The sequence below is a fragment of the Streptomyces sp. NPDC058664 genome, assembly GCF_042716635.1.
In the GTDB taxonomy this organism is placed as follows: Bacteria; Actinomycetota; Actinomycetes; order Streptomycetales; family Streptomycetaceae; genus Streptomyces.
Window position 1 is genome coordinate 1 of the sequence record NZ_JBHXRW010000031.1, and the last position, 57171, is coordinate 57171.

The following is a 57171-nucleotide window of genomic DNA, read 5'->3' on the forward strand; positions in this document are numbered from 1 at the left end:
CGACCCGCCTGCCCGATCGCCTGGAACCGACCGACCGCCGCCGGCTGGAGCTGCACGCCGCTCTCACCACCGCGGGCATCGCGCCCCTGCCCGGCGACCTCGATGCCATCGAGGCCCTGTGCGCACTGGACGACACCACCCACACCGCGCTCCGGCGCTGGCTCAGCAGGTGCGACAGCCTCTGACACATCACAAGAAACGGCGGTCGGATCCGCTACTCTCCGCCTCCCTACCCATGCCGCTCCTGGTCCGGGATAGTCGGCCACTTCGTCGGCTGATCCCTGGAAACGAGGTACCAGATGGATTCCTCTTTGCGGTCGGCTCGGTGGCCCGCTCATGTCTGCGACGACCCCACCGAGTGCTTGCGTGAAGGAAGATCGAGCGAACGGGGCGTGATGCTCTTGGCAGTGGGTCGCCTCCGGGACTCCGTGGCAGTCCCGGAGATGCCGGGACTCGGCCTGCGGAACGCTGTCGCCCGCTGCGGACACCCCACGACCGCTCCCGCGTTCCGCAACGACAGACGCCGGGAACTCGTCCTCCAGATGACCCCGGGCAGCCCTCCGACGGCGGCATGACGAATCGGGCGAGGGAAGAGCACGGCCGCCTAGGTGGGAGGTTCCGGAGGTTTTTCCTCCCCCGGACTTCCGTGACTCGAGCGAGGGCTTCCCGTCTCGGAGACTTCTCCGCACTGCTACGTCGCCTGACCTGGGGAGCCTGCCACGATGTCTATCGGTTGAGGAGCGGATTGCCCGAGGCCACGGAACCGGAGGACCGCGCGGGCACGACCGGTGAAGCGCGGTGGCCACCTCTGTGAAGGACCTCACCGACCGTGTGTCGCGCCGCGCGGTGTCATCGGCAAGTACACGGAAGACGAGCCGGTTCTGCAGGAGATACGTGCTCGGGTACCACCTGGCGTTCACACGCCCTGACCAGAGGTCAGGATCTCACCTCCTGTCGACGGATGAAGTGCCCACGGGTCGCCGACCGCGGCCCGTCACACGCCAGCGCGTGGGCGGGAACGGGTGCCGACAGAGCGGTCAGCCGTCACCGCGGCTGACCGGCCGCTCCGCCGGGGCGTGGTGTTCAGGGGCTTCGCGCCAGCGGGCTTCGCAGAAGGAGTAGAGGCCGAACGTCAGGAGGCCCAGCGCCGCGGCGATCAGCAGCCAGGGCCCGGCGGGCGTCTCGGCGAACGAGCGCAGTGTCTCGTCCAGGCCCTTCGCCTGGTCGGCGTCGAAGCGCACCGCGGCCAGGAGGACGAACAGGCCGGCCGCCGCCGCCACGACCCCGCACGCAACGCCTCCGATGACGCCCAGAACGGCGACGACGCGCCGCGTCCTCCGGCTCATCCGGTCCGTGCGGAGGTCCTTCTCGAACTTCCGCATCAGGCTGCGCACCACTACCACCACGCCCACGACGGCCAGCACGGCTCCGAACGCGCCGACGAGTACGCGTCCGAAGGGCCACTCCAGCACTCGCGCGGTGTAGTCCTTCGACGTCTCGTCACTGGCGCGGGTCCCGGCGGCCCCGCCGATCAGCGCGGTCTGCGCCACGCTGACACAGATCACGACGTAGAAGACGGCCAGCCCCAAAGAGCCCAGGCGCCGGGCCCACTTGTCACCGCCTGCCGTCGCCTGCCCGAACGCGGCCTCGGACAGTCGCCACAGCGCCATCGCCGCCAGCCCCACCACCAGCGCCCACAGCAGCACCTGTCCGTACGGCTGCTCACCGATGGTCCGCACCGCACCGGACCGGTCGGCCTCCTTGCCGCCGCTGTCACCGGCGAAACCGATCCGTACGGCGAGGAGGCCGACCAGGACGTAGATCACTCCCCGGGCGCAGAGCCCGACCCTGGAGGCAACCTCCATGGCTCGGCTGTCGGCCACACGCTGCCCCTGGGTCTTGGTCTGGGCGCCACCCCTGTCGATCGTCATACCCGACACCTATCCGTGCACCATCGGGGCCGACGCGGCGCAGTGGTCAGTGGGCGCTGCAAGGCGTTCCCCGCCACGGCCCGCGCGGCGTACACCCGCCCGGGCGCAGACCGTCCCCAGGGGCTCTCCCGCAGGCCGGGCACAGCGACTTCCGCCCACAGCGGCTTCTCTCACCATGACACCCGACAGCACATCCCACCAGCGCAGCCCTTCACCTCCGCCACGTTCATGGTTCGCCCCTGACAGGGGCGAACCATGAACGACGCCCTTTTCGACACGGTCGGCCGTCGGGGCCTTCCTGAGCCTTCGCGTGCCGGGGAAGCCATGGACACCACTGACGAGCGGGGCGGACAGTCGGCCGGCAGCTCCCGGGCCGCGTACCCGGTGGCGAGCGGACCGTGGGTCACCATCACGCAGATCTGACCGCCCTGGTCCACACCGACGCGCAGCGGGACAGTCGCGAGCTTGGCTGCCACAGAAAAGGACGCCCCCGTCCTCAGTGGGCGAGAGGTGTGAGAGGGCCGGCTGCCGAGGCCGCCCGTTCAGATTCCTTGGCGGTGAGGGCCGACGACCACCGCTCTGGCGGTACCCGGAGGCCGCCGCCCACCTGGGCATCAGCGTTCAGGCCGCCCGCAGCCGCAAGAGCCGGGGCAGCCTGCCCGCTCCCGAGGACACCACCGTGCCGGGCCGGCCCCGCTGGAAGCCGGCCACGCTCACCGGCTGGAAGCCGCTCGACCGAGACGCGGTGCACCAGGCCGTGCAGCTCCTGGATCAAATCCCTGTCATCCGCAACTCCGCCATCCACCCCAAGCCACGGCCGGAACTCGCCAGCGCCCACCATGCGCTTGGGCTGAGCTTCCCGGTTCGCGACTTCACCGCTGCCTGGGACAGCGTCCGCGCGCACGCCGAGCGGGCCGTGGGCGACCTGCAGGAGGCGATCCAGTCCGCCAGGCCCTGACAGCAGCCGCCTTGGGTGGCAGGCACGAGTGGCTGTGCCGACTGGTCACCGGGGTGACCGGCGGCTTGCCGACAGTACGAGTGCCCGTCGTTCCTGACTGTCCCGGGCCCTCCGCCGGATCACGTGTGCCGCTCGTCAGCTTCACGGAGAGGGAGCATCGGTTCTTCCGCGCCCAAGGACGAAGTCGCCGCAGCGTCCATGAATCCGGTGCAGCCCCGGGCCGGGCTGTCGTCAAACGCAGCACTCGTGACGGTCGGCTTCGGTGAGCGACGAGGGGTGCGCGGCGGTGCCGGGCCGTGTGGGACGGGCGGCCGTTGACGCCCGTGGGGGCTGTGCGGGACTTCCATCGCCCTGCCGGACGCGGAAGGCCCGGAAGTAGCCTGCGGGGGCACGGCCCTGGCGCCGGTCCCCGCAGGCACCCCCCCGTCTGGCGCCGAGCAGCAGCCCGTTGAACTCCCGGCGTCAGTGCGCCGTCAATCCCCCGTCAGCCCCGGCTCAGGATTGACGTGAGGGCCTGCCGCAATGCCGCTTCCGGATCCGGCGACGCCCCTTCGGACCGCCACGCGACGAAACCGTCGGGGCGGACCAGCACCGCGCCGTCCGGGGTGACGCCGTGGGCCTCCGCCCAGTCCGTGTCGCTCGCGTGGGAGAGCTCCGCGTCGGGGCCGTCGCCGATCCGGTACGCGTCGAGCGGTACCGACAGCTCTCGCCCGAGGCGTGTCGCCGCCGCGTGCCACCCGCCGGCGCCGTCCTCGGAGCTCAGGAGCACCAGGGAGCGCTCGTACAGGTCGAGGGTGGAGACCCGGGCACCGGCGCGGTCCAGCCACACGTGGGGCGCCCGGCTCCCGGGTTCACCCGTCAACCGCAGCCCGTCGGAGATGACCGGCAGCGTCGGGTCGGCGCCCAGGACCGCGCCCCGCGGGTAGCGGTAGCCGAGCACCTCGTTGATGATGCCGCCCTTGCGTCCCTTCGGGCCGCCGGATCCGGGGCCGGGGGTGTAGCCGGGGTGGCTGTGCTCGACCGACCGCGCCGAAGCCCGGGCGCTCGTCGTCTCCGCCACCGGCCGGCGCTCCGCGTCGTAGGACGCGAGCAGGCCGGGACCGGCCCAGCCGCCGACCACGGCGGCGAGCTTCCAGGCGAGGTTGTGCGCGTCCTGGATACCGGTGTTGGAACCGAACGCCCCGGTGGGCGGCATCTCGTGGGCGGAGTCGCCGACGAGGAACACCCGGCCGTCCGCGTACCGCTCGGCGATCCGTTCGGCCGCGTGCCAGGGGGCCTTGCCCGTGATCTCCACGTCGAGGTCCGGCACCCCCACGGCCCGGCGGATGTGTTCCCGGCACCGCTCGTCGGTGAACTCCTCCATCGTCTCGCCCTGTTCGGGGTGCCAGGGAGCGTGGAACACCCACCGCTCCCCGTTGTCGACCGGCAGCAGGGCCCCGTCGGCCTCGGGGTTCGTCAGGTAGCAGACGATGAAGTGCCGGTCGCCGACGACGTCCGCGAGGCCGCGGGAGACGAAGGTGATGCTCACGTTGTGGAACAGGTCGCCCGGACCGTTCTGCCCGATGCCGAGCCGCTCACGGACCGGGCTGCGCGGGCCGTCCGCCGCGACGAGGTAGTCCGCGCGGATGGTGGTGTGCTCACCGGTTTCGCGGCTCTTGACCTGCGCGGTCACCCCCTCCGCGTCCTGCTCGAAGGACATCAGTTCCGTCGCGAACCGCAGGTCTCCGCCCAGCTCCCCGGCGTGCTCGCGCAGCACCGGTTCGAGATCGTTCTGGCTGCACAGGCACCACCCGGCGGGGCTGAAGCGGGCGAGGCCGCCGCCGGGGTCGATCTCCTTGAACAGCCACTCTCCGACGTCGCCCGCCAGGCTCGGCGTCTGCAGGATGCCGTTGTTGCGCGCCAGGACCGACGCGGCCTCCTGGACGGACCGCGCGATCCCGGCTCCTCGGAACAGCTCCATCGTGCGCACGTTGTTGCCGCGTCCCCGCGGGTGGATCGAGGTGCCCGCGTGACGTTCGACCAGGGTGTGCGGCACTCCGAGACGCCCCAGGAACAGCGCGGTGGACAGACCCACCAGCGAGCCGCCGACGATGAGTACGGTCGTGCGGTGACCGGCTGCCTCGCCGGCCGCGTCGAATCGGTTCATTGTTCGTCTCCGGCGTCGCCTGCGACGCGAGTCGGGGATGGGAACGGATTCCTTCCCTCAGAGGACGGGTCCGCGTGCCGGGAGCACCCGGATGACACGCGGTTCACTCGTCCGCCCCGTGGGACTCGCGCGCTGTCCGTGCTCCTGTCAACGATCAGCACATGACGACCCCGGCCTTTCGGTCACGCAGGTCGTCCCCACCCCCACTCGAGAAGAGAAGAGGTGTGCCGGATGGCCCCCTCGGGACGCATCTCCCAGTCGGCGTTCGACGGCTCCAGGCTGCGGGTGATCCTCCTGCTCGACCTGTACGAAGGAGCTCAGCAGCAGTTCCTGGACGCGTACGAGCTCATGCGCAAGCAGGTCGCCTCCGTCCCCGGTCACATCAGTGACCAGCTCTGCCAGTCCATCGAGAACCCCTCGCAGTGGCTCATCACCAGCGAGTGGGAGAGCGCTCCGCCGTTCCTCGCCTGGGTGAACAGCGAGGAGCACGTCGAAACCGTCAAGCCGATGCACAGCTGTGTCCGGGACACCCGTTCGATGCGCTACAGCATCGTGCGGGAGACCGGCCCCGCTCAGCCGGCCTCCCGGGAGGCGGCGTCGAAGGGCGTCCAGGTCGCCGCCCGCGAGGGCGACGGTGTGGCGCGTCACGCCCTCACCTTCACCGTCAAGCCGGGCTCCGAGTCGAAGGTGGCGGAGATCCTGGCCGGATACGAGTCCCCCCGGGCCCAGGTCGACGAGACCACCCGGCTGCGCCGCACGTCCCTCTTCATGCACGGCAACCGCGTCGTGCGGGCCGTGGAGGTGGAGGGCGACCTCCTCGCGGCACTGCGGCACGTCGCCCGTCAGCCCGAGGTCCGAGCCGTCGAGGAGGCGATCAACCCGTACCTGGAGCAGGACCGGGACCTGACCGACCCCGAGTCGGCACGCCTGTTCTTCACCCGGGCCGCGCTCCCGGCCGTCCACCACGTGGTGTCCGGACGGCCGGCACCGGCCGACCTGCGGCGGCACGCGCTGTACTACCCGGCCAAGGAAGGCCGCGGGATGGAGCTGGCCCGGCTGCTCGCCCATCAGGACGAGGTCGCGGCGGACGACCCGGACAGCCCGGTGTACGGCAGCACCGTCTTCCAGCGCGACGACATCGTGGTGCGCCTCATCGACATCACGGGCGAACTCGACCTCGACCCCGTCTCCTCCCTGGGGCTCAAGGACACCGGGAAGGCCGAGGAGCTGGAGCGCCTCCTCGACGGCGCCGCGATCGGCGTCGAAGGCTCCCTGAAGACGGAGCGCAACATCAACCGGCTGCTGTCGCACGCCGACATGCTGCCCGTCACCGATCGCTCGGCGGCTTCCTGACAGGCGGTCGCGGCGGCCCCCGCCGCAGTCGCTCCCCAGCACGTCACTGCCACATCCGGAGGTATCAACCATGCTCAAGCAGCGTCCACGCATCGTGAACCTGAGCGAGACGGAACCCAACCGCAGGCGGGGAGGTGACCTGCGGGCCATGCTCACGCCGGCCACGGTGGGTGCCACCAGCGGTTTCATGGGTCTGGCCATCGTTCAGCCGGGCGAGCGGATCGGCGAGCACTACCACCCGTACTCCGAGGAGTTCGTGTACGTCGTCTCCGGCGCGCTGGAAGTGGACCTGGACGGCGAGACGTACGCTCTCCAGCCCGATCAGGGACTCCTGATCCCGATCGACGTGCGGCACCGCTTCCGCAACGTGGGCGCCGAGGAGGCCCGCATGGTCTTCCACCTGGGCCCGCTCGCGCCCCGGCCGAGCCTCGGGCACGTCGACACGGAGCTCACCGACGAGGCCGAGCTCGCCGCCGCGGGCCCGCACCTGACCGTGCACGACCCGGCTCAGGTGTCCGAGCGAAGCGGGGCCATCGAGTGACCCGGCGAGTGGCCGTCACCGGTATCGGTGTGGTCGCTCCGGGTGGCACCGGAGCGAAGGCGTTCTGGGACCTCCTCGCCGCCGGCCGCACCGCGACGCGCGGCATCACCCTGTTCGACCCGGCCGGGCTGCGCTCGCGCATAGCCGCCGAGTGCGACTTCGACCCGGCGGACCACGGACTGGACCCGGATCTGAGCCGCCACGCCGACCGGTACATCCAGTTCGCCGTCGTCGCCGCCGGGGAAGCCGTACGCGACTCCGGACTCGACACCGACACGGAGGACCCCTGGCGCGTCGCCGTCTCCCTGGGCAGCGCCGTCGGCGGCACCACCCGCCTCGAACACGACTACGTACTGGTCAGCGAGGGCGGACGGCGGTGGGACGTGGACCACCGCGCGGCCGATCCCAAGCTGCACATGGCGTTCTCGCCGAGCACGCTCGCCTCCGTCGTGGCGGAACGGTTCGGGGCCCGCGGACCGGTGCAGACCGTCTCCACCGGGTGCACCTCCGGTCTCGACGCGGTCGGCTACGCCTTCCACACCATCGAGGAAGGCCGGGCGGACGTCTGCATCGCGGGCGCTTCGGACTCCCCGATCTCCCCGATCACCATGGCCTGCTTCGACGCCATCAAGGCCACGTCGCCCGACAACGACGACCCGGAGCACGCCTCCAGGCCCTTCGACAACAACCGCAACGGTTTCGTCATGGGCGAAGGCGCCGCCGTCCTCGTCCTGGAGGAGTACGAGCACGCCAGGGCCCGCGGTGCGCACATCTACTGCGAGATCGGCGGTTACGCCACCTTCGGCAACGCGTACCACATGACCGGTCTGACCGGCGAGGGGCTGGAGATGTCCCGGGCGATCGACTCCACGCTCGACCAGGCCCGGCTCGACCCGACGCTGATCGACTACGTCAACGCGCACGGCTCCGGCACCCGCCAGAACGACCGGCACGAGACCGCCGCCGTGAAGCGGTCCCTGGGCGCCCATGCCTACGACACGCCCATGAGCTCCATCAAGTCCATGGTGGGGCACTCGCTGGGCGCGATCGGCGCCATCGAGGTGGCCGCCTGCGTCCTCGCGCTGAAGCACCAGGTGGTCCCGCCGACGGCGAACTACGAGACCCCCGACCCCGAGTGCGACCTGGACTACGTGCCGCGCACCGCCCGCCCCCGGAAGCTCAGGAACGTGCTCTCCGTGGGCAGCGGATTCGGCGGCTTCCAGTCCGCGGTCCTCCTGACGGGGACGGGCGGGAGGACACGATGAGCACTGAACGCCCACGGCGCGCGGTCGTCACCGGCATCGGTGTGATCGCCCCCAACGGACTGCGCGCCGACGCGTACTGGAAGTCCGTCCGGGAAGGGCTCGGCGCACTGGACCGGATCACCCGCGAGGGGTGCCAGGACCTGCCGCTCAAGGTAGCGGGCGAGGTCCGGGGGTTCGACGCCTCCTCGCTGATCGAGGAGCGCTTCCTCGTCCAGACCGACCGGTTCAGCCATTACGCGATGGCCGCGGCCCAGCTCGCCCTCGACGACGCCGGCCTCGCCCACGACCCGGAGGAGCCCTTCTCGATCGGCGTGGTCACCGCCGCCGGATCCGGCGGCGGCGAGTTCGGTCAGCGAGAGCTGCAGAAACTGTGGGGGCAGGGATCCAAGTTCGTCGGCCCCTACCAGTCCATCGCCTGGTTCTACGCAGCGAGCACCGGCCAGATCTCCATCCGGAGCGGGTTCAAGGGTCCGTGCGGTGTGGTCGCGAGCGACGAAGCGGGCGGTCTGGACGGCCTCGCCCACGCCGCCCGGGCCGTACGGCGCGGGACCGGCGCGGTGGTCGTCGGAGCCGCCGAGGCGCCCCTCGCCCCGTACTCGATGGTGTGCCAGCTCGGATACCCGGAGCTCAGCACCGTCGAGGACCCTGACCGCGCCTACCGGCCCTTCACCTCGGGGGCCTGCGGCTTCGTCCCCGCGGAGGGCGGCGCGATGCTCGTCGTGGAGGACGAGTCCCGCGCCCGCGACCGCGGAGCGGCCGTCCGGGCCGTCGTGGCCGGTCACGGCGCCACGTTCACCGGCGCCTCCCGGTGGGAGGAGTCCCGGGAGGGACTCGCCCGCGCGATCCGCGTCGCCCTCGACGAGGCCGACTGCGCGCCCGAGGAGATCGACGTCGTCTTCGCCGACGCCCTCGGCGTACCGGAGGCGGACCGCGCGGAGGCACTGGCGATCGCCGACGCCCTCGGGACACACGCCGCCCGCGTACCGGTCACGGCGCCCAAGACGGGCATCGGCCGCGCCTACTGCGGGGCACCCGTCCTGGACACCGCCGCCGCGGTCTTCGCGATGGAACACGGCGTCGTCCCCCCCACCCCCAACGTGTTCGACATCTGCCACGACCTCGATCTGGTGATGTCCCGCGCTCGCCCCGCCGAGCTGCGCACGGCCCTCGTCCTCAGCCGGGGACTCATGGGATCCAACGCGGCGCTGGTCGTGCGCCGCGGCGACGACACCGCCCGGTAGGACCGGGCGGGAAGGAGAGCACAGATGATCACCACCGCACTGACCTTCGACGAACTCGCCACGCTGATGAAGCAGGCGGCCGGCGTCACCGTCGACGCCCGGGAGCTGGAGAAGGCGCCGGACGCGCCGTTCACCACCCTCGGCCTCGACTCGCTGGGCCTGCTCGGGATCGTGGGCGAGCTGGAGAACCGGTACGGCGTGGCGCTGCCCACCGACGCCGAGCGCTGCAAGACGCCCGCCGAGTTCGTCGGCCTGGTCAACGACGCCCTCAAGACGGGAGTCTGACGTGTCCGGTCACACCGACAACAGCGTCACCATCGACGCCCCGCTCGACCTCGTCTGGGACATCACCAACGACATCGAGAACTGGCCCGACCTCTTCAGCGAGTACGCCTCGCTCGAGGTGCTCTCCCGCGAGGGGGACTCCACCACCTTCCGTCTGACCATGCACCCGGACGAGTCCGGGAAGGTCTGGAGCTGGGTGTCGGAGCGCACCGTCGACCGCGCCGGGCGGACGGTCCGCGCCCGCCGCGTCGAGACCGGCCCGTTCGACCACATGGACATCCGGTGGGAGTACGAGGAGACGCCGGCCGGCGTCCACATGCGCTGGGTGCAGGACTTCGCGATGAAGCCCGACGCCCCGGTCGACGACGCCTGGATGACCGACAACATCAACCGGAACTCCCGCACGCAGATGGCTCTCATCCGGGACCGCATCGAGCAGGTCGCCCGCGACCGCCGGAGCGCCCCGGTCCTGCCCCGCTGACCGCACCCGGCCGCGCGCACCCGCGCCCGGCCGGCGCGTTCGTCCGTACACCGCTCCCCCGCTTTCCCGCGCACCGCTCCCGCGCGGCCGCTTGACCCGCACACCCGCGCACCCGCACACCCGCACACCCAGGAAGGACGCTCGATGCATCACGCCCTGATCGTCGCCCGCATGGCGCCCGATTCGGCGCCGGCGATCGCCGACGTGTTCGCCGCCTCCGACCGTGGCGAGCTCCCGCATCTGGTCGGCGTCACCCGGCGCCGCCTGTTCCAGTTCGGTGACGTGTACCTGCACCTCATCGAGTCGGACCGGGACCCGGCGCCGGCCATCGCCAAGCTCGCCGGCCACCCGGAGTTCCGGGACGCCAGCGAGAGGCTGTCGGCGTACGTCAGCGCGTACGACCCGGCGACGTGGCGGAGCCCCAAGGACGCCATGGCGCAGTGCTTCTACCGCTGGGAGCGCGACGCGTCCTCCTGATCCCCCGAGGTAAGCACGGCAGGTACACCCGAGGCCGCCCGCCCCGCGAACTACGCGGAGCGGGCGGCCTCGGGTGTACCTCCTTCGGCTCCGTCAGAGGGGAACGGTGCACTCGAAGGCGTGCAGGTACGCGTTGACCGGGCGGATCTCGCCGATGACGAGCCCCGCGTCCGTCAGCCGGTCGACCATGCTCTGCCGGGTGTGCTTCGCACCGCCGACGTTGAGGAGCAGCAGCAGGTCCATGGCGGTCGTGAACCTCATCGAGGGCGTGTCGTCCACGAGGTTCTCGATCACGACGACCCGGGCGCCCGGGCGCGCCGCCCCGCGGACGTTGGCGAGCGCCCTGCGGGTGCTGTCGTCGTCCCACTCCAGGATGTTCTTGATGATGTACACGTCCGCCTGGACCGGGATGTCCTCACGGCAGTCACCGGCCACGACACGGACCCGGGGGCTCAGCGCGCCGCCGTCCCGCAGGCGCGGGTCGGCGTTCTCCACCACTCCCGGGAGGTCGAGCAGCGTGCCGTGCAGAAGCGGGTGCTTCTCCAGCAGGCTCGCGAGGACGTGTCCCTGCCCGCCTCCGATGTCCGCGACGGAGGACACGTCACCGAGGTCGAGGAGGTTCGCGACGTCACGCGCCGACTGCTGACTCGACGTCGTCATGGCCCGGTTGAAGACGTGGGCGGACTCGGGCGCCTCTTCGTTGAGGTACGCGAAGAACTCCCGTTCGTACACGTCCTCGAAGACGTTGCGTCCGGAGCGCACCGCCTCGTCGAGCTTCGGCCAGACGTCCCACGTCCACGGCTCGGTGCACCAGAGCGCGATGTACCGCAGGCTGTGGGGATCGTCCTCGCGCAGCAGCCGGGACATCTCCGTGTGCGCGAAGGCGCCGTCGGGATGCTCGGTGAAGACCCCTTGGCAGGCCAGCGCGCGCAGCAGGCGGCGCAGTGTCCGCGGCTGGGTCTTCACCGCCTCCGCCAGGTCGTCCACGGTCATGGGCGTGTCGCCCAGGGCGTCGGCCACTCCCAGGCGGGCGGCCGCGCGTACGGCGGCGGCACACGCCGCCCCGAATACGAGTTCCCTCAGCCGCATGGGCGGCGGGGGAGCCGGTTCAACCGTTGTCATCTGTCGCCTTGTCCTTGCTGTCGTACCGTGGGCGGTGGCGGGGAACCGGACAGGTCAGCACATTCCGGCGGGCTCCGAGAGCGTGCACCGGTTGCGGGTGAAGGTGTTTCCCTGGCCGGTGTCCCGGTTGGCCAGGTCGGCGGTGCTGTTGCGCATCACCACGTTGTCGCGGATCTCGTTCTGCTCGTTCTTGGCGCCGACGAAGCTCTTGAACAGCACGATGCCGCCCGAGAGCGGGGACGTGCCCACGTTGTCGACGACCCTGTTCTTCTCCACCACCGTCTGCTCTGCGCCGGTGAGGACGATTCCCGAACCCTGCAGGAACGGGAGACGGGGGGTCTGCGGGCAGTGCTTGTTGTTGGAGTGGATGTTGTTCCGGCGCAGCGTCATCGCCCCGGCGCGCGGCTTGGACTCGTCGCCGACCACGAACACCGCGGCGCAGTTCCCGGTCGCGTCGTTGTGGTCGACGGTCACGTTCCGCAGGCGGCGGACGGTGATGCCGATCCGGTTGCCGGACAGGCTGTTGTGCGTGATCACGGTCCCCTTGGCGTCGGTGGCCCCGTGCTCCCTGTCGATGGTGTTGGCGATGAACAGTCCGGCGTCACCGTTGTTCCGGGCGATGTTGTGGCTGAACACACCGCGCACGGAGCGCTCCTGAGCGATGCCCCACTTGCCGTTCTTGTCGGCGAGCACCTTGTGGACCTTGAGCCGGTCGGTCCAGGACGCCCACAGGCCGTTGTTGGTGAAGCCCCTGAGCGTCAGCGATCTGACGGTGACGCCCACGACGGGACGGCTCTCCGTCCCGGTCACGCAGATGCCGTGACCGCCCTTGGCGCACGCGTCGCCGGCGGCGTCGCCGGGCACGATGACGGTGGGCGAGAGACCCGAGCCTCGCAGCGTCAGGTCCGAGGTGGTGATGCGGACGCTCTCACGGTAGGTGCCGGGAGAGAGGGCGACGGTGTCCCCCGGCTTCGCGGCGTCCACGGCCTTCTGGATCGATTCGCCGGGCTTCACCCGGTGCACCGTCGGTCGGTTGTCTGCCGTCGGGGCGGCTGCGCCCAGGCCTGAGGCCGCGAGAACCGCGGCGCATGCCAGGTGGGCGATCTGTCGTCTGGTCATGTGCCGAAGCTATGAGCGCGGGTGCCGGCCTGCTACCGCTGATCGTCCAGGCGGACCTAGACATACCCCCCTGAGGTCCACACGACGGGCGTGGCGCGCGGGTCCCGGGCGGAACCGGCGCCCGGCCGTGGATCATGGCGCCGCCGGGGGCGCCTCTTCGGCGACGCGGCGCGCAGGGAAGGGGTCCGGATGCGCAAGTGGTGGCCTTTGGTGGCGGTCTGTCTGGGCACCTTCATGCTTCTGGTGGACGTCACGATCGTGACCGTGGCGCTGCCCGACATGGCGGCGGACCTCGGCACCACGCTCTCCGACGTGGAGTGGGTGGTCGACATCTACGCGCTGGCCCTGGCGTCGCTGCTGCTCGGCGTCGGCTCCCGCGCCGACCGGATCGGCCGCAAGAGGGTGTACCTCGTCGGCCTGATCGTCTTCACCGCGGCTTCGGTGGCGTGTGCGGTGGCCCCGAACGCGGGTGTGCTGATCGGCGCCCGGGCGGTACAGGGAATGGGCGCGGCCGGAATGTTCGGTACGACGATCGCCCTGCTCGGCATGCACTACAGCGGCCGGGAGCGGGGGGTGGCATTCGCCGTGTGGGGCGCCACCAACTCGGTCGCCGCGGCCGCGGGGCCGATGGTCGGCGGACTCCTCACCCAGTACCTGGACTGGCGATGGATCTTCTTGGTCAACCTGCCGGTCTGCCTGATCGCCGTCGTGCTGACTCTGCACTCGGTGCGAGAGGCCAAGGGCGGCGGCCGGCAGCGTGCGGACGTACTCGGCATGGTCACCTTCACGGTGGCGAGCGGCGCACTGACGTTCGGGCTGATCCGAGCCCACTCCGACGGCTGGGCGACATCGCTCACCCTCGGCCTGTTCGCGATGGCGGCCGTCGCCCTCACCCTCTTCGTCGTGGTCGAGACGAGGCACGAGCATCCCGTCCTCGACCTGTCGCTGTTCCGCAGGCCGTCGTTCACCGGCATCATGATCAGCGCCCTGTTCATGCAGGGCGCCGCGTTCGCCTATCTGCTGTACGAATCGCTGTGGATGCAGTCCGTACTGGGGTACGAGCCCGTCGAGGCAGGTCTGTACATCCTGCCCATGTGCGCCGCCGCGTTCGTCGTCTCGGCGCTCGCAGGCCGCTTCGGTCCCTGGCCGCCACGGGCTGCCATCGGGGGCGGGCTCGCGCTCATCGCTCTGGGCTCCGGAATGCAGGCCACCCTGGACGCGGGGTCTTCGGGCAGCAGCCTCGTGGCGGGGCTCGTCGTCGCCGGCCTGGGCGTCGGGCTCGTGACACCGAGTCTGTCGGCGGCGGCCCTGGCCTCGGTGCCGCCGGAGCGCGGAGGCATGGCGGGCGGCGCGGTCAACACGTTCCGCCAGTTGGGCTTCGCCTTGGGGGTCGCCGTGTTCGGCGTGATCTTCCAGTCGCGGATCGAACGTGTGCTGAAGGCCGACGGCGGTGTCCCGGACCCGCACGAGACGGCCGCCGCTCTGAGCGGCGGGCAAGCCCGGTCGATCGTCGCCGGCTGGCCGGAAAATGAGCGCGCCGAGATGGCACACCTGGTACGCGAGGCGTTCGCGTCCGGCCTGAACGGGATGCTGGTCGTGGCGGCGGCGCTCGGGGCGCTGGCCTCACTGCTCGTCGTCGCGACGGTACGCGTCCCCGCCGGCGGCGCGGAACAGCGGGGGCCGACAGCGAACACGAACCCACGAGACCGGGAGCCACGAGCGGACGCAGCCCTGTAGCGACGGCCACGCACGACGCGTGGGGCCCCAGCGGGAGCTGCCGACAAGCAGCAGGACGCCGACGGTATCCAGCGGGTCGAGACGCGGCGAGGACGCGTGCTGACCTTTTACTGACCTGAGGGGGGCAGATAATGCCCCTGACCTGCGGCGACGCCAAATAGTCGGATCTTGGACCTGAACAGCGCACGAAGCATGGAGAGATTCCCGTTCTGTCTGCTCCCTGCCTGCATTCCCGCAGGTCGAGGGCGGTCTTCGCAGCGCACAACGATTCGCATGTCCGGTCAGCTGTCCCCAGGTTTCTCAGGACTCATGCTGACCACTCGCTGACTTCACTGACGCATCACCAGATGGTGAAGGCCCTGCACAAGGTCAAGCGACTGCTGAACATTTTCGCGCAGCAGAAGGCGTGCGGGATCCGCGGCATCACGGTGCGTGAGCGCAACCAGCTCACAGGCTTTCGTGTGGCTCATGGACAGCCAGCGCTCCCAGGAGGTCGGCTTTCCAGGGGCTCTGGCGCGTTCCGGGCGTCCGGGCTACTGCTCGCGCATGCCCCAGGGAGAGCCGTACGCGGCGAGGAGGTCCAGGTAGGGCCGGGGGGCGAAAGCCTCGGGGCCGAGGACGCCGGAGCCGGTCCAGATTCCACCGGCCAGGAGTTCCAGGGCGACAACGGGGTTGATCGCCGTCTGCCAGACGACGGCCTGCGAACCGTATTCGCTCATCGACCACTGGTTGTCGACGACGTGGTACAGGTAGACCTCCCGCGGCTCGCCGTCCTTGGTGCCCTTCACCCAGGTGCCGGCGCAGGTCTTGCCGTGCATGCGGTCACCGAGGGTGGCCGGGTCGGGCAGACAGGCGGCGACCACGTCGCGCGGAGCCACCGCGCCGCCCGGCACGCTCACCTTCTCGGTACGGTCGAGGCCCAGCTTGTGCAGGGTCTTGAGGGTCTCGATGAACTCGTCACCGAGCCCGTACTTGAAGGTGACCCTCTTGGCGTCCACCCAGCGGGGGATCATCAGCACCTCCTCGTGTTCGACGTTGACGCACTCGACCGGGCCGATGCCCTCGGGGAAGTCGAAGACCTCGGATTCGCTGAAGGGTGCCGTGGTGAACCAGCCGCGATCCCTCTCCCAGATCACCGGCGGGTTCAGACACTCCTCGATCGTCGTCCAGATGGAGAAGGAGGGCGCGAAGTCGTGACCGTCGACCGTCAGGTTCGCGCCGTCGCGCACACCGATCTCCTCGATGTCGTCGAAGAGCTCGTCCGCCGCGTAGCGGGCGAAGACATCGGAGAGGCCGGGCTCCACGCCCACCCCGACGAGGGCCAGCCGACCGGCCTCCTCCCACTGGGCCGCGCGCTCGAACTGCAGGTCGCCCAGCTTGACTCCACACTCCTCGTGCGGACGCTCCGGGTGAGGCGCGGACAGCGACATCGCCATGTCCAGGTAGTGCACACCGGCGGCCAGCGCGGCTTCGAACAGCGGCATCACGAACCGCGGGTCGGTGGCGTTGAGCAGGACGTCGCACCGTTCCTCGGCGAGCAGGGCGGTCACCGCGGTCCGGTCGGAGGCGTCGACGCGCGCCGCGCTGAACCTGCTCTCGTTCTCGCCGAGTGCGGTGACCGCGGCTTCGGCGCGGGAGAGGTCGTAGTCGGCGACGACCATGTGGTCGAAGAAGGAGCGGCGGGCGGCGATCCTGGTGATCGCGGTACCCACGCCACCCACCCCCACAAGCAGTACGCGCATGTCAGCAGTTCCTTTCATCGGGAAGGCCGAAGCCCCTGGTGCGGCCATGAGAACGTGACGCCCCCGTTCACTACAACAGTGTTGGCATAAGGTGGTCCGAGGAGAGAGCAGGAGGTCCCGATGCCGAAGGAAGTGGTCCCGGACTCGGCCCGGCGCCGCAGGAGACCGACCAGACAGGGCGTGGTCCTCTCGCAGGGGCTGATCGTGGAGACCGCGCTGCGGATGTTGCACGAGCACGGCCGGGAGGGTCTGACCGTGCGGCGTCTCGGCCTGGCTCTCGGAGCCGATCCGAGCACGCTGTACCGCTACTTCCGGGGCTCCGACGACCTGACGCTCGCGATCGCCGACGAGCTGATCGGCCGCGCCATGAGCGGCTGGGAGCCCACCGGCGACTGGCGCACCGACCTGCGCGGCATCGGCCTGCGCATTCACTCCGCCTATCTCACCCACCCCGAAGCGGCGGTCCTCACCGCCAGCCGCGTCAGCGGACGGACACACGAGATCGACAGCGACGAGGCGATCCTCGGGATCCTGCGCTCCACCGGTCTGCCCGACCCTGATGTGGTGCGCGTCTACCAGGCCTTCATCGACCAGACCCTCGCCTTCGCCGCGCTCGACGCCGCGAGCCTCGCACTGCCGGCGGCGGCCCGCTCCGCCGACGAAGCGGTCTGGCACGCCACCTACGCCCAGCTCCCGCCGAGTACCCATCCGAACATCGCGGCGACCGCCCCGCTCCTGGTCGCCCGCATGAACAAGAGCGCCTACCCCACAGCTCTGGACATGCTGCTCGACAGCGCGGAGGCAGCGATCAAGAACAGCTGAGTCGCACGCGGGCGCAGCAGACAGGCCGGTCAAGGGCCCGACATGCGGCTGCCCCGTTCGGTTCCGGCTGTCCGACAGCTCACCAACGGCTCCCCCGTTACCTAATGGGGAGCGAAGCCAGCGGACCGCTACCCGTTGCCCGGTCCGACGAGACCTCGGAAAAGAGCGCGACCGCCGGCTTCTCCTCGGCAGTGGTCAGCTGACGCCCGGTAAGCCATGGTCTCCCCCTGGAGCCTTGGGTGCGCGGGTACGAGCTGGCTCCGGACGTCAGCCGATCGCCGTCGAGAACACGGCCGTTCCGAGCTCCCGCACACTGCTGCGGTTCGGTGGACGGCGGGAACGGCGACGTGATCGACCACCACGTCTACGTGGGCCCCGGCGTCACCCGGCCGAGCGCCACGCGGGCGGCGGTCCTCGGCAAGTTCGGCGGCCTGGGGTCGCGCCGTGCCGGCCGCCGCCATGCCCTTCACCGCACCGGCTGTGGCCGGGGCCGACGGCCCCGGCCACAGCGACGACGCCCTGTCCGACGGCATCCAGCGTTCCGCCGCGCACGGCCGCACGTCGGTTCCGCCGACCGTGCCCACCGACCAGGAACACGGAGTCGTCCACCGCTTCGGCCCACCTGCCACGCAGTTCCCCGGCGGCATGGCCCTGGGCGCGGGACGCAGCGCGGACGACGCCCGGACCGCCGCCCTCATCGAGGGCCGCGAGCTGCGCGCCGTCGGGATCAACCAGAACTACGCGCCCATCGCCGACGTCAACGTCGCCCCCGGCAACCCGGTCATCGGCGTGCGCTCCTTCGGAGAAGACCCGGGTCTGGTGGCCTCCCTGGTCGCCGCTCAGGTCGACGGATACGAAAGCGCCGGCGTGGCGGCGACCCCTACGACATCAACCGCCTGGCCGGCGCCCGCACCTACCTGGCGACCTACTCCTCCACCCCCGTCTCCCTCGAAGCCGCGGTCCGCGCCCTCTTCGGCGAGATCCCGCCGCACGGACGTCTGCCCGTCACCGTCCCCCGGGCCGACGGGACGGGCACCCTCTCCCCCTACGGCCACGGCCTGGGCACCGCAGGAGCATGAGCCCGGGTTCTCCGTCAGGGCGACAGCACCACCACAGGCACCCGGCCGTGGTGGTGCTGTCGTACGCTCCCGCGGCCGCGCCGTCGTCCCCGGACGTCGACAGGAACGGTGCGGCAGGTGCCGGGAGCGTCAGGAGTACAGCAGGTGCCGCGCACGCCGGGTGCGGAAGGCGGCGAGGTCGTCCTGCCACAGAGCCACGATGTCGTCGACGGGCGCGCCCGCCTCCACCGCGAGCCGCACCCGGCGGTCGCCGCTGAGCTTGTCGAGCCAGTAATTGCTGCCGCCGTCCTGGCTGCGCCAGCCGTGCGCGGGGAAGAGCCTGCGCTGCTCTTTGATCATGGTCAGGGCGGTACGGATCGGATCGAACCGGTCGTGGTCGGTGATCTGGAGTTCCACGCCACCGCAGGACTTGCCGGACCACTTGGAGAAGGTCGGGGTGAAGTACGCCTCACGGAACCGGACTCCGGGCAGACCGAGGCCGTTCAGCGCCTCCTGCCAGCGGTGGTCGACACCGGGCGCGCCGAGCAGCTGGAAGGGCATCGTGGTGCCACGGCCCTCGGACAGCGCCGAGGCCTCGAAGTAGCAGGTCCCCACGTACGCCTCGGCCGTGGCGACCGTCGGCATGTTCGGCGACGGCGGCACCCACGGCAGGCCGGTCTGCGCGTACCGCATCCGCCGCTTCCAGCCCGCCATCCGCTCCACGTGCAGGTCCGCGCGCTTGCCGCCGGTCGTTTCGGGGACGAACGTGTCGTTGAAGAGACCGGCCAGTTCGCCGACGGTCATGCCGTACTGCTGGGCGATCGGCTTCAGCCCCACGAAGGTGGAGTTCTCCGGGTACAGCACCGGGCCGTGCGCGTCCCTCGCGGACAGGACGTTCGGGCGGTCGAGGACCACGAAGCGCAGCCCCAGCTCGGCCGCCGCCTCCAGGGCCAGGTACATCGTCCAGATGTAGGTGTAGAAGCGGGCGCCGATCTCCTGGATGTCGAACACCACGGTGTCCAGGTTCAGTTCGGCGAAGTAGCCCGCCATGGTGGTGGAGCTGTTGTAGGCGTTGTAGACGGGCAGGCCGGTCTTGGCGTCGGTGAAGAAGTCCTCGCCCTGCCCTGCCTGCGAGGTGCCGCGGAATCCGTGTTCGGGGCCGAACACGGCGACCAGGTCCACCTTCCCGTCGGCGGCCATCGCGTCGACGATGTGACCGAGGTCGGCGTCGACGCCGGTCGGGTTGGAGATGACGCCCACCCGCTGTCCGGCCAGTGAGGCGTAGCCGCTCGCGCGCAGCCGCTCGAAACCGGTACGCACACGGGCCCGCGGTCCTGGCGTGCCCTTCCCGGAGGGGGCGTCCGGCGCGTCGGCCGTGGCCCGGGTGGCCAGGGCGGGGGTGGCGGCGAGCGCCGCCGAGGCCGTCAGGAGGTCTCTGCGTCTCATGATGGTGGGTCTCCTCGGAAGCCGGGGTGTGGTGACGGAGGATCGGGCGGACAGACGCGCGGCTGCGGAGCGGGCAGAGCACCCCAGTGGATGACCCGCACACCTCGAAGGTCAAGAGGAAAGAAAAGGTGTTATTGGTGGCACCAATGGCGCCTGGTGACGCCGATGAACGTGCTCCCGTCCATTCGCCACAAACGCCCGTCGCACAGTGGTCCGCGCACACATTGACGTGAACATGCAATTTTGTTGAAGTGGCCTCACACGCGCATCCGGCCGTCGCGCCGAAGACCCACCCGGCTCGCCGACCGGTCCGACCGCCACGAGGAGACACCTCCGTATGCACCGACATCCGCGATCATGGAGACGCGCCACCGCGCTCGTCCTCGGCACGGCCTTCGCCGTCCTGTTCACGGGCCTGGGCGGCCCTTCCGCCGCCTCGGCGCCCGCCGCCCACGGCACCGTCGACCGCTCCTTCGTACGGGCCGGCGCCGAGTTCGACGTCCCCCGCGACCTGCTCGTGGCGATCGGGTACGGCGAGAGCCGACTCGACTCCCACAAGGGTGAACCCAGTCACGCGAACGGGTACGGGGTGATGCACCTGGTCAGCAACCCCCGCTCGCACACCCTGGAGCGGGCCGCGGAGCTGACGGGCGAGACGCCGGCCGCACTGCGGCACAGCACCGCGGCCAACATCCGCGGCGCGGCCGCCGTCCTGCGCTCGTACGCCGACCGGCTGGGGCTCGACGCCGATGACCGCGGCGACGCCGGTGCCTGGTATCCGGTGGTGGCCGAGTACAGCGGCAGCACGGACGAGCGCACGGCCCGCCTCTACGCGGACTCCGTCTACGACTTCCTGGCGAACGGCGTCCGCGCCACCACGGACGCGGGCGAGACCGTCACCCTGCACCCCCGCGCCGTACGCCCCGAACGCGGCCGGTACGCGGACGTGCCCGCCCTGGACGAAGGAGGCTCGACCGCCGCGGGCACCCTGAGCACCGACTACCCGCCCGCCCTGTGGGTGCCGGCGAACAGCGGGAACTACACCGTGGGCCGCGCCTCGGCGATCTCCGCCGTCGTCGTCCACGTCACCCAGGGTTCGTACGCCGGTTCCATCAGCTGGTTCCAGAACCCGAACTCGAACGTCAGCGCGCACTACGTCATCCGCTCGTCCGACGGACAGGTCACCCAGACCGTGCGCGACAAGGACACCGCCTACCACGCACGCTCGGGCAACCCCTACAGCGTCGGCATCGAGCACGAGGGGTACGTCGACAACCCCGCCTGGTTCACCGACGCGATGTACCGGTCGTCCGCCGCCCTCACCCGTCACCTGGCCGACAAGTACGGCATCCCCAAGGACCGCGCGCACATCGTCGGACACTCCGAGGTCCCGAACAACGACCACACCGACCCGGGACCGAACTGGAACTGGTCCTCCTACATGCAGCTCGTCGGCGGCAGTGGCAGTGGGACCGTCAACCTCGACTTCCCGTCCTACGACACGCTCCGCAGCGGATCGACCGGCCCCCAGGTCACCGCGGCGCAGACCCTGCTCAACGCGCAGGGATTCTCGGCCGGCACCGTGGACGGCGTGTTCGGCACCAGGACGGTGACCGCCGTGAAGGCGTTCCAGAGCGCCCGCGGCCTGCCGGCCGACGGGATCATCGGCCGGCAGTCCTGGACGGCACTGCTCTCGGCCGGCACGAAACCCGTCCTGCGGGAAGGGTCCTCGGGCGCCGACGTGAAGCGGCTCCAGCGGTCGCTGACGGCCGCGCTGGGCCGGACCGTCGGAATCGACGGCAGCTTCGGCCCCGGCACCGCCCAGGCGGTCCGGGACTACCAGAGCAGCCGAGCACTGACAGCGGACGGCATCGCGGGCGCGGCGACCTGGACGGCCCTGCAAGCCGGGCGGTGACATGAGCGCGCGGGTCGGGCGGCCGGACATCGGCCGTCCGACCCGCACCCACCGGATTCCGTACGCCTTCGCCTGCGGACTTCACGGCCCGTGCGGCAGCAGTGTCGCCCGCACCTGTCCCCCGTCCCCCCGGCGGAGTGGACCAGGTCGTCGACGGCCACCGTGGGACCGATAGGGGTGAGGCCGCGTCAGACGTCGAGGTTCCCGGCGAAAGGCAGTGGGCCGACGTCGCACATCGACGGGTAGCGCGCCGGCACGGAACAGCGCTGTGCGACCTGGGCGGCAGCGTGGCAGGCCGGATCCTCGCGTCAGTCCTCGGTCGAAGATCCGGCGCTGTCATCAGCTCTTGGTCAGGGTGCAGGTGTACGTGGCGGTTCCGCTGCCGCTGTAGGCCTCCACCTCGACGTAGTACGTACCGGTCCCCGAGGCGGTTCTGGTGAAGGTGAGGGCTTCGTCGGTGCTCCAGAAGAAAGGGTGGGTGGTGCGTGCGGCACCGCGGACGGACGCCACGAGGACGGCTGCCTCCCTCACGGGCTCCGAGGATTGGTAGCGGAACATACAAGTCATCCGTCAGAACGGGAAGATGTAAGGCTTCAAAGGACTCGATGAGAGCCAGCGCCGGCGTGAGGCTGTCGTACGGAGAATCGGACGTCACCTGGGTGACGAGAACGACGTCGGCGTGAGCCGCGGCCGGGGAGAGCCAGGGGGCCGTGAACACGATGACCTTCCCTCCGCGTTCGCGGGCCAACTCGGCGATGACGGTCTTGTCGGCCTCGTAACGCCGGTAGTCGAAAAGCACGGTGACGTCGCGACGAGCGAACTGTGTGAGGAAGGACGCCCGTTCCACATCCCTGTCGGGCAGGAAGTCCACCTGGTCGCGGAACTGCGTCAGATGCAGACCCAGATACCGGGCCAGCAGATGGGTGAACCTGCCGCCTGCGACGTGAACGCGGCGCCGCGGGTCGCTCAGGAGACGCACCGCGTCGCTGAACTCCTGCGGGGCGACCTCCTTGAAGGTCTGGGACACGGCCTGCTGCACAAGCGCCAGGCGCTCTCCGAGGCGGGGATCGGACGCCTCTTCCGAACGGTCCGGCACATCGCGCCGGGATGATCCGGAGGTCTCGTACAAGGTGATCGGGGAACCGGTGCGCGCGTCGAGTTCGAGCCGCAGAGCGGCCTGCAGGTCGGGGAAGCCCTTGTAGCCCAGCCGGGACGCGCAGCGCAGCACCGTGGGAGCGGAGACCGAGGCGCGCGCCGCGATCGTGGCGACCGTCTCGAAAACAGCGGCCGGATACCCTGCCAGCAGGACCCGCGCGACCTTGCGCTCGGCCGGACTGAGATCCCCCAGCCTGTCGCGGATCTCATCGGCCAGCGTAGGACTCATGGGCTTTCCTCCCTGCGGTGGTCAGATCGCTGTCGCCCGCCACTGTTCTCGGCTGCGACTGACGGACGTACCCCCTGTCCTGAAGACTCCGGACGTACAGGCGGCGCTTTCTCCTTCGACGAATGTATCGCCTGTTACGTATGAGCCGCAGGGCCCCGCAGGGTGTCCACGACCTCCTCCGCGTTACGCCCTTGTGCGCTGCGGTACCCGCCATGGGTTGGAGGTCCGCAGGGGGTACGGCAACAGGGCCTCGGGCATGCTCTGGTAGGCGACCGGGCGCAGCCAACGGGCGACGGCGGTGCCGCCCACGCTGGTGTGCAGCGGGCTGGTCGTGGCCGGCCAGGGGCCGCCGTGGTGCATGGCGCGGGTGACCGCCACTCCTGTCGGCCAGTCGTTCCAGATCAGGCGGCCGGCGCGCAGGGCGGACCAGATCTCGCGGGACAGTTCCTCGTCCGCGTCCTCCTGGCCGTGCACCGTGGCCGTGAGGCTGCCCGGGAGCTCCCGGAGGGTGGTGAGCAAGTCCTCGGTGGAGGCATAGGTGACGACGGTCGATGCCGGGCCGAAGCATTCCCGGAGGAGTTCGGGATGGGCGCGCAGGTCGTGGGCCGTGATGGTGAGGAGTGCCGCCGAGGGCCCGTCGGCGGGTCGTCCGGTGCGGTGGGTGCCGGTCGGTGCGGCCGCGATCCGCCGGACGGCGGGGTGGGTGGCCAGCTCGTCGAGGGTCGCGCGGTAGGCCTCGGCGATCCAGGGTCCCAGCATCGGCGCGGGAGAGGTCCGGGTGACGGCCAGGCGGAGAAGTTCGTCCAGGTCGTGCCGTTCGGGCAGGAAGAGCAGACCCGGCTTGGTGCACAGCTGGCCCTGGCTGCGGGTGACGGACGCGATGTACTCGCTCACCAGGGCGGGCCCGCGTGCGGCGAGGGCGTGGGGGGTGACCACCACGGGGTTGAGGGAGCCCAGTTCTCCGTAGAACGGGATCGGGTCGGGCCGGCCGGAGGCGAGATCGAACAGCGCCCGGCCGCCGGTGGTGGAGCCGGTGAAGCCGACGGCCTGGACGACGGGGTCGGTGACCAGGGCTCGGCCCGCCTCGCGGCCGTGGACGACGGAGAGGGCGCCCGGCGGCAGGACTTCGGCCGCGAGGGCGGCGGTGCGGTCGGTGAGCCGGGGATGGCCCTCGTGGGCCTTGACCACGACCGGGCAGCCGGCGGCGAGCGCGCTGGCGGTGTCCCCGCCGAGGACGGAGAAGGCGAAGGGGAAGTTGGAGGCGGTGAAGACGGCGACCGGGCCGAGAGGGACGAGCATGCGCCGTACGTCCGGGCGCGGGACGGGGACGGCGGCGTCGTCCGCCCGGTCGATCATGACGTCGAGGTGGGCGCCCTCTTCGGCGATCTCGGCGAACATCTCCAGCTGTACGCGGGTACGCAGTACCTCGCTCCGCAGTCTGATGTCGCCGAGACGGGTCTCCTCCTCCGCGAGGGCGACCAGTTCGTCGGTGTGCTCGTGGAGTGCGTCGGCGAGGTCACGGAGGAGTGCGCCGACCTCGGCCGGGGCGAGTGCGGCAAGGCCGGGAGCGGCGGCATGGGCGGCTTCGGTGGCCAGGGGGTCGAGCGGGGATCGGGAAGGCATGTCTTCTCTCAGTGGTACGGCGAGGGGTGTGCTGGAGTCGCTGTCCCGGGTGGGACGATCCGTCCTAGGGGGCCGGAGGTCCGTTCTCTCCGGCCATGACCAGGAGTTCGGCCAGGTGCACGGCCTTGGCCCGCGAGCGCCTGCGGCGCAGGCCGGTGCGGAGCTGGCGCAGACAGCCCGGATTGACCGCGGCGACGAAGTCGACGCCGGCGGCCTCGATCCCGTCGATCTTGGCGGTGAGGATGCGGCGCGATTCCCGGGGCCGCAGCAGGGAGTAGGTCCCGGCGGCGCCGCAGCAGCTGCCGGCCGAGGGAAGTTCGACGTAGTCGGCGATCCCGGCGAGCAGATCACGTGGGGCGGTCCATACTCCGAGGCCGTTGCGCAGGTGGCAGGAGTCCTGGAGGGCGACACGGGCCCGGCGACCGCCGACCCGGAGTTCGCCGAGGGGGCGGTACGGGGAGCCGGTGGCCAGGAGGTCGGAGAGTTCGCGGACGCGAGCCTTGCCGAGGACCGAGGCGAGGTGGGCGGCGCAGCCGCCGGAGGTGGTGACGATGGTGCCGGGAAGGTCCTCGCCCATCCGGTGGGCGAGGCGTTCGCCGGTGGCGGTGTCGCCGTTGTGGGCGTGCAGCGCACCGCAGCAGCCCTGGGAGGCGGGGGCGGTCAGGCCGGGGACGAGGGCGAGGGCGGCGCGGCTGACGCGCGGGAAGAGGACGCGCTCGAAGCATCCGAGCATGAGCGAAGCCCCGCCGGACGCGATGGCCGGGGTCTCGGCGACGTTCGTGCGCGGTGTCCCTCGCAGTCGTCCCAGGAGGCGGAAGAGGCTCCGCCGGCCGGCGACCAGCATGAGGGCACGGGCGAGTACGGGCATTCGGCGGCCGCGCCACTGATGGTCGCGCCACTGCTCCAGAAGCTGCCCGTACTCGACGCCGGCCGGGCAGACCGGCTCGCAGGCGCGGCAGCCCAGGCACTGCGAGGACTGTTCCTTCAGGGTGGGGTCGTCGGGTTCGAGATCGCCGTTCTGCAGGGCGCGCATGAGGTTGATCCGGCCGCGGGGCGAGGACGCCTCGTCACCGGTCTCGGCGTAGGTGGGGCAGGCGGGGAGGCAGAAGCCGCAGGAGATGCAGCGGGAGAGGAGATCCGGGTCGAGGACGGGCTTCGGGAGGGGGTCGCCCGTGCGGTCGGTCATGAGCCCAGCTTTCCGGGGTTGAGGATGCCGGCCGGGTCGAAGGCCGTCTTCAGGCGGCGCAGGAGGGTGATCTGGTCGGCGCCCAGCTGCGCGGACAGATAGGGGAGCTTGGCCGCTCCGACGCCGTGCTCGCCGGTGATGGTGCCGCCCAGGTCGATCGCGGCGGCGAAGATGTCGGCGAAGGCCCGCTCCGCGCGGGCGACGGCGTCCGTGTCGTCCTGGGACTTCACCACGCAGGTGGGATGGAGGTTGCCGTCGCCGGCGTGGCCGAAGGTGGCGATCGTGACGCCGTGGCGGGCTCCGATCGCGTCGATGCGGTCGACCATCTCCGCGATGCGGGGCCGGGGCACGGTGGCGTCTTCCAGAATGGTCAGCTCACCCAGCCGGGAGAGGGCGGGAAGAGCGCATCGCCGGGCGGCGAGCAGCGCCTCGGCCCGCGCCACTTCGGCGGCGGTCGTGACGTCCAGGGCCTGGTGGGCCGTGCAGACGTCGCTCATGCGCTCCAGGGCGCGGGCGACCGTGTCGCTTTCGCCGTCGTCACCGAAGAGGAGCAGCGCCCCGGCGTCGGTGCGCAGCCCGAGGCGGGCGAAGTCCTCCACCGCCCGGACGCAGGACCGGTCGAGGAATTCGAGGGTGGAGGGCAGGATGCCGGCGGCGATGATCGCGGTGACGGCCCGGCCCGCGGCTGCCAGGTCGGGGAAGTAGGCGACTCCCGTACCGGCCGTCGCGGGGGCGGGCCGCAGGGCGAGGGTGGCTTCGGTGATCACGGCGAGGGTGCCCTCGGAGCCGGTGAGGAGCCGGGTGAGGTCGTATCCCGCGACGTCCTTGTGGAGGCGGCCGCCGGTGCGGATCACCTCTCCTGTGGGCAGGACCGCCTCCAGGCCGAGGACGTAGTCGCGGGTGACGCCGTATTTGAGGCCGCGCAGGCCTCCGGCGTTGGTGGCGATCGTGCCGCCGATGGTGGCCACCGTGCGGCTGCCGGGGTCGGGGGCCCACAGGAGGTCGTCGCGGGCGGCGGCATCCGCCAGGGCGGCGCTGGTGACGCCGGGCTGGACCCGGGCCAGGAGTTCGGCCGGTGCGATTTCGAGGATCCGGTTCAGACGGGTCAGGACCAGGACGACGCCGCCCTGGGAGGCGACGGTGGCGGCGCACAGGTTGGAGCCGGCGCCGCGTGGGATCACGGGGACGGCGTAGCGGGTGGCGATGTCGAGGACGGCTGCGACCTCTGTGGTGTCCGCGGGAAGGACGACGGCGTCGGGCCGGGCGTGGAACAGCGGGGTGGCGTCTCGGCTGTAGGGGACGAGTTCGCCGTCCGTCTCCCGGAAGTGTCCGGGTCCGACGACCGACCGCAGGGCCGCTCGTGCGGTGGCGTGCATGGGGGTCTCCTCGGAGCCGGGCCCCGCCCGGGAGGGAGGGGCGGGGCCCGGCGGGTTCTAGAGCCTGATCGTGGAACGGTCGGCGATGAGGACGGGCGAGTCGTACACCGGCACGTTGCGGAAGGTGTGGGTGCTGCCCGACACCGTCCAGTCGGCGGCCGGGATGTCGAAGACGGCTCCGGTCCGTACGTCGACGTAGACGGGGTCGGTGAAGTCGCCGTCGGGGAGGGTCAGGCGGACCGGGGTGCGGGTGGTGCTGTCGCCGGGGGTGGCGGTGCCGTTCCAGACACCGACGATCTGGCGCCCGGTGTCGCGCTTGGCGAAGCCCTGGACGGTCAGGGTGGTGGCGGAGTCGGTGGTGAACGGGTAGGCCGGCAGTGCCGTCACCGTGCTGTCGATGACGGAGGCGAGGGTCTGGACCGCGTAGTAGGAGGGCTTGGCGTAGCGGATCGACTTGTCGCTGTTGGTCTGGAGCAGGCCCTTGCTGTTGATCTTCGAGGGGTAGTGGAGGTCGGAGATGCTGAAGGCGCTGGTGCTGATGCCCTGGCCGAGGTCGTGCGTGAGGCGGCGCAGGAACCACTTGGTCTGGCTCAGTTCGGTCCAGTCCAGGTCACCGAGCGCGCCGAAGCTGTTGGGCGCGCTGGGGGCTCCGTTCTCCCCCTGCCTCAGTACGGCTCCGGGTGCGTACTGGTTGATCAGGGCCCGGATCTTGTCGACCTGCTGGTAGGTCCACACGTCGTCGGGGTTGGGGTTGTAGGGGTGGTAGCTGATGCCGTCGAGCAGGTGACTCCTGCCCTGTCCGGAGAGCCGGACGAGGAAGTCGTTGGTGTACGGGACGTCGATGCCGGCCTCGCCCGGCCCGTAGATGACGGATTCGGGCTGTTCGGCGCGGACGCGGGCCGCGGTGCGGGCGAAGAAGTCGGCGTACGTGGCTGCCGGGATGCCGGCGAGGTTGGGCTCGTTCCAGATCTCCCACTCGGTGACACGGTTCTCGTACCGCTTGACCATGGCGGTCACCCAGGCGTCCCAGGCGGCCAGGGCCTCGGCGGACGTCGGGATCTGACCGCCGAGGCCGGAGCCTCCGCCGCCCGTGTAGATGCCGTTGCCGTAGGACAGCTGGAGCCATGGCTTGACGCCGCGGGCCGTGGCGTCGTCGACGATCCGGTCGAGCCATGTCCAGTCGTAGACCCCCTTCGCCTTCTCGGTCTTGGCCCAGCCGCCCTGCAGACGGACCCCGGTCGCTCCCAGCCGTCCCAGGTAGGGGGCGTACGCCTGGTAGTTCGTGTAGTCGCGGTCGAGGGTCTCCGCTCCGACGAGCAGCTTGGAGGTGCCCACCTGCGCGGCCGTGCGGGGGGCGACCGTGCCGAGGTGCGGCCAGCCGGTCGGGGACGCCTCGACGGTGGTGCGGACGTCGTCGAGATAGGCGGTGCCGGTATCGCCCACGGAGATCCCGACCTGAATGCTGCGCAGATCGGTGGTGGAGGTGCGGAAGTCCAGCCCGGCCGCGCGGCGTTCGCCATCGATGTGGAGGTCGGCGCTCGCGGTGCCGGGTCGGGCGACGAGACGGATGTCGTACCAGCGGTTGGCGACATAGGTACCGAGATCGATCTGGGTGGCGCCGTCGTAGGTGTAGAGACGGCCGGTGGGGCTCATGGCGACCGTGACGCTGTGGCCGCCCGAGCTGTCGAGGTGCGCGCCGACCGTGGCGGTGGACTGTGCGGCTCGCAGGCGGAATCCGGCGACGACGGTCGAGGTCGTGGCCCCGAACGTACCGGTCGCGGTGACGTTGGCGGTGGTGGAGGTGTCTCGTAGACGAAGGCTTCGGTCGACGGTGCCGGTCACGTCCTGCACGGTGACGTCCCCGCCGGTGGTCCAGCCGGGAGCGGGCGCGCCGGGGGTGACGGTGTCGAAGGTGCTGGAGAGGTTCGCCGCGGCGGCCGGGCCGGCCGAGGCGACGGAGATCAGGGCGCCGACCAGGGCGCCGGAGAGGAGGAGCGGGACAGTCCTTCCCGTACGGGAATGTACAGAGCCGGATGTGGCGGGGTTGACCATGGTTCCTGCCTTCTGCGGGGGAGGGCGGATCGATCGGTGAACGGGGTGTGATCCGTGCTTCCGGAGCACCGGTCCCGGCGCTCCGGAGACTGGGCCGCCGGCGCGGTCAGGGGTCGGCCGGGCGGGCGGGTCAGTCGGGCGGACGGGTGGGTCAGTCGGTCGCCGGGAGCGCGCCGCGCGACTCGTCGTAGGCGCGGCGGGTCGCCTCGTCCGGGGGGTAGGTGCCGCGCAGGGGGGCGCCGCCTGCGACGCGGGCGACGATGAACGCCTCCTGCAGTTCCTGTTCGCGGGCCGCCTCGGCGATGACCGGGACGAGGTGGCGGGGTACGCAGACCACACCGTCGGCGTCGCCGACCATGACGTCCCCGGGGTAGACGGCGACGCCGGCGCACCCGATGGGCACTTGCAGGTCGACCGCGTGGTGCTGGGCGAGGTTGGTCATGGCCGCCGCCCCGGTGGCGAAGACGGGCAGGGGCAGGCGGCTGATCTCCTCGATGTCGCGCAGAGTGCCGTCGGTGACCACGCCGGCGGCGCCGTTGACCGCCATGCGGGTCAACAGGATGTTGCCCGCGGCGGCCGCGCGTCCCTGGCCACGGCAGTCCACGACGAGGACCTGGCCGGGGCCGGCCTGCTCGACCGCCATGCGCTGCGGGTGGTCGTAGTCGTCGTAGACCTCGAGGGTGTCGATGTCCTCGCGGGCCGGGATGTAGCGCAGGGTGAAAGCTTCGCCGACCATGCGCCTGGCGTCGGGCGTGACACAGGTCAGGCCCGCCAGGAAGGTGTTGCGCAGGCCGTGCTTGAAGAGCTGGGTGGTGATGGTGGCGGTGCTGGCCTCGCCCAGGGCGGCCAGATCATCGGGGTCGAGGGGCTGCCGGGGGGGCTGGGTCATGTCGTGCTTCCTTCGGTGCGGCAGAACGGATGGCGGATACGGACCGGGGCGATGGTGCGGCCGGTCAGGGGACGGGGTGGTCGAGAGCGGGGTCGGCCCCCGGGGGCCTGAGCTGCGCGCTCAGTCCCCCGTCGACGTTCAGCACCTGTCCGGTAATAAAGGACGCGTCCGCCGAGGCGAGGAACGCGACGGCCCCGGCGACATCGGATCCGTCGCCGACCCGACCCAGTGGGACCGGCTGCGCGCGGGTCCGCTGCTGGGCCGGATCGAGGAGGGCGAACCGGTCGTTGATGACCGGGCCGGGGGCGACCGCGTTGACGCGGATCCCCCGGGGCGCGAGTTCCAGGGCCATCGCACGGGTCGCCGCGTCGACGGCGCCCTTGCTGGCGTCGTAGGCGACGGCGGCCCGGTGGGCGCGGGTGGCCCCGACCGAGGAGATGTTCACGATCGAGGAGCCGGCAGGCATCACCCGGGCGGCTGCCACCGTGCACAGGAACACCCCGCGCGCGTTGACGGCGAAACTGCGGTCCCAGTCGGCGACGTCGATGTCGAGCAGCGGACCACGGCCCAGCATGGGGGCGGCCGCGTTGTTGACCAGCAGGTCGAGTCCGCCGAGGACATCGACCGTGCGGTCGAGGCAGGCGTCGACCTGGCGGGCGTCGGATACGTCGCCGGGGCAGGCCACCGCGGACATGCCCCTGTCGCGCATGGCCGCGGCCGCGGCTTCGGTCTCGGCCGGGTCGGGGCCGTTGAGGGCCACCGCCGCGCCTTCCTGGGCGAGCCGCCACGCGATGGCGAGGCCGATGTTGCGTGCGCCGCCGGTGACCAGCGCGACCCGGCCGGTGAAGCGGCCTTCGGCACGGGCGTCGCTCGCCGGCTGCGGTGCGTCGCTCACGTGGCGGCCACCTGCCGGTCGACGACGGCGGCGGCACTGGTGGCCGCCCAGGTCAGCGGTCCGGCGGAAGCCGACACCCGCTGCGGGTCGAGAGTCATGCCGAGGCCGGGGCCCTGCGGCACGGACAGCAGGCCGCCGGTGTAGCGGACGGGGTCGGTGACGACGTCCCGTGTGTAGAGGAGCGGTCCGACCGGGTCGCTCGGGACGGTGACGGCCGACATCGCCATCGCGACGTGGGCGGCGGCCGCCGTGCCGATGGACAGTTCCTGCGTGGTGCCGACCAGGCACGCCTTGCCGGCGGCGTCGGCTATCGCGAAGATCCGGCGGGCCGGTGTGATCCCGCCGATGGCGATGACGCTGACGTTGAACACGTCCACCGCGTCCGCGGCGACGAGGTCCAGTGCCCACCGGAAGCTGTAGACGTGCTCGCTGATCGGGACGGTGAGCCGGTCGCGGGCCTGGACCAGGCCGCGGATGTCGTGGTGCGGGGCGGGTGACTCGATGAGGTCGTAGCCGACGTCGGCCACCCGCTCGGCGAAGGCGCAGGCGGCCTTGGCGTCGAGGAGGTTGGAGAAGTCCAGGGACTTGATGGTGATGCGGTCGCCGAACCGTTCGCGGGCGGTGCGCAGGAACCGCTCGTCCAGGTCGAGGCGACGGCCGACGTATACGCGGAAGAAGGTGAAGCCCTCCTCCAGACGCCGTCCCACCATGGCGAGATTGCGCTCGACGTCCTCCTCGTGCTGCTGGCGGAATATCGGATACGCGATGGGCACCGACTCGCGGACCGCGCCGCCGAGCAGGTCGCACACCCGGACACCGAGCTGTTTCGCGGCCAGGTCCCAGAAGGCGATGTCGACTCCGCACTTGATGGCGCGGCTCTTGTCGTAGATGTACCCGGCCTGCGGGAAGTTCGCCTCCAGGCGGCGTTCCATCTCGGTGATCTGGAGTGCGTCGAGGCCCACGAGGATCTCGTTGAGGGTGGCTTCCAGGTCCGGTACGTCGAGGTGGTAGCGCGGGAGGTGCTGGAGGTCGGACATCTCGCCGATGCCCGTCAGTGCGTCGTCGTCGGTGAGGAGTTCGACCAGGATGTGTCCGCAGGTGATGCTGTTGTGCCGCGGCGTGTTGATCGAGGTCAGGCGGACCTGGGTCACTTTGGCCATGTGATGCTCCGTTCCTTGTCGGTGCCGGCGGTGCTCTGCGTGCCGGCGAGCCGGGGTGTGGTGCGCCCCGGAGCCATCGAGAGCAGCTCACGGGTGTACGGGTGGGAGGGGGTCTCGTAGATCCGGTCCGCCGGGCCTTCCTCGACGATCCGGCCCTGCCGCATGACCGCGATGCGGTGGGCGACCGACCTGACGACGGCCAGGTCGTGGGTGATGAAGAGATAGGCCATGCCGTGCGCGGCCTGGAGGTCGGCGAGCAGGTTGAGGATCTGGGCCTGGACGGAGACGTCCAGGGCGCTGACGGCCTCGTCGCAGACGATCAGTCGCGGCTGCAGGGACAGCGCCCGGGCGATCGCGATGCGCTGGCGCTGTCCGCCGGAGAAGGCGGAGGGGAAGCGGTCCAGCGCGTACGCGTCGAGGCCGACGTCCTGGAGGAGGCGGACGAGCTCGGGTTCCGCGGTGTCCAGCCGGTGGACCCGCATCGGCTCGGCGAGGATCTCGCGGACCGTCATACGGGGGTCGAGGCTGGCGTACGGGTTCTGGAAGACGACCTGGATCTCCCGCTGGAGCCGCCGCAGCTCCGGCGCGGACGGCCGTCGGACGTCGATGCCGTCGTAGCGAACGGTCCCCCCGGAGGGGGTCTCGAGCCGCAGCAGCATCTTGGTCAGACTGGTCTTGCCCGAGCCGGACTCCCCCACGAGAGCGAGGGTGCGCCCCGGCTCGACCTTCAGGCTCACCTGCCGGACGGCGTCGACGTGCCCGGTGATACGGCGCAGCGCCCCGGTGCGGACCGGATAGCGCAGGTCGGTGGCGTCGAACTCGACGAGCGGTGTACCGCCCTCCTGTTCGACGTCCTCGGTCGGGTCGTCGTTCGTCACGGGCAGCGGCACGGGCCGTTCGCGTGGTGCGTCGGCGAACAGGCATGCCGCCGCATGGCTTTCGCCGATGGTGAGCAGCGGAGGCACCACGCTCTCGCAGCCGTCCGAGCGGACCGGGCAGCGTGGTGCGAAGGAGCAGCCCGGAGGGCGGTCGCTGAGCCGGGGCGGCCGGCCCTCGATGGAGGCGAGGCGGGTGCGGGCGGGTGCGTCCAGGCGCGGGGTCGCTGCCAGGAGCGCCTGGGTGTAGGGCATGCGCGGATCGGCCAGGACCTGGGCGGTGGGTCCGCTCTCGACGATCCGTCCGGCGTACATGACCGCGACCCGGTCGGCCTGTTCGGCGACCACGCCGAGGTCGTGGGTGATGAGGATCAGGCCCATGCCGAGGTCGTCGCACAGCGAGCGGAGCATGGTCATGATCTCGGCCTGGACGGCGGCGTCGAGGGCGGTGGTGGGTTCGTCGGCGATGAGGAGTCGTGGACGGGCGGCGATCGCCAGGGCGATGGCGGCGCGCTGGCGCATGCCTCCGGACAGTTCGTGGACGTACTGGGTCAGGCGTTTCTCGGGCTCGGGCATGCGGGCCTGCGTCAGCGCCTCGACCGCCCGCTTCCGCGCCTGTTCGCGGCTCATGCGTTCGTGCGCGCGGACGGCGTCCATGATCTGTGTGCCGATGGTCAGCAGCGGGTTGAGGGCGGTGCCGGGGTCCTGGAAGACCATGGCGACCCGGTTGCCGCGTACCTCCCGCCAGGAGCGCCGGTCCAGGCCGCGCAGGTCGGTGCCGTCCAGCAGGATCGACCCGGTGGTCTCGCACAGGGGCGGGGGCGGGTTGAGGCCGAGCAGGCTCAGGGCGGTGACGGTCTTGCCCGAACCGGACTCGCCCACGATGGCGAGGGTCTCACCGGTGTCGAGGTGCAGGCTGACCTCGTCCACAGCGCGCACGGGCGGTTCGTCGGGCGCGGTGTGGAAGGTGACGCCGAGCCGGCTGATGTCGAGGAGGGTCATCGCAGGCCCCTCAGGCGCCGAGCCGGGCACGCTCGAGGCGCCACTGGCCGTCGACGTCGAGGCCGACGCCCTTGAGGTCGCTGCTGTGGATCAGCGGCGACTTGGCCTGGTGCAGGAAGACCCAGTAGTTGTTCTCCAGGATGCGGCGCTGCACGTCGACGTACGCCTGCTTGCGCACGGCGCGGTCGTCCGTGCTCAGCCCCTTGTCGAGCAGGGCGTCGAGAGCGGAGTCCTTCAGGCCCGACCAGTTGCTCGGACCGTCACTGGCGAAGTACGGGTCGAAGGTGAGGGAGGGGTCCAGACGGGGGATGTCGATGACGAGGATCGCCGCGTCGAAGTCCTGCTTCCGCATGCGTTCCAGCTGGGTCTGGAATTCGAGGATCTCCACCTTGGGGGCGAATCCCGCCGCCGTGAGCTGGCTCTGGAGCAGTTCCGCGACGGTGGGGTCGGGGGCGCGACGGCGGGCGACGAGGGTGATGGGCACCTTTCCGCGCAGTCCCGCCTTGTCCAGGGTGGCGCGGGCCTTCTCGGGGTCGTACGGCAGGGGGGCGAGGGCGTCGTCGTAGAACCAGTCGTCGGAGGTGGCGAAGGAGGGGGCGATGTCGAAGTCGCCGCCGGCCGCGGCCTTGCCGACGGACCTGCGCTCGACGGCCATCGCGAAGGCCGCGCGTACCCGCGGGTCGCGGAAGGGTCCCTTGGTGACGTTGAGCGAGGCGTAGTAGTTGCGGCGTACGCCCTCGTCCTTGATGGTGATCCGTGGAGCGTCGGCCAGCTGCTTGTACTCCTCCGGGGGCAGGGCGCGCACCAGGTGCACTCCCCCGGTGGACAGTTCGGCGCGCAGTACCTTGGCCTCGGTGACGAAGCGCAGGACCACCTTGTCGAGGAGCGGAAGCGCGTCGCCCTCCTCGCTCTTGGCCCAGTAGGTCTTGTTGCGCTCGGCGGTCAGCTGGACCTTGGTCCTCCACTGACGGAAGGCGAAGGGGCCGGTCCCGACCGGCCTGCGGCCGAACTCCTCGGCCCCCTTGGCGAGCGCGGTGGGCGAGGCGATCATCCCGGGCTCATGGGCGAGCTGGGTGAGCAGCAGCGGATCGGCCGCCTTCAGGGTGACCGTGACGGTCCGCGGGCCGGCTGCCTTCACTTCGCGGATGGAGGCCAGTGCGGCCGTCTTGGTGGAGCGGGTGGCGGGATCCGAGATCCGCTTCAGGTTGAGAACGACCGCGTCGGCGTCGAACGGGGTGCCGTCGTGGAACTTCACGCCCTGGCGGAGCTCGAAGGTGATCTCGGTGCCCGTGTCGGTCCATTCGGTGGCGAGGGCCGGCTCGAAGGTCCCGTCGCGGCGCTGACGCAGCAGGGTGTCGAAGAACAGGTTCAGGAGGTTGCGGTCGGAGGAGATGGCGGAACTCAGCGCCGGATCGAGGGTGACGGGCTCGTTGTCGAAACCGGCGGTGAGCGTCCCCCCGGAGGTTCCGTCGGAGGAGTCCGAGGAGCCGCATCCGGCCAGGGTGGCGATGGCCGCGGTGGCCGCGGCACCCGCCAGGACGGTGCGACGTGGTATCCGGGGCGGCGTGGAGTTGGGCATGACGAAGTACTTCCTCTGTACGGGGAACGGGGTGAAGGGCTGGGAGACGGCTCAGCGCGCGGGTGCGAGGTCCGGGCGGTGGGCGTCCAGCGCGTCGCGCAGGGCGTCGGCGAGCAGGTTGAACGCGGCGACGGTGAGGAGGATCGCGAGTCCGGGGAAGACGCTGAGCGACCAGCTCGCGCTCAGGTGGTCGGTGCCGCTGGCGACGATCGCGCCCCAACTCGGCTGCGGGGGCTGGACGCTCAGCCCGAGGAAGCTCAGCGCGGCCTCGGCCATGATCGCGGTGGACACCTGGAGGGCGGCGAAGACCAGCAGGGTGCCGGCGAGGTGGGGCAGCAGGTGACGGCGCATGATCGTGGTCCGTGTGACGCCCACGATACGCGCGGCGGACACCCATTCTCGGGTGCGCAGGGAGAGCACCTCTCCCCGGACCACACGGGCGAAACGCGGGGTGGTGACGACGGCGATCGCGATCAGGGCGTTGCGCAGCCCGGGACCGAGGGCCGCGACCACGGTGAGGGCGAGGACGAGGAGGGGGAAGGCGAGCAGTCCGTCGGAGACGCGCATGACGAGGGTGTCCACCCAGCCGCCGCGGTATCCGGCGATCAGGCCGAGCACCGTTCCGGCGATGAGGGCGGCGCCCACGGTGATGGTGGCCACCCCTACGGTGACCACGGCTCCGGCGACGATCCGGGCCAGGACGTCCCGCCCGATCTCGTCGGTGCCGAGCAGGTGCTGGGAACTGGGGCCGGTCAGGAGCCGGCCGGTGTCCGTGGCGCTGACCGAGTCCGACATGAAGGGTGCGGCGGCCGCGGCCACGAGCAGGAGGAACAGCAGGGGTACGGCGATGTGGGCGCGGCGGTCACGGCGCAGCCGGTCCAGAACCGGTCTGCGGGAGACTTTCGGCGCGAGGTCTATGGCCATCGGCGCTCCAGGAGGTGCGTGCGGGACGTGCGGTGCGGGACGTGCTGATCGGCGCAGGGGGCGCGGATCGGGTGACTCTGTGGCCGAGGGGCCGAGGGGCCGGGTCAGTACGTGATGCGCGGGTCGAGCCAGGCGTAGACCAGGTCCGCCAGAAGGTTCACCAGGAGGACGAGGACCACGACCATCAGCACGGCGCCCTGGACGACGGGGAGGTCCCGGCTGAAGATGCCGTTGACGATCAAGGTGCCCATGCCGGGAACGGTGAAGACGGTCTCGGTGACGACGGTGGCGCTCATCAGCGCCCCGATCTGGAGAGCGATCACGGTCACGACCGGCACGATGGCGTTCCGCAGGGCGTAGACGCCCACGATCCGGCCGCGTGAGAGGCCTGATGCCTCGGCTGTGCGGATGTAGTCCTCGTTGAACGCGGCGAGGAGAGCGGCGCGGGTCTGGCGCATGGTGACCGCGGCGATGGTGGAGCCGATCGTGACGGCTGGGAGGATCATGCGCCGCAGGTTCTCGACGGGGTCCTCGGTGAAGGGAACGTATCCCGAGGGCGGGAGGACCTTGAGCCACAGGGCGAAGACGAGGATGAGCAGTGCGGCGAGGTAGAAGTGGGGGGCGGACAGGGCGAGCAGACCGACGGAGTTCAGCGCGGTGTCCGTGCGGGTGCGACGGCGGACGGCGGCGAGGACGCCCGCGGGGATCCCGATGAGGACGGCGAAGAGCAGAGCGATGACTCCGAGCTCGACCGTGGCGGCGAACCGGTCGGAGATGACCGTGCCCACCTCCTCGTCGGTGAGCCATGAGCTGCCCAGGTCGCCGCGGACGAGGTTCCCGAGCCACTGGGTGAACTGCTGCCACAGCGGCGCATCGAGACCGAGGTCCTCTCGGAGCACCGCTCGGTCCTGCTCGGTGGCCTCCTGGCCGAGGATGGCGAGGGTGGGGTCGCCCGGCATCAGCCGCAGGAGCATGAAGAGCACCAGGGAGACGACGAGGGCGACCGGGATCAGCTGGAAGAGTCTGCGTACGAGGTATCCGGTCATTTCACCGGCTCCGGTATGAGGGGCGTGAGTGCGGGCTCGGCCGTGTCGGGACGGTCGGTGAGGCGGGAGAGGCCACGCAGCCACGCGAGGCGCTGTGCCGGGGCCAGGTCGTAGGCGTAAAGGGCCAGGGAGCGGGCTCCGGCCGCGTACGCGTCCTGGGCGACGTCCGTGAGTTGCTGTTCACCGGTGGTCCTGTCCGCGGCCAGGTTCCATCCGGCGGTCACCTGTGCGCCGGTCCGGGCTGCTGCGGCGAGTTCGCGGCGCAGGGCGTCCTGGTTCCCCGACAGGTCGGTGACGGTGAGGGCGCCCGCTGCTGCGGCGAGGGTGCTCGTGTCGGCGGCGGACTTGCCGTCGCAGGCGTACGGGTCGCCGGTGGCGCGTACGGAGACGGGCAGCCCGTCGGCCGCCGCGACGGCGTCCCGCACGAGGGTCACGGTGGTTCGCGAGCGCACGGCAAGGACGGTGTCGTGCAGGTCGGATCCCAGAGCGACGCGGGCGTCGGCGCCGAGCTCGCCGGCTTCGCGCGGCTCGGCGAGTTGGGCGAGCAGCGCCGCGCGGACGGTTTCGGCCAGGGCGGGCACATCGATGCCCGCGTCGGTGAAGCGTTCCGTACAGGCGGAGCAGAAGCACAGCGAGAGCAGCCAGCGGTCCACCGGACGAAGGGCCGCGCCGAGCTTGTCATGGGCGCTCTGGTGCTGCCAGCCGAGGTAGCCGAAGGCTTCGAGTTCGAGGCCGGTGACACCGGGCCGGCGGGCGGCTCGGGCGACGAGGTCGGCGGCATAGGCGCGGACCTCGGGCCTTGCCGGGCACAGTGCGTGCCGGTAGTGGTGTCCGAAGGCGTTGCGCAGCGCCGATTCGGGACGGCGGGTGGCGGGTCCGGACTGGTGGAGCCCGACAAGCCAGGCCGTCACACCGAGGCCGGCCCGCAGCAGGGCGGTCGTGGCGACCGTCGCGTCGTCACCGAGAACCGGCAGGGCGAGGCCGTCCCCGTGGACGGGGGCGGCTTCGTCGCGGAACCACTGCCCGGCCCGGAAGTCGGCCACGGCACACGGGTCGCTGGTCGTCAGCAGCCACCGCCCACCGTGATAACTGAACGCCAGGCGCACACCGTCGACGCCGTGTGCGGCCAGTCGGTCCGCCTGGGCCTGCGGCTGCCGGCGGAAGGAGAGCGGGTGGGCGAACAGCTCGACGTTCATCGGCCGTCTCCGGGGTCGTCGCCGAGGGCGCGGGAGATGGTCTGCTGGGCCTTCTCGATGTGCGCGCGGGTCAGCCGTTCCACGAGCGGACCGTCGCCCTGCTCCATCGCCTCCAGGATCGCCGCGTGTTCGGCGGCCTCTTCCTCCCAGGTGGCGCGCAACCGCCAGCCGAGGCCGGCCACGAAGGCCGTGAGGTCCTGGAGCTGGTCCAGGAAGCCGCAGAGGAAGCTGTTCCCGCAGGCGCTGTAGAGCTCGCGGTGAAAACGCCGGTTGGCGATGCCCAGACCGCGCGTCTCGCCCGAGCCGATCAGCGTGGTCGCGTCCTGGAGCGCCTGGCGGGCAGCGGCGTGGGGGGTCGCACCGAGGCGGACCGCGCCCAGGCGCACGGCCTCGGGTTCCGCTGCGCGGCGGGCGGTGTAGAGCTCCTGCACCAGGCGGTTGTCGGGGCGACGGACGCTGACTCCCTGGTAAGCGTTGATCTCCACCAGACCGGTGGAGTGCAGCTGCTTCAGGGCCTCGCGCACCGGCGTCTTGGACACCCCGTACACCTCCGCGAGTTCCCGCTCGACCAGGGCCTTTCCGGGCGGGAGCACACCTTCGAGGATCGCCTGCCGCAATGCCTCCCGCACCCGGTCGGTTCGGGAGACGGCCTGACGCAGGGGCGGCAGTGAGCCGGGAGGCAGGGCTTCAGCGCTGTTCACTGGATAGTCGATCTGTGGCATGGCGGCATGCTGGTATACCAGCATGCCAACCCGCAACCCCCGTGCAGGAGTTCTCCAAAACGACCCCTCCGGGCAGTCGACACCGCTCAGCCCGCCTGACCAGGTGTCAGAACATTTACAGGCGGTACGGGGTTGCGTTCAATTTTCAGTTCTGTAACTGTCACTCACGCAACGCCCCACCCCCACAGCGGACTTCGGAGCGCACCCGTGTGTCGCGCGCCGCCCCATGCCGGCGCCCTGACACGGCGTAACGCCCTTGCCCTGTCCTTCCCGGCGCCCTCTTTCCCGCGCACGGCCTCCCGGCCGAGGGGACACGGCCCGCTTCAGTCCGGACGACTTCGGAGACCAGGCACCAATGAAACGCACGCGCACCTTCGCCGTCACCGCAGCACTGCTCGCGTCATCCGCCCCACTCGGCGTCGTCACCGTGGGAGCCGGTACAGCCCATGCTGCGAACCGGACCTACTTCGTGAGCCCCGAAGGCAGCGACAGCAATCCGGGAACCTCGACCGGAGCGCCCTTCCGCACCCTTCAGAAGGCCGCCGACAGTGCCGGCCCCGGCGACACCGTCTCGATCATGAACGGCACGTACTCCGAGCGCTCCGCAGGCTCCAACGTGCTGACCATCAAGCGCTCGGGCCGCTCCGACTCGCCCATCACCTTCACCGCGCACCCCGGCCACAAGCCGGTGATCCACCCGGTGAAGGCGTGGAACGGCATCAGCGTCTACGGCGCGTCCTACATCTCGATCAAGAACCTGGAAATCAGGGGCAACAACGCCGCCCTGAACCTGGCCGGCGCCGAACGCGGATCGAAGAAGGGCGACCCCACCTACAACACCAACTGCATCTCGATCGAACGAGACAAATCCACGGGTGCTTCGTCGCACCACATCGAGGTGACCGGCAACAAGGTGCACGCCTGTGCAGGCGGCGGCATATCGGCGATCGACTCCGACCACGTGACCATCTCCGCGAACCACGTGTACTCCAACTCGTGGTACACGGTCTACGCGACCAGCGGAATCTCCGTCCTCACCCCGCGCGACGTGGGGAGCTCCGACGCCAGGACGTACAAGATCCGCATCACCGGCAATCGCGTCCACGACAACGAAACCAAGATCAAATGGGAGAGGTGCCGCTGCTACTCCGACGGCAACGGCATCATCGTCGACACGCTCAAGGGCGACGCCGGCCACCCCGCGTACGGCGGACGCGTCCTGGTCGCCGGCAACCTCTCCTACGACAACGGCGGCTCGGGAATTCACTCCTTCAAGAGCCAACACGTCGACATCGTCCACAACACGGCGTACATGAACGGCCGGAGCACTCGCATGGAGAGCTACGCCAACATCTTCGCCCATGACAGCACCGACGTCCGACTGCTCAACAACATCGCGTACGGCCGGCCCGGCCAGGCGACGAACAGCAAGTCCCGCAACGTGGACGTGACCTACGACTACAACGTCTACTTCGGCGGCAAGGCCCCTGAGGTCAAGGGTCCGCACGACATCGTCGCCGACCCGAAGTTCGCCGACGCCGGCACCACGGCGAACGCCGCCTTCCGGCTGCGCGACGGCTCCCCCGCCATCGGATCGGGCACCCCGTTCGCCGCTGTCACCACCGGCACCCACCGGGCCGGCGGCGCGCCCGACCGTGGCGCCTACGGTTTCGGGGCCGGCACCGATGACGTGACACAGGACGCTTCCGGATCCGGCGCCGACGAGACCGCCTCCAGCGGTCGGCAGGACGACGCCACGCCCAAGGAGGAGCAGCCCGGCGAAACCGGCACGGCCCCCTCGCCCGGCACGGGCGGAACCAGCACCTCGCCCAGCGCGGAAGGACCGGACGATACCGAGGGTGACGGCGACTCCGGCCTGAACGCGGACGGCGGGAGCGGCCCGCTCGCGCAGACCGGCGGCTCCGATCCCCTGGTCCCCCTCGGCATCGCGGCGGCCGTTCTCGCCCTCGGCGGCGGCCTCCTCTTCGCTGCTCGTCGCAAGCGCTCCTGACGGTCCGGTTCACCCGGCCTCCTGACGTGGTGCCGGCTCCACCCCCGTATCAAGGGGCCGGCACCATCGCGTACTCATCCGGCCGCGTGCTCGCGGACCTACTCGCGCTCCGCGGCTCAACCCGCGGACAGACTTGTGGCATGGCAACCGAACAACAACACCGAACGGATTACCCCGCAGGTGAAGAATCACCTGATCCCCCGCGCATCGCCTGGCGCAAACAGATGAGGGCAAGCGTCCTCGATGCCGCTCACGACCTGACCTGCGAAGCCGGGTGGGACCAGGTCAGCCTTTCGGCCGTCGCAGCACGCGCTCGGGTCTCCCGCCCCTCCGTCTACAAGGAGTTCGGCAACCGTGCCGGTCTGGGACGCGCTCTGGTGGTCCGTGAGACCGGGCAGTTCCTCGCCGGGGTAGCCGACACGCTCTATCCCGGCCTGCCCGACTCCCAAGCCTGTCTCGAAGCCGCCATCCTGTACGTGCTCAAGGAAGCTGACCACCAGCCCCTTATACGGGCTGTCATCGCAGCCGCCCGCCACGGCTCCGACAGCCTGCTCCCCTACCTCACCGCCCGAGCGGACCCAATCTTCGACGCGGGCCAGGGCCTGGTGCGGGAATGGTTGGGCACACGGTACCCGGAGCAGCGCACAGAGACTCTTGAGATGACAGCGGACGTCATCGTCCGTATGACTATCAGCCATCTCGTCCTACCTGCCGCCGAACCACAAACCACCGCCCGAAGGCTTGCTACAGCCGCACTGAAACTGCTGCAAAGTTCAGCGCCAGCCAGAAGCTGCTGCAACCAATAGCCCCATCGAATCGGCTGGGCCTTTCCGACCACACACTGAAGCGTGTGGTCGGAAAGGCCCAGCGTGTCGCTGACGCAGGTAAGAAAGAGAGCGACACGCATGACGGGGGTCTTCCATACGGCGGGCTCAGGTGGCGTGGTGCCAGAGTCACGCCCACCCCGAGGTTCTCGATCGGCTCGTCCCTCATCCCCGCACTTTCTTCGGCACGGAAGGCACGAACTGTCAGCGAGACCTCGTCCAGGAAACGCCCGAACACCATCGGTGTGACCGAGTTCAGCTTCCGCGATCCGAGACGGGGGACGATGTGCACGTTGATCGAGCTGTCGACGTGCTCGCCCGTGGAGCAATCCGTCATATCCTGCGCTGTCGGGGACGCCACTGCTTCGCGTACTCCTCCACCGTCGGCCGGCCCAGTTCCCGGCGGGCCGCCGCCACGGACGGCGCCGTGGTCTTCTTCTCCGCGTAGAGCTGCGTGAGGCGCTCGATCGCGTCGTCCTGCGTGCCGTAACCGGACTCCTCACGCTGCTTGCCCAGCGCGTCCCGGAAACGGATCACGTACGGGTGAGGGCAGCGGGTCGGCTTCGCGCAGTCGCAGTCCTTGAAGAAGGACCCCACGTCACGGGCGAGCTGTCGGGCCTGTGCCGGACCGTCCGTTCAGCCCGAGAACCGTGCTCTGGAGCCGCACTGCGGGTCGGAGGTCAGCAAGCGGGACACCACGCGGACGCGTGCTGGCTGGAAGCAGCCGAGCTTGCGCCGGCGGGTGCTGCGGGCTCGGCGGTGCCCGTGCAGCAGCCGGGCGACACGCTCGACGAGCTCATGCGGGACGTCGAGCGTGGCAGGGTACACCAACAGTGCCCCTTCGGTCGCCGTGTGTGTCGAGTGGAATCACCACGCCGGCGACGAGGGGCCCTGTCTCGTCACCACCCCCGCTGACCAGCCCGTTTCACCCTCCAGCACAGGATGGAAGAGGCTCGGTGACGAACCACGCGGTCGCGCCCCTCGCGAGCGGGCAGGCGTGCCCTGTCACACGCGGAGCCCCCTCGTCACGTCGCTGAGCGGATCCCTCGCGGATACTCTGGGATTCATGATCGAGCCCGGACGGCCGCGGCTCCGTCGGAGCTACGGCCACGGCAGGCTCGTGCGGCTGTCGCCGGTGATTCTGACCGTCGTCATCGCCAGCCTGGCCTACGCCACTCCGCCGGAGATGGCCTTCAGCCGCCTCCTGCCCGCGGCGCCGGCTCTGGCCGCCGCCATGTGGCCGGTCCTCCCGACCGTCCTCCTCGGGACCGTCTGCCTCCTTCTGATGATCGGCCTCAGCCTCGTCTTCCCCGATCTCGGTACGTGGTGGACGTGCGGGGGGATCATCGCGGTCACCGTGGCCGCCGCGTACGGAAGCCATGTCCGGCTTCAACGAGAGCGCACGCTCATCCAGGTACGGCTCGTCGCCGACGCGGCCCAGCAGGTGGTGCTGCGGCCCCTGCCGCACCGTTTCCGGAACGTGGAGATCGAATCGCTGTACCTCGCGGCCGCCGCCGAAGCCCGCATCGGCGGGGACTTCTACGAGGTCGTCGACACTGCGTACGGGGTACGGCTGCTCATCGGAGACGTGCGGGGCAAAGGCCTGCCGGCAGTGGGGGCGGCCGCGGCGATCGTCAACGCCTTCCGGGAGGCGGCACATGGCGAGGCCTCCTTGACCGACGTCGCCCGCAGGCTCGACGCCAGCTGTGCCCGGCACAACGCCGCCCATCCACCCGAGGCACCGATGGAACGTTTCGCCACCGCGCTGCTCGTCGAGATCCCGCATCAAGGCAGCCACATCACCATCGTCAACTGCGGACACCCTCCGCCCTTGATCCACAGCCCCAAGAACGTCCGCATCCTCGAACCGTCCGTCCCATCGCCTTTGCTCAGCCTCGCGGAATTGATCGGCGACCAGTACCATGCGGACGCCTTCGACTTCGCTCCCGGCGAACTTCTCCTCCTCTACACGGACGGGGTCGCCGAAACCCGTGCCCGGGACGGTGAGTTCTTCCCGTTGACAGCATGGATGCGCCAACAGCCCCCCACACCTCCCCGTAATCTGCTCACGGCCCTGCACCACGAGCTCCTCCGCCACAGCAGAGGGAGCCTCGACGATGACATCGCCGCCTTGGCCGTACGCCTGCACACGCCGTGAACCATGCCCGTGAGCGAGGTGTCGCTCCACGAGCCAAGGAGACTCTCACCGGCTGGGCCTTCGCCGCCTTCCGGGGCGACGGCCTGGAATGCCTCGACCCCCTCGACCCACGGCGGGCGGCGCATGGCCATCAAGGCACGGGCAAGGCCTGTTCCGCCCAGATCGTCTTACCTGTCGGCATGTAACGCGTACCCCAGCGTTCGGTGAGCTGGGCGACCATGAACAGTCCACGTCCGCCCTCCTCGTCGCTGCCGGCGTAACGGGCATGCGGTGAGGTGTGCTGCGAGTCGGAGACCTCACAGATGAGAGAACGGTCCCGGATCAAGCGCAGACCGACCGGTCCGGAGGCGTGACGGATCGCGTTGGTGACCAGTTCACTGACCACCAGTTCCGTGGTGAAGGCCAGATCGTCCAGTCCCCATCGCCCAAGCTGTTCCGCAGCCATGGAACGTGCGCGTGCGACGAGCGCGGGGTCCGAGGGGAGCTCCCAGGCCGCCATCTGGCGTGCGTCCAGCGCGCGGGTGCGCACGACAAGGAGCGTCGCGTCGTCCCGCACATCGCCGGACACCAGCTCCGCGACGACCTGGGCGCACAACAGGTCGGGCGACGATCCTCGCTGCTCCCCGAGTACCGCCGCCAAGCGGCCCAACCCCACGTCGGTGCCTTGTCCCCGGGCCTCCACGAGGCCGTCGGTGAACAGGACGACCAGGCTTCCTGCGGCGAGCGTCACTTCCGCGCCCTCGTACGGAAGCCGTCCCACGCCCAGAGGAGCCCCCGGTGGCAGACGAAGGAAACTGACGGGGCCGTGCGGTTGCACCACAGCCGGCGGCAGGTGTCCCGCCGTTGCCCAGGTGCTCGTTCGGGAAGCCGGATCGTAGATCCCGTAGACACACGTCGCTCCGACGGCGCCACTGCCGTCCGAGCCTTTCACGTTCTGGTCCAACGCGTCCTTGCCGACTTGATCGTTCAGCCGGGCCAGGAGTTCGTCGGGCGCGAGGTCCAGCTCGGCCAGGGTGCGCACCATCGCGCGCAGGCGCCCCATGGTCGCAGCGGCTCCCAACCCGTGGCCGACAACGCCCCCCACGACGAGTCCGACACGTGCGCCGGACAGCGGAATGACGTCGAACCAGTCGCCGCCGGCGCCGAGGTGACTGTCGGCGGGCAGGTAGCGACTCGCCGCCTCGACCGCCCTCAGCTCGGGCAGCGATCGAGGCAGCAGACTGCGCTGGAGCATGAACGCGGCGGTGCGCTCTCGTCGGTACCGCCGGGCGTTGTCGAGGCACACAGCAGTCCGCGACGCCAGCTCCTCCGCCACCGCCCGATCGCCGTCGCCGAAGGGTTCCGAGTCGTCGCCCCGCACGAAGGTGACAAGGCCCAATGGCGTCCCCCGCACGATCAGCGGGACGTACAGTCGTGTCGGCGAGGCCACGGCGTCCGCGGTCGTACGGCCCCCTGTCAGGCTCTCGGCCTGTGGCGATCCGGCGGCGTACGCGACCCGCTCGCCCACCCGGGAGGGTTCTCCGTCGGAATCGGCCACGCGTACCAGGTCCCATGCCGTCACGGGCTTCGGTTCCTCTCCCCCGAGCACCTCTGCCGCCACGTCGACCAGCACGGCGTCGGCGTACTGCGGCACGGTGATCTTGGCGAGCTCCGCTGCCGTTCCGGACGGGTCGAGCGTCGCTCCGATCCGTGCACCGGCCTCCGCGAGGAGCGCGAGGCGCTGCTGCGCACGGTAATGGTCGGTGACGTCAATGGACTGTTCGCACACGCCCACCGGCTCTCCCCTGCCGTCCAGCAGTCGGAAATAGGACGAGGACCAGACGCGCTCACGCCGCGGGTCGGTCGGGGCGCGCCCTCGGAAATGCACGTCGATGACCGGCTCACCGGTCTCGAGGATCTGTTGGACAAGGTCCTCGGGCGGCGCCAGATGCTCGGTGGTGAGGACATCGCCGGGAAAGAGTTCGGTCATGGAGCGGCCCAGCGATGCTGTGAGGTCGCCGCCGAGCTCCCGGACACTGGATGCGTTGGCCCACAAGAGGCGCGCGCCGGGACCGTAGATGGTCAGTGTCACGGGCGACTGGGTCACGAGCCCTTGCAGCATCGCCTGTCGGGTCTCCCACCAGCGGAGCCCCTCCAGCTCGGCCGCCATGAGGACGGCGGTGGGGGCCCTGCCGGTGGAGTCCCCGTCGGAGGCGGAGGCCAGGGGACGCAGAGTCACTGCCACACGTACGGTGTGTCCGCTTCGGTGGCGCACGTCCACGACGGCACTGCGTGCCCCACCGAACCACAGCCGCTGATCCGGTCGCCGCTCTTCCGATCCGTCGCGATCGGCGTGCGGGGTGACGAGCAGGTCCGCCGCCCGGCGTCCCAGTACCTGCGAAGCGGGATACCCCAGTAGGGCCTCGGCCTCACGACTCCACCCGACGAGCACTCCGTCCGCGGCGATCAGGGCGAAAGCGGCCGGGGGCGGACCGAGGTGCCCGCCTTCGTCCGCCCCGGCGGGAGAAGTGAAAGGTAGCCCTTCCATGGTCCTATCATCCTTCCGTGCGGTCGCGACCGCAGTGCGCTCGGTCCGGTGCGGACGGCCACCACGCAGCGCGGGCGGGGCGCGGCCCGCAGTGCTTTCGCTCCTGGGTTCCGGTGGCACGGGGCGTGAGCGGCGTTGCGAACGCTCTCGCGCCGAGCGCAGGACTTCGCCCTGAAGATCCGCGATCAAGGCGAGTACGGCGACGATGACGACAAGGAACACCGGCGTCCGCCTCCGAAGGACGTGGGGGACCCCGCCGCAGGCGGGAGTCGCGATCATGGCCCGACGTGACGACATGACGGAACAAGGGGAACAACCCCTCGCGCACGGACAGGGGACAGCCTTGCGCCGGCAGGAGCACTCCGGTCGCCGGTGATCAACCGACGGTGGCACGTGCCGCATCTGTGAGCGGGGCCCCCGGTCAACCCCGCGGTGGACCGGCGGATCTCCGTCGTCGTCCCCGCCGGCGGCAACGACAAGGATGCCCGGGGGCGCACAGTTGCGGGACGTCTTTCCCCCGGAACGGAACCAGCGGCTGGGATCCGGACCACGTCCGACGGCCTCGCGCCGCTTCTGCGCGACGTGGCGGCTCCAGCCCCTCCCCCGGTCCCCGCCGCTCCCAGGTACCGTGCGCACCAAGAGCCGGACCATTGCCGGACCCACTCCCGCAATCCGCCACCGGTCCCGGGCCCGGGACGCTCACGGAACTCGGACGGGACGGAGCCACCACTTCGCCGTCGAAACGCTGTGGTCGCGACGAGGGCAGCACAGCAGCCGCGAGGAGCAGGCGGCCGACCTGTCGGGTCTGTCGCCGCAACGCGCCTGCGCAATCCGCTGAAGCGCCGAGTCGGCCTGCCGGTCTCCCCCGCGGTTGAGCCGCCGGCACCGCTCGCGCCCTGCCGGACACTCGATGGGACTGACGCCGCTCAGTGCGGCGTGCCTCAGGAGTGGTGGAGCACCCGGACGAGGATCGTGGTGTCCTGGAGGCTGTCGAGGTAGGCGTTGAAGCGGACGTTGTGCGCGTGAGAGCTACCGTCCAGCCAGCGGCCGTCGAGGGTGAGGAGGGCGAAGGTCGGCAGGACGTCCGCCGCCGCCCGCGCCACGAAGGCGGCACGGTCCCCGCCGAACCAGGGCACCGGGTCAAAACCGAACCTCCCTTCGAGGGCGGGGTCCTGCCCGAGCGCACGGATCACTGGCTGGGCACGGAAATCCTCCACCACCCGCTCCTGCGTGGAGCCGGGGTCCCCGACCGCCCTCCGGGCGAAATGCGCGTACGGCAGGCTCGGCGGGAAGCCCGCGGCGAAGGCGTGCCAGGCGTCCCACTCGTCCCCGGCCTCCCTCGCGGCCGTGGCGGGGCCCGTGTCGAGGTCGAGCAGGCCCTTCGGTCCCCCCTCGCACAGCGAGCGGGGGCGCGGCGGCGCGTCCTCGTCCCGGACGACCAGTGGATCGTCCTCACAGCCGGGCCGTACCGTGAACTCCTTGCCGCGCGCCTCGATGAACCAGTGGTCCCACTCCCCCTGCCATTCCTCGTCCGACCTGCCGATCTGGGCGTCGTACTCGAACGGGGCCATCGCCTCCGCGAGCGCCGGGCGCAGCTCGCCCGGGCCGCACGGCGGCAGACAGACGGTGACGACTTGCTTGCTCATGGTCCTTCTCGGTTCGTTCGGCTCAGGCGGTGTTCATGGCTGTGCAGGTGGCCCCTCCGGGCCCCACCCGCCCTGGAACCCGAGGAAAACCTTGTGTGTGTCGAGGTGTAGCTGCCCGGTGTTTGTTGTCGGCGTCGTGGACTCGGCGCGCGCCCGCTGCTGGCGTGCGACCACGGCGCAGGTCGCCACCTGGAGGTCCGTGCCGTCGGTGGCCGCGTTGCTCTGGAGGTCGAGGCGCTTGCCGGAGGAGACGATCTCCACGGCCCCGTCGGCCGCGCTCCGGGTGGACGTCGGCTTGTTCTCGGCGTTCCACGTCAGCTGCTGCGATCCGCCCGCGACGTTGCGGTCGGTGGTATTGCCGGTCGCCTCGGCCACATAGGTGTGATCGGTGCCGTTCGCCCGGTCGATGGAGGTGAGGACGTGGGGCTGCGCCAGGGTAGGGGCCTGGGTTCCGCATCGGCGGACTCGATCCGGTCGGCCACGAACGGGGCGTTGGCATGGGCGACCCGGTGCCCGCGGGCTACCAGCTCACGTGATGAGCGCGTGGCAGGGCAGGGCTGACGACGGGAGCGCCGGCCCTCGTGATGTGGGCGCGACGACGGGACGCGGGCGATCACTCGTTCCTGGCGCGGGACGGGTGCGTGCGGTGTGGCGAGGACGCGGTGTCAGGGCCGGTCGATCCGCGCGGCGGCCTCCTCGAGATCGGCGACGGTCCCCGACATGATCGTCCGGACGTGCCTGGTGATGTCCCGCACGGGCCAGTCCCACCACGCCACGGCGAGGAGCCGGGCGATGTCCGCGGCGTCGTAGCGGGCACGGATGAGCCGGGCGGGGTTGCCGCCGACGATGCCGTAGTCGGGGACGTCAGCCGTGACCACGGCGCCGGCGGCGATGATCGCGCCGTGACCGATGCGCACACCGGGCATGACCGTGGCGCCGTGGCCGAACCACACGTCGTTGCCGACGACCGTGTCGCCCCGGCCGGGCAGGTCGGTGATCAGGTCGAAGTGCTCGGCCCAGGAGCCGCCCATGGTGGGGAACGGAAAGGTGGACGGGCCGTCCATGCGGTGGTTGGCGCCGTTCATGAGGAACCGGGTGCCCGTGCCCAGGGCGCAGTACTTGCCGATGACGAGCCGCTCGGGCCCGTAGTGGTACAGGACGTTGCGCGTCTCGAACGCGGTCGGGTCGTCCGGATCGTCGTAGTAGGTGAAGTCACCGACCTCGATCAGCGGCGACTTCAGCAGTGGCTTGAGCAGCACCACGCGCGGGTGCTCGGGCATCGGGTGGAGCACGGTGGGGTCAGCGGGAACGGGCGGCATCGTGGGTGCGGTTCCTCTCCTACGGACCCGGGGCGACAACTGTCGCGTTAAGATGCTGGCACAGCCCTGCCGCCCCGATCAACCGGATACCGATCACCGATGACAGACCCGCTGGACACGACGCCGGAGCGCCGTCCGGGCGGTCGCAGCGCCCGCGTCCGCGCCCAGGTTCTCGACGCGGTGCGCGCCGAACTCGCCGAAGGCGGCCACGAAGGACTCACGATGGAGGGTGTCGCGACGCGGGCCGGAGTGCACCGCGCCACGGTCTACCGGCGGTGGCGCGATGTCGGCGGCCTGCTCGTCGACGTCATCGACGCCGCCGGCGAGATCGACTGGCAGCCGCCGGACACCGGCTCGCTGCGCGGCGATCTGACGGCCCTCAACCAGGAGATCCAGGAATCCCTGGTCGTCCAGCCGTCGTTCGCGGTCGCCCTGATGGCCGCCTCGTTCCACTCCGAACAGGCCGCGCGAGCCCAGACGCGGTTGTGGACGGACCGGTACGCCCAGTGCGGGATCCTCGTGGAGCGCGCCGTCGAGCGCGGTGAGCTCCCCGCAGCGCACGCGGACGCGCGGAGCCTGCTGATCGCCGCCACCGCGCCGCTCTACCACCAACTGGTGCTCCTGCGCGCCGATCCGGACCCGCACCTCCCGCGACGGGCCGCGGAGGCGGCGGTCCTGGCGGCTGCCGCGGGTGCCTTCTCCGTCGGTCGGGAGGAGAGCGTGTGACGCACGGTCCAGCGGCCCGGTTCGGACAGCGCCACCGCCCGGGCGACTGTCCGTGGCCGCGTGCGCTGCGGCCGGAGAGGACGGGCGTCCTCTCCGGCCGGGAGTTCGGGACGGCGGTGCGACGCGCCGCCGGTTCCCGCTAGCCGGTCCTGACGCGCAGGAAGGTGACCGAGTGGGCGGGGAAGGTGTACGTGAAGGTCCGCCCGATGCCCTCCAGTGTCGACGTGCGCGGCCGGATCGGGTAGGCGTCGGCGCTGTTCACCGCGTCCGGTGCGCCTTCCAGGGTGGTGAGCCTGGCCGTCGGGGCGACCTGGGAGGTGCCGAGGTCGATGCTCGTACGGGCCGCGGCCGCCTGGGCGTTGACGACCTTGACGATCAGGTCGCCCTTGTCCCTGGCCACCACGTGGCGGAAGGGCTCGGCGGTCTTGTCGTCGGTGAAGGAGCCCCACTTCTGGCCGTCGAGGTAGAGGGTGACCTGTCGGCCCCGTACCTGGACGTGGAGGTCGTAGGTGCGGCCCGTCTCGATGGTGGTGGAGTTCTCCAGCAGGGTCTGCTTGCCTCCGTCGACGGCCTTCTCGACGGCGGAGCGGGTGTTGCCCCAGCCGCCGAGGTTCCACCAGTAGTGGTTGCCGGTGTCGCGTACGCCGAAGGCGACCAGGAACCCTTCCTTGCCGGACTTCTTCGTGGCCTTGACCTTCAGGTCGTAGTCCTGCCAGCCCGTGTCACCCGCGGTGACCAGGGTGTTCTCGGCGGCCTCGTCGGACTGGACGTACGCCCCGTCCTGGACGGCCCAGGTGCCGCGCCCGGCCGCCGGCGTCCATCGGGAGTCCCCGGCGGAGAAGTCGTCCTTCAGCAGGGTGGTGCCGTTCGCGGCGGTGACCTCGACGTCGTCGTAGGCGGCACTGGTGGCCCACGTCGACAGGCCGATCGCGCCGGTGATCGGGCCGGAGACGGCAGGGGTGCCGGAGGCGCGACTCGGCACGATCCGGTCACCGGTGTTGTTCATGAACAGCTTCTGGACCTCGTAACTGGTCGAGCCCCAGGAGCGGTTGTTGTCGAACCAGATCATGTCCGGCCGCCACTGGTTCTTGTCCACGTCGGCCAGGAGCGGGGCGTACGAGGCGAGCTTGACGACGTCGGCGTTGCGCTCGAGGCCGGTCATGAACGCGGCCTCGGCCAGGGCGTTGGAGAAGCGGTTGTCGCGGGAGGCGTACTCGCCGAGGAAGACCTTGGGACCCGTACGGTCGTAGGAGTCGTAGCGGTTGTTGTTCTCCAGGAACCACTGCGGGGTGTTGTAGTAGTGCTCGTCGACCAGGTCGACGCCCGCCTGGCGGTTGAGGTCCCACAGCCGGTCGAAGGTGTCACCGCCGGAGGCGGGGCCGGAGTTGGAGACGATCGTGATCTCGGGGTGCTCGGCCTCGATGGCCTTGCGGAATTCGGTGAAGCGGGCGAAGAAGGCGTCGGGCAGGTTCTCCTCGTTGCCCACGCCCAGGTGGGTCAGGCCGAAGGGCTTCGGGTGGCCCATCTCGGCCCGCTTGCGGCCCCAGGTGGAGGTGACGGGACCGTTGGCGAACTCGATCAGGTCCAGGGTGTCCTGGATGTGCCGCTTCAGGAGAGCGGGGTCGTCGGTGGCCTGGTTCTGCCCGCAGCCGGTGACCAGGGCGGGCACGACGGGCAGCGGCATCGCGCCGGTGTCCTCGGCGAACTGGAAGTACTCGTAGTAGCCGAGTCCGTAACTCTGGTGATATCCCCAGAAGTTGGCGTTGACGGCCCGCTGCTCGACCGGACCGATCGTGTCCTTCCACTGGTAGGAGCGGCGGCGTTCCCAGTTCGGGGCCTCGTAGGCGTAGTGGCTGCCGGTGTTGACCAGGCAGCCCCCGGGGAAGCGGAGGAAGCCGGGGTCCAGCGCGGCGATCTTCTGGGCGAGGTCCTTGCGCAGGCCGTTCTTGCGGCCCTTGTAGGTGTCGCGGGGGAAGAGCGAGACCATGTCGAGGCGCAGGGTTCCGGAGCCGGCGGCCGTCACCGAGAGCCGTCCCGCCGTGGTGGTCACCTTGGGGACGAGCGTGCCGGTGTACTTGGTCCATCGGTCACCGCGTACGGCGATGCCCAGCGGTGCGGTCAGGACGGTGCCGTCGCCGGTGCGCAGTTCGGTCGTGAGGCGCGTGCCGGCCGCGTTGTCCGTACGCGCCCAGACGGAGAAGTCGTACCGCGCGCCCTCCTTGAGGGCCATGCCCGCGCCGTAGCCGCTGTTGACGATGCCGAAGCGGCCGGTGCTGCCGCCCGCGCCGGTGAGGTCGAGGCGCAGGTGGTTGCGGTTGCGCTCGTTCAGCCGCTCGGTGTCGTCGACGACCCGCAGGGTACCGGTGGCGCCGCCGGACGCGGTCTGCTGCCAGGAGGTCAGCGGGGTGTAGGACCGGTTGTCGACGGGGCTGTACTCGAAGGAGCGGTTCTGTACGAGTTCGGCGTAGAGGCCGCCGTCGGCGGCGTTGTTGATGTCCTCGAAGAAGACGCCGTACATGGTGGGGTCGATCGCCGGTCCCGTGCGGTCGGCGTCGACGGAGATCGTGTAGTCCGTCACGGCGGTGTCCGCCGCCGCCGGGGACTGCGTGAGGAGGCCCGCTGCCAGCGAGGCGGCGAGTAGGCCGCCGGTGATGACACCGGCTTTTCTCGTGGTGCGGTTGCGTGTGCGCAAAGCGGCTCTCCCTGAGGTGGACGGTGCGGGACGTCGTGCTCTCGGTGCGCGGTGCGTCGTGGGTGGGGCCCTGGCGTTCACCGGTGCTCGGGCTCCCGTGGCCGGAGGGGGTGCGCGGGTGATCCGGGAGTCTTCGCCACGCGGCGCGTGGGTGGTCCGGGGGTCTTCGCGGCGTGGCGCGTGGGTGGCCGCGCGCCACGGCCGTCCCGGTGTGTTCACACGGTCGGGGGGTTGCCGTAGTAGGCGTCCGGGCCGTGCTTGCGCGTGAAGTGACGGTCCAGGAGGTGCTGCGGGGGTTCGACCGTGCCCAGGCTGATGGTGTGGAGGGCCATCTCGGCCACCGCCTCGCAGATGATGGCGTGCTCCAGGGACTTGGTGGCGCTGTCGCCCCAGGTGAAGGGGCCGTGGTGGGCGACCAGGGCGCCGGGGACCTCGCGGGCCCGGGTGTCGTCCCGGTCCAGCAGGTCCACGATGACCTGGCCGGTGTTGTACTCGTAGTCCGTGGCGCACTGCTGCGGGGTGAGGGCTTCGGTGACGGGGACGGGGCCGTTGAAGGTGTCGGCGTGGGTCGTGCCGAGCACGGGTATGGGGCGTCGGGCCTGCGCGAAGGCGACGGCGTGGGTGGAGTGCGTGTGGGTCACGCCTCCGATGGAGGGGAAGGCCAGGTAGAGGCTGCGGTGCGTCTCCGTGTCGGTGGAGGGGCGCAGGTGGCCCTCCACGACCTTTCCGTCGGACAGGGAGACGACGACGAGGTCCTCCTCGCTCAGCGCCTCGTAGGCCACTCCCGAGGGCTTGATGACGAAGACGCCGGCCTTCCTGTCCACACCGCTCACGTTTCCCCAGGTGAGGGTGGCGAGCCCGGCTCGGGGGATGCGGAGGTTGGCCTCCAGCACCTCTCGGCGCAGCTCCTTGGAAACGGTCGTGCTCACGGAGGGCTCCGTCCTGGTGGGGGTGGAGGCGGTCACGGGCGCCCCCTGCGGGGCGGAAGAGGCGGGGGCGGGAGTGGTCACAGGCCCTGGGCCAGCCGGTGGTACGCCTGGTTCCAGCGCAGCTCGCGCGTGAAGCGCCGGACGGTGGTGTCCTCGTCGATGACGGCGAGTTCGGTCCGCAGCATCTCGGCGAGGTCTTCGAGCTCCTCGCCGCCGAGGGCGGTGGTCAGGACGGTGTGGTGCGGTGCTCCGGCCGTCAGCCATGCCTCGGTGGAGGTACGCAGGTCGGGGCGGGGGCGCCAGACGGCCCGGGCGACGGGGAGCCGGGGCAGCGGCTCGGGCGGGGCGACGACGTCGATGTGGTTGGCGACGAGGCGGAACCGGTCGCCCATGTCGGCGAGACCGACGACGACGGCCGGGCCGGGGTCCGCGTCGAAGACGAGGCGGACCGGGTCCTCTCGTCCGCCGATGCCGAGCGGGTGGATCTCGCAGGTGGGAGTGGCCGTCGTGAGGGAGGGGCAGACCTCGAGCATGTGGGCGCCGAGGATGAGCTCCTGGCCGGGTGTGAGGTCGTAGGTGTAGTCCTCCATGAAGGAGGTGCCGCCGGGCAGGCCGTGGGCCATCGCCTTCAGTGTGCGCAGCAGGGTGGAGGTCTTCCAGTCCCCTTCGCCGCCGAAGCCGTAGCCGTCCGCCATCAGGCGCTGCACGGCGAGGCCGGGCAGCTGGCGCAGGCCGCCGAGGTCCTCGAAGTTGGTGGTGAAGGCGCGGAAGCCGCCTTCCGTGAGGAAGCCGCGCAGTCCGGCCTCGATGCGTGCGGCGTAGCGCAGGGAGTCGTGGCGCTCGCCGCCGGGGCGCAGTTCGGGGGCGAGGGCGTAGAGGTCCTGGTACTCCTTGACGAGTGCGGTGACGGTGTCCTGGTCGGCGGCGTCGACCGCGGCGACGAGGTCGTTGACGCCGTAGGTGTTGACCGAGACCCCGAACCGCAGCTGTGCCTCGACCTTGTCGCCTTCGGTGACGGCGACGTCGCGCATGTTGTCGCCGAAGCGGGCGAGCTTGAGGGTGGTCAGCTCGGCGCGGCCGACGGCCGCGCGGGCCCATCCGGCGATGCGGTCGACGACCTCGGGGGTGGAGACGTGGCCCGCGACGGTCTTGCGGGGGACGCCGAGGCGGGTCTGGATGAAGCCGAACTCGCGGTCGCCGTGGGCGGCCTGGTTCAGGTTCATGAAGTCCATGTCGATGGTGGACCAGGGCAGGCGGCGGTTGGCCTGGGTGTGCAGGTGCAGCAGGGGCTTGTTCAGCGCGTCGAGGCCGGCGATCCACATCTTGGCCGGGGAGAAGGTGTGCATCCAGGCGATCAGGCCGACGCAGCGGTCGTCGGCGTTGGCCTCCAGGCAGACCGCGCGGATGGCGGCCGCCTCGGTGAGCACGGGCTTCCAGACGAGACGGACGGTCATCTGCGGCTGGTCGGCGAGGGTCTCGCAGATGACGCGTGACTGTTCGGCGACCTGGGCCAGGGTGTCGTCGCCGTAGAGGGACTGGCTGCCGGTGAGGAACCAGATTTCGCGGTCGGGCTGGGCGAGCGTCATGTCGAGTGTGCTCCTCGAAGGTGCTGGAGTGGAGGGCCGGGTGCGGAGGGGCCAGGTGTGGAAGCGGCCGGGCGTGAAGAGACCGGGTGTGGAGGCGGCCCGGCGCGGAGGCGGCCCGGTCAGTCGGTGGTCGCGGTGCGTGCGGTGTTGCGGATCCGTCGCAGGCGGTGCAGGAGGAGGTCCGCGCCGGTACCGAAGTGGTCGTGCAGGGCGCGGTATTCGTCGAACAGCGCGTCGTAGGCGTCCGCCCGCGTGGGATCCGGTACGTAGGCGTGGCGCTGGACGCTTCCCATGGCGGAGGCGGCGGAGCGGACGTCGGGGTAGGCGCCCGCGGCGACGGCGGCGTGGATGGCCGAGCCGAGTGCCGGCCCCTGTTCGGAGATGCCGAGAGAGACGGGGCGGCGGAGCACGTCGGCGTAGATCTGCATGAGCAGGGCGTTCTTCTTCAGGCCCCCGGTCACGATGAACTCCTCGACGGGGACTCCGCCGTCCTCGAACGCCTCGACGATCATCCGGGTGCCGTAGGCGGTGGATTCGAGCAGGGCCCGGTAGACGTCTTCGGGCCGGGTGTCGAGGGTGAGTCCGGCGATGACTCCGGAGAGGTGGTGGTCGACCAGCGTGGAGCGGTTGCCGTTCATCCAGTCCAGGGCGACCAGGCCGTGCGCGCCGACCGGTTGGCCGGCGGCCTTGCGGGTCAGGAGCTGGTGCAGGTCCTCACCCGATGCCGCGGCCTCGGTGCGGTAGTGGTCGGGGACGCCCTGGCGGAGCCACCAGGCGAAGATGTCGCCGACCGCGCTCTGGCCTGCCTCGTAGCCGTAGGCGCCCTCGACGATGCCGCCGTCGACGACTCCGCAGATGCCGGGGACCTCGGCGAGGGCGGCACCGTTGAGGACGTGACAGGTGGAGGTGCCCATGATGGCGAGCATCCGCCCGTTCTCCACGGCGCCTGCCGCGGGCGCGGCCACGTGGGCGTCGACGTTGCCGGCGGCGACCGCGATGCCCTCGGGCAGACCCGTCCAGTGGGCGGCCCGGCTGCTCAGGGTGCCGGCACGGGAGCCCAGCGGCGACAGGGGGTGTTCCAGGCGCGTGGCGGGGAAGTCGGCGAAGTCCGGGTGGAGTCGGGCGAGGAAGTCGGGCGAGGGGTAGGCGCCGTCCTGGTGGATGCCCTTGTATCCGGCGGTGCAGGTGTTGCGGGACTCGGTGCC

General features: G+C 70.8%; 45 protein-coding genes and 3 pseudogenes (1 of these 48 only partly in view). 17 read left to right on the top strand and 31 right to left on the bottom strand.

Annotation, left to right across the window (positions count from 1 at the left end):
• Positions 1–185, top strand: a 185-nt coding sequence (locus ACFWUY_RS24260) for a hypothetical protein (RefSeq protein WP_384112623.1), incomplete at its 5' end; no start/stop codon positions are given.
• An 852-nt stretch (positions 186–1037) separates the two neighbouring features.
• Here the strand turns inward: ACFWUY_RS24260 and ACFWUY_RS24265 are convergent.
• Positions 1038–1931 (bottom strand): DUF1206 domain-containing protein, encoded by an 894-nt coding sequence (locus ACFWUY_RS24265; protein WP_384112626.1) that lies wholly within the window; start codon positions 1929–1931, stop codon positions 1038–1040.
• Between the two features lie 499 nt (positions 1932–2430).
• Between ACFWUY_RS24265 and ACFWUY_RS24270 the strand changes: the two genes are divergently transcribed.
• Positions 2431–2889 (top strand): hypothetical protein, encoded by a 459-nt coding sequence (locus ACFWUY_RS24270; protein ID WP_384112631.1) that lies wholly within the window; start codon positions 2431–2433, stop codon positions 2887–2889.
• Between the two features lie 484 nt (positions 2890–3373).
• Here the strand turns inward: ACFWUY_RS24270 and ACFWUY_RS24275 are convergent, their stop codons facing one another.
• Positions 3374–5035, bottom strand: coding sequence for an FAD-dependent oxidoreductase (locus tag ACFWUY_RS24275; RefSeq protein WP_384112635.1), 1662 nt, complete (start codon positions 5033–5035; stop codon positions 3374–3376).
• Positions 5036–5266: 231 nt separating this feature from the next.
• On the opposite strand from ACFWUY_RS24275, the gene ACFWUY_RS24280 reads away from it, so the two are divergent.
• The 7 genes from ACFWUY_RS24280 to ACFWUY_RS24310 all read left to right on the top strand — a co-directional run bounded on the left by ACFWUY_RS24280 (position 5267) and on the right by ACFWUY_RS24310 (position 10678).
• Positions 5267–6388, top strand: coding sequence for a SchA/CurD-like domain-containing protein (locus tag ACFWUY_RS24280; protein WP_384112637.1), 1122 nt, complete (start codon positions 5267–5269; stop codon positions 6386–6388).
• Positions 6389–6458: 70 nt separating this feature from the next.
• Positions 6459–6929, top strand: coding sequence for a cupin domain-containing protein (locus tag ACFWUY_RS24285; protein ID WP_384112642.1), 471 nt, complete (start codon positions 6459–6461; stop codon positions 6927–6929).
• Positions 6926–8194: a beta-ketoacyl-[acyl-carrier-protein] synthase family protein gene (locus ACFWUY_RS24290; RefSeq protein ID WP_384112647.1), complete on the top strand. Its 1269-nt coding sequence runs from the start codon at positions 6926–6928 to the stop codon at positions 8192–8194. The genes ACFWUY_RS24285 and ACFWUY_RS24290 overlap by 4 nt, the downstream gene beginning before the upstream one ends.
• Positions 8191–9435 carry a ketosynthase chain-length factor gene (locus ACFWUY_RS24295; protein ID WP_384112653.1) on the top strand — a complete coding sequence of 415 codons (1245 nt, stop codon included), beginning with the start codon at positions 8191–8193 and terminating at the stop codon, positions 9433–9435. The genes ACFWUY_RS24290 and ACFWUY_RS24295 overlap by 4 nt, the downstream gene beginning before the upstream one ends.
• A gap of 24 nt (positions 9436–9459) precedes the next feature.
• Positions 9460–9720, top strand: coding sequence for a phosphopantetheine-binding protein (locus tag ACFWUY_RS24300; protein ID WP_384112658.1), 261 nt, complete (start codon positions 9460–9462; stop codon positions 9718–9720).
• Position 9721: 1 nt separating this feature from the next.
• A complete protein-coding gene (locus tag ACFWUY_RS24305) occupies positions 9722–10201 on the top strand; it encodes an SRPBCC family protein (protein WP_384112664.1) in 480 nt (159 codons plus the stop codon).
• Between the two features lie 144 nt (positions 10202–10345).
• Positions 10346–10678, top strand: a complete 333-nt coding sequence (locus ACFWUY_RS24310) for a TcmI family type II polyketide cyclase (protein WP_384112668.1) — start codon at positions 10346–10348, stop codon at positions 10676–10678.
• A gap of 93 nt (positions 10679–10771) precedes the next feature.
• Here the strand turns inward: ACFWUY_RS24310 and ACFWUY_RS24315 are convergent, their stop codons facing one another.
• Positions 10772–11800 (bottom strand): methyltransferase, encoded by a 1029-nt coding sequence (locus ACFWUY_RS24315; RefSeq protein WP_384112674.1) that lies wholly within the window; start codon positions 11798–11800, stop codon positions 10772–10774.
• 54 nt (positions 11801–11854) lie between these two features.
• The gene (locus tag ACFWUY_RS24320) at positions 11855–12919 is read right to left on the bottom strand and encodes a nitrous oxide reductase family maturation protein NosD (RefSeq protein ID WP_384112681.1); all 1065 of its coding nucleotides are present in this window, start codon (positions 12917–12919) and stop codon (positions 11855–11857) included.
• 189 nt (positions 12920–13108) lie between these two features.
• On the opposite strand from ACFWUY_RS24320, the gene ACFWUY_RS24325 reads away from it, so the two are divergent.
• On the top strand, positions 13109–14656 hold the full coding sequence (locus ACFWUY_RS24325) for an MFS transporter (RefSeq protein WP_384112684.1): 1548 nt from the start codon (positions 13109–13111) through the stop codon (positions 14654–14656).
• A 533-nt stretch (positions 14657–15189) separates the two neighbouring features.
• Here ACFWUY_RS24325 and ACFWUY_RS24330 read toward each other — a convergent pair.
• Positions 15190–16398 carry a saccharopine dehydrogenase family protein gene (locus ACFWUY_RS24330; protein WP_384112687.1) on the bottom strand — a complete coding sequence of 403 codons (1209 nt, stop codon included), beginning with the start codon at positions 16396–16398 and terminating at the stop codon, positions 15190–15192.
• 120 nt (positions 16399–16518) lie between these two features.
• Here ACFWUY_RS24330 and ACFWUY_RS24335 point away from each other — a divergent pair, with 120 nt between their 5' ends.
• Together ACFWUY_RS24335 and ACFWUY_RS24340 are read left to right on the top strand one after the other, a co-directional pair.
• A complete protein-coding gene (locus tag ACFWUY_RS24335) occupies positions 16519–17220 on the top strand; it encodes a TetR/AcrR family transcriptional regulator (RefSeq protein ID WP_384112690.1) in 702 nt (233 codons plus the stop codon).
• A 504-nt stretch (positions 17221–17724) separates the two neighbouring features.
• A pseudogene (locus tag ACFWUY_RS24340) lies at positions 17725–18099 on the top strand (glycoside hydrolase family 3 N-terminal domain-containing protein); the annotation flags it as partial.
• Between the two features lie 329 nt (positions 18100–18428).
• Here the strand turns inward: ACFWUY_RS24340 and ACFWUY_RS24345 are convergent.
• Positions 18429–19724: an exo-beta-N-acetylmuramidase NamZ domain-containing protein gene (locus tag ACFWUY_RS24345; protein WP_384112693.1), complete on the bottom strand. Its 1296-nt coding sequence runs from the start codon at positions 19722–19724 to the stop codon at positions 18429–18431.
• 337 nt (positions 19725–20061) lie between these two features.
• On the opposite strand from ACFWUY_RS24345, the gene ACFWUY_RS24350 reads away from it, so the two are divergent.
• Positions 20062–21639 carry a peptidoglycan-binding protein gene (locus ACFWUY_RS24350; RefSeq protein WP_384112696.1) on the top strand — a complete coding sequence of 526 codons (1578 nt, stop codon included), beginning with the start codon at positions 20062–20064 and terminating at the stop codon, positions 21637–21639.
• A 339-nt stretch (positions 21640–21978) separates the two neighbouring features.
• On the opposite strand, the gene ACFWUY_RS24355 is transcribed toward ACFWUY_RS24350, so the two are convergent.
• The 15 genes and pseudogenes from ACFWUY_RS24355 to ACFWUY_RS24425 form a co-directional block, all read right to left on the bottom strand.
• Positions 21979–22197, bottom strand: coding sequence for a hypothetical protein (locus tag ACFWUY_RS24355; RefSeq protein ID WP_384112960.1), 219 nt, complete (start codon positions 22195–22197; stop codon positions 21979–21981).
• Positions 22198–22297: 100 nt separating this feature from the next.
• Positions 22298–23023: pseudogene (locus ACFWUY_RS24360) on the bottom strand (MurR/RpiR family transcriptional regulator); the annotation flags it as partial.
• Between the two features lie 183 nt (positions 23024–23206).
• On the bottom strand, positions 23207–24646 hold the full coding sequence (locus ACFWUY_RS24365; RefSeq protein WP_384112699.1) for an aldehyde dehydrogenase (NADP(+)): 1440 nt from the start codon (positions 24644–24646) through the stop codon (positions 23207–23209).
• A 64-nt stretch (positions 24647–24710) separates the two neighbouring features.
• Positions 24711–25832 (bottom strand): (Fe-S)-binding protein, encoded by a 1122-nt coding sequence (locus ACFWUY_RS24370; RefSeq protein WP_384112702.1) that lies wholly within the window; start codon positions 25830–25832, stop codon positions 24711–24713.
• Positions 25829–27208, bottom strand: coding sequence for an FAD-binding oxidoreductase (locus tag ACFWUY_RS24375; RefSeq protein WP_384112705.1), 1380 nt, complete (start codon positions 27206–27208; stop codon positions 25829–25831). Before ACFWUY_RS24375 ends, ACFWUY_RS24370 begins: the two co-directional genes overlap by 4 nt.
• Positions 27209–27265: 57 nt before the next feature.
• Positions 27266–29260 carry a hypothetical protein gene (locus tag ACFWUY_RS24380; RefSeq protein ID WP_384112708.1) on the bottom strand — a complete coding sequence of 665 codons (1995 nt, stop codon included), beginning with the start codon at positions 29258–29260 and terminating at the stop codon, positions 27266–27268.
• A gap of 151 nt (positions 29261–29411) precedes the next feature.
• Positions 29412–30149 (bottom strand): ribonuclease activity regulator RraA, encoded by a 738-nt coding sequence (locus tag ACFWUY_RS24385; RefSeq protein WP_384112715.1) that lies wholly within the window; start codon positions 30147–30149, stop codon positions 29412–29414.
• Positions 30150–30213: 64 nt separating this feature from the next.
• Complete coding sequence (locus tag ACFWUY_RS24390; protein ID WP_384112723.1) at positions 30214–31044, bottom strand: SDR family NAD(P)-dependent oxidoreductase; 831 nt, start codon at positions 31042–31044, stop codon at positions 30214–30216.
• Positions 31041–32204 (bottom strand): mandelate racemase/muconate lactonizing enzyme family protein, encoded by a 1164-nt coding sequence (locus tag ACFWUY_RS24395; protein WP_384112729.1) that lies wholly within the window; start codon positions 32202–32204, stop codon positions 31041–31043. Before ACFWUY_RS24395 ends, ACFWUY_RS24390 begins: the two co-directional genes overlap by 4 nt.
• Complete coding sequence (locus ACFWUY_RS24400) at positions 32192–34081, bottom strand: dipeptide ABC transporter ATP-binding protein (protein WP_384112735.1); 1890 nt, start codon at positions 34079–34081, stop codon at positions 32192–32194. Before ACFWUY_RS24400 ends, ACFWUY_RS24395 begins: the two co-directional genes overlap by 13 nt.
• A gap of 10 nt (positions 34082–34091) precedes the next feature.
• Positions 34092–35660 (bottom strand): ABC transporter substrate-binding protein, encoded by a 1569-nt coding sequence (locus ACFWUY_RS24405; protein ID WP_384112744.1) that lies wholly within the window; start codon positions 35658–35660, stop codon positions 34092–34094.
• 51 nt (positions 35661–35711) lie between these two features.
• A complete protein-coding gene (locus ACFWUY_RS24410; RefSeq protein ID WP_384112751.1) occupies positions 35712–36584 on the bottom strand; it encodes an ABC transporter permease in 873 nt (290 codons plus the stop codon).
• Between the two features lie 104 nt (positions 36585–36688).
• A complete protein-coding gene (locus tag ACFWUY_RS24415; RefSeq protein WP_384112755.1) occupies positions 36689–37630 on the bottom strand; it encodes an ABC transporter permease in 942 nt (313 codons plus the stop codon).
• Positions 37627–38826, bottom strand: coding sequence for a hypothetical protein (locus ACFWUY_RS24420; RefSeq protein ID WP_384112764.1), 1200 nt, complete (start codon positions 38824–38826; stop codon positions 37627–37629). Before ACFWUY_RS24420 ends, ACFWUY_RS24415 begins: the two co-directional genes overlap by 4 nt.
• Positions 38823–39548 (bottom strand): GntR family transcriptional regulator, encoded by a 726-nt coding sequence (locus ACFWUY_RS24425; RefSeq protein WP_384112770.1) that lies wholly within the window; start codon positions 39546–39548, stop codon positions 38823–38825. The genes ACFWUY_RS24420 and ACFWUY_RS24425 overlap by 4 nt, the downstream gene beginning before the upstream one ends.
• A gap of 355 nt (positions 39549–39903) precedes the next feature.
• Between ACFWUY_RS24425 and ACFWUY_RS24430 the strand changes: the two genes are divergently transcribed.
• Together ACFWUY_RS24430 and ACFWUY_RS24435 are read left to right on the top strand one after the other, a co-directional pair.
• Positions 39904–41559, top strand: coding sequence for a right-handed parallel beta-helix repeat-containing protein (locus ACFWUY_RS24430; RefSeq protein ID WP_384112777.1), 1656 nt, complete (start codon positions 39904–39906; stop codon positions 41557–41559).
• Positions 41560–41699: 140 nt separating this feature from the next.
• Complete coding sequence (locus tag ACFWUY_RS24435) at positions 41700–42365, top strand: TetR family transcriptional regulator (protein WP_384112783.1); 666 nt, start codon at positions 41700–41702, stop codon at positions 42363–42365.
• A 351-nt stretch (positions 42366–42716) separates the two neighbouring features.
• Here ACFWUY_RS24435 and ACFWUY_RS24440 read toward each other — a convergent pair whose 3' ends face one another.
• Together ACFWUY_RS24440 and ACFWUY_RS24445 are read right to left on the bottom strand one after the other, a co-directional pair.
• Positions 42717–42980, bottom strand: coding sequence for a hypothetical protein (locus tag ACFWUY_RS24440; protein ID WP_384112787.1), 264 nt, complete (start codon positions 42978–42980; stop codon positions 42717–42719).
• A gap of 96 nt (positions 42981–43076) precedes the next feature.
• Positions 43077–43257: pseudogene (locus ACFWUY_RS24445) on the bottom strand (IS5/IS1182 family transposase); the annotation flags it as partial.
• Between the two features lie 192 nt (positions 43258–43449).
• On the opposite strand from ACFWUY_RS24445, the gene ACFWUY_RS24450 reads away from it, so the two are divergent.
• Complete coding sequence (locus tag ACFWUY_RS24450; RefSeq protein ID WP_384112790.1) at positions 43450–44541, top strand: PP2C family protein-serine/threonine phosphatase; 1092 nt, start codon at positions 43450–43452, stop codon at positions 44539–44541.
• A 130-nt stretch (positions 44542–44671) separates the two neighbouring features.
• Here ACFWUY_RS24450 and ACFWUY_RS24455 read toward each other — a convergent pair whose 3' ends face one another.
• The 4 genes from ACFWUY_RS24455 to ACFWUY_RS24470 all read right to left on the bottom strand — a co-directional run bounded on the left by ACFWUY_RS24455 (position 44672) and on the right by ACFWUY_RS24470 (position 50033).
• Positions 44672–47068, bottom strand: a complete 2397-nt coding sequence (locus ACFWUY_RS24455) for a SpoIIE family protein phosphatase (RefSeq protein ID WP_384112794.1) — start codon at positions 47066–47068, stop codon at positions 44672–44674.
• Between the two features lie 941 nt (positions 47069–48009).
• Positions 48010–48714 (bottom strand): hypothetical protein, encoded by a 705-nt coding sequence (locus ACFWUY_RS24460; RefSeq protein WP_384112797.1) that lies wholly within the window; start codon positions 48712–48714, stop codon positions 48010–48012.
• 33 nt (positions 48715–48747) lie between these two features.
• On the bottom strand, positions 48748–49089 hold the full coding sequence (locus tag ACFWUY_RS24465; RefSeq protein ID WP_384112800.1) for a hypothetical protein: 342 nt from the start codon (positions 49087–49089) through the stop codon (positions 48748–48750).
• A gap of 290 nt (positions 49090–49379) precedes the next feature.
• The gene (locus tag ACFWUY_RS24470) at positions 49380–50033 is read right to left on the bottom strand and encodes a CatB-related O-acetyltransferase (protein ID WP_384112806.1); all 654 of its coding nucleotides are present in this window, start codon (positions 50031–50033) and stop codon (positions 49380–49382) included.
• Positions 50034–50132: 99 nt separating this feature from the next.
• Here ACFWUY_RS24470 and ACFWUY_RS24475 point away from each other — a divergent pair, with 99 nt between their 5' ends.
• Positions 50133–50759: a TetR/AcrR family transcriptional regulator gene (locus tag ACFWUY_RS24475; RefSeq protein ID WP_384112813.1), complete on the top strand. Its 627-nt coding sequence runs from the start codon at positions 50133–50135 to the stop codon at positions 50757–50759.
• Positions 50760–50898: 139 nt separating this feature from the next.
• On the opposite strand, the gene ACFWUY_RS24480 is transcribed toward ACFWUY_RS24475, so the two are convergent.
• The 4 genes from ACFWUY_RS24480 to araB all read right to left on the bottom strand — a co-directional run.
• Complete coding sequence (locus tag ACFWUY_RS24480; protein ID WP_384112818.1) at positions 50899–53451, bottom strand: alpha-L-arabinofuranosidase C-terminal domain-containing protein; 2553 nt, start codon at positions 53449–53451, stop codon at positions 50899–50901.
• A 215-nt stretch (positions 53452–53666) separates the two neighbouring features.
• Positions 53667–54380: an L-ribulose-5-phosphate 4-epimerase AraD gene (gene araD / locus ACFWUY_RS24485; RefSeq protein ID WP_384112826.1), complete on the bottom strand. Its 714-nt coding sequence runs from the start codon at positions 54378–54380 to the stop codon at positions 53667–53669.
• A gap of 77 nt (positions 54381–54457) precedes the next feature.
• Positions 54458–55966: an L-arabinose isomerase gene (gene araA / locus ACFWUY_RS24490; protein ID WP_384112831.1), complete on the bottom strand. Its 1509-nt coding sequence runs from the start codon at positions 55964–55966 to the stop codon at positions 54458–54460.
• 119 nt (positions 55967–56085) lie between these two features.
• On the bottom strand, positions 56086–57171 hold the 3' portion of the coding sequence (gene araB / locus ACFWUY_RS24495; protein ID WP_384112834.1) for a ribulokinase. 621 nt of this gene lie beyond the right edge of the window; the window shows 1086 of its 1707 coding nt (coding positions 622–1707); the start codon falls outside the window, past its right edge; the stop codon is at positions 56086–56088.

Excerpts from the sequence above, each read along its gene's own strand:
- ACFWUY_RS24265 (WP_384112626.1), bottom strand. The coding sequence starts at position 1,931 with ATGACGATCGACAGGGGTGGCGCCCAGACCAAGACCCAGGGGCAGCGT.
- ACFWUY_RS24275 (WP_384112635.1), bottom strand. The coding sequence starts at position 5,035 with ATGAACCGATTCGACGCGGCCGGCGAGGCAGCCGGTCACCGCACGACC.
- ACFWUY_RS24280 (WP_384112637.1), top strand. The coding sequence starts at position 5,267 with ATGGCCCCCTCGGGACGCATCTCCCAGTCGGCGTTCGACGGCTCCAGG.
- ACFWUY_RS24285 (WP_384112642.1), top strand. The coding sequence starts at position 6,459 with ATGCTCAAGCAGCGTCCACGCATCGTGAACCTGAGCGAGACGGAACCC.
- ACFWUY_RS24295 (WP_384112653.1), top strand. The coding sequence starts at position 8,191 with ATGAGCACTGAACGCCCACGGCGCGCGGTCGTCACCGGCATCGGTGTG.
- ACFWUY_RS24300 (WP_384112658.1), top strand. The coding sequence starts at position 9,460 with ATGATCACCACCGCACTGACCTTCGACGAACTCGCCACGCTGATGAAG.
- ACFWUY_RS24310 (WP_384112668.1), top strand. The coding sequence starts at position 10,346 with ATGCATCACGCCCTGATCGTCGCCCGCATGGCGCCCGATTCGGCGCCG.
- ACFWUY_RS24315 (WP_384112674.1), bottom strand. The coding sequence starts at position 11,800 with ATGACAACGGTTGAACCGGCTCCCCCGCCGCCCATGCGGCTGAGGGAA.
- ACFWUY_RS24320 (WP_384112681.1), bottom strand. The coding sequence starts at position 12,919 with ATGACCAGACGACAGATCGCCCACCTGGCATGCGCCGCGGTTCTCGCG.
- ACFWUY_RS24325 (WP_384112684.1), top strand. The coding sequence starts at position 13,109 with ATGCGCAAGTGGTGGCCTTTGGTGGCGGTCTGTCTGGGCACCTTCATG.
- ACFWUY_RS24330 (WP_384112687.1), bottom strand. The coding sequence starts at position 16,398 with ATGCGCGTACTGCTTGTGGGGGTGGGTGGCGTGGGTACCGCGATCACC.
- ACFWUY_RS24335 (WP_384112690.1), top strand. The coding sequence starts at position 16,519 with ATGCCGAAGGAAGTGGTCCCGGACTCGGCCCGGCGCCGCAGGAGACCG.
- ACFWUY_RS24345 (WP_384112693.1), bottom strand. The coding sequence starts at position 19,724 with ATGAGACGCAGAGACCTCCTGACGGCCTCGGCGGCGCTCGCCGCCACC.
- ACFWUY_RS24350 (WP_384112696.1), top strand. The coding sequence starts at position 20,062 with ATGCACCGACATCCGCGATCATGGAGACGCGCCACCGCGCTCGTCCTC.
- ACFWUY_RS24355 (WP_384112960.1), bottom strand. The coding sequence starts at position 22,197 with ATGTTCCGCTACCAATCCTCGGAGCCCGTGAGGGAGGCAGCCGTCCTC.
- ACFWUY_RS24365 (WP_384112699.1), bottom strand. The coding sequence starts at position 24,646 with ATGCCTTCCCGATCCCCGCTCGACCCCCTGGCCACCGAAGCCGCCCAT.
- ACFWUY_RS24370 (WP_384112702.1), bottom strand. The coding sequence starts at position 25,832 with ATGACCGACCGCACGGGCGACCCCCTCCCGAAGCCCGTCCTCGACCCG.
- ACFWUY_RS24375 (WP_384112705.1), bottom strand. The coding sequence starts at position 27,208 with ATGCACGCCACCGCACGAGCGGCCCTGCGGTCGGTCGTCGGACCCGGA.
- ACFWUY_RS24380 (WP_384112708.1), bottom strand. The coding sequence starts at position 29,260 with ATGGTCAACCCCGCCACATCCGGCTCTGTACATTCCCGTACGGGAAGG.
- ACFWUY_RS24385 (WP_384112715.1), bottom strand. The coding sequence starts at position 30,149 with ATGACCCAGCCCCCCCGGCAGCCCCTCGACCCCGATGATCTGGCCGCC.
- ACFWUY_RS24395 (WP_384112729.1), bottom strand. The coding sequence starts at position 32,204 with ATGGCCAAAGTGACCCAGGTCCGCCTGACCTCGATCAACACGCCGCGG.
- ACFWUY_RS24400 (WP_384112735.1), bottom strand. The coding sequence starts at position 34,081 with ATGACCCTCCTCGACATCAGCCGGCTCGGCGTCACCTTCCACACCGCG.
- ACFWUY_RS24405 (WP_384112744.1), bottom strand. The coding sequence starts at position 35,660 with ATGCCCAACTCCACGCCGCCCCGGATACCACGTCGCACCGTCCTGGCG.
- ACFWUY_RS24410 (WP_384112751.1), bottom strand. The coding sequence starts at position 36,584 with ATGGCCATAGACCTCGCGCCGAAAGTCTCCCGCAGACCGGTTCTGGAC.
- ACFWUY_RS24415 (WP_384112755.1), bottom strand. The coding sequence starts at position 37,630 with ATGACCGGATACCTCGTACGCAGACTCTTCCAGCTGATCCCGGTCGCC.
- ACFWUY_RS24420 (WP_384112764.1), bottom strand. The coding sequence starts at position 38,826 with ATGAACGTCGAGCTGTTCGCCCACCCGCTCTCCTTCCGCCGGCAGCCG.
- ACFWUY_RS24425 (WP_384112770.1), bottom strand. The coding sequence starts at position 39,548 with ATGCCACAGATCGACTATCCAGTGAACAGCGCTGAAGCCCTGCCTCCC.
- ACFWUY_RS24430 (WP_384112777.1), top strand. The coding sequence starts at position 39,904 with ATGAAACGCACGCGCACCTTCGCCGTCACCGCAGCACTGCTCGCGTCA.
- ACFWUY_RS24435 (WP_384112783.1), top strand. The coding sequence starts at position 41,700 with ATGGCAACCGAACAACAACACCGAACGGATTACCCCGCAGGTGAAGAA.
- ACFWUY_RS24450 (WP_384112790.1), top strand. The coding sequence starts at position 43,450 with ATGATCGAGCCCGGACGGCCGCGGCTCCGTCGGAGCTACGGCCACGGC.
- ACFWUY_RS24455 (WP_384112794.1), bottom strand. The coding sequence starts at position 47,068 with ATGGAAGGGCTACCTTTCACTTCTCCCGCCGGGGCGGACGAAGGCGGG.
- ACFWUY_RS24460 (WP_384112797.1), bottom strand. The coding sequence starts at position 48,714 with ATGAGCAAGCAAGTCGTCACCGTCTGTCTGCCGCCGTGCGGCCCGGGC.
- ACFWUY_RS24470 (WP_384112806.1), bottom strand. The coding sequence starts at position 50,033 with ATGCCGCCCGTTCCCGCTGACCCCACCGTGCTCCACCCGATGCCCGAG.
- ACFWUY_RS24475 (WP_384112813.1), top strand. The coding sequence starts at position 50,133 with ATGACAGACCCGCTGGACACGACGCCGGAGCGCCGTCCGGGCGGTCGC.
- araA (WP_384112831.1), bottom strand. The coding sequence starts at position 55,966 with ATGACGCTCGCCCAGCCCGACCGCGAAATCTGGTTCCTCACCGGCAGC.